At 70.9% G+C, this 57,671-nt stretch carries 50 protein-coding genes, 4 tRNA genes and 2 pseudogenes (1 of these 56 cut by a window edge); 36 read left to right on the top strand and 20 right to left on the bottom strand.

Annotation, left to right across the window (positions count from 1 at the left end; translation table 11 throughout):
- A protein-coding gene (dxs, locus tag ATM97_RS27880) for a 1-deoxy-D-xylulose-5-phosphate synthase (RefSeq protein WP_218721168.1) crosses the window boundary here: on the top strand, positions 1-1,301 show its 3' portion. Its footprint begins 598 nt before the window's first position; only the last 1,301 of its 1,899 coding nucleotides appear in the window; its start codon lies off the left edge, out of view; it ends in the stop codon at positions 1,299-1,301.
- A gap of 54 nt (positions 1,302-1,355) precedes the next feature.
- Here the strand turns inward: dxs and ATM97_RS27875 are convergent, their stop codons facing one another.
- The 4 genes from ATM97_RS27875 to ATM97_RS34625 form a co-directional block, all read right to left on the bottom strand.
- Entirely contained in the window at positions 1,356-2,195 is an 840-nt protein-coding gene (locus ATM97_RS27875; RefSeq protein WP_218721167.1) for a bifunctional 2-polyprenyl-6-hydroxyphenol methylase/3-demethylubiquinol 3-O-methyltransferase UbiG, read from the bottom strand.
- 74 nt (positions 2,196-2,269) lie between these two features.
- Complete coding sequence (locus ATM97_RS27870; RefSeq protein WP_218721166.1) at positions 2,270-2,788, bottom strand: hypothetical protein; 519 nt, start codon at positions 2,786-2,788, stop codon at positions 2,270-2,272.
- Between the two features lie 243 nt (positions 2,789-3,031).
- Positions 3,032-3,709 carry a response regulator gene (locus ATM97_RS27865; RefSeq protein ID WP_218721165.1) on the bottom strand — a complete coding sequence of 226 codons (678 nt, stop codon included), beginning with the start codon at positions 3,707-3,709 and terminating at the stop codon, positions 3,032-3,034.
- Entirely contained in the window at positions 3,706-5,796 is a 2,091-nt protein-coding gene (locus ATM97_RS34625; RefSeq protein ID WP_308248650.1) for an ATP-binding protein, read from the bottom strand. The genes ATM97_RS27865 and ATM97_RS34625 overlap by 4 nt, the downstream gene beginning before the upstream one ends.
- 166 nt (positions 5,797-5,962) lie before the next feature.
- Here ATM97_RS34625 and ATM97_RS27850 point away from each other — a divergent pair, with 166 nt between their 5' ends.
- Genes ATM97_RS27850 through ATM97_RS27840 form a run of 3 tightly spaced genes read left to right on the top strand, consistent with a single transcriptional unit; the run spans position 5,963 to position 8,696 of the window.
- Entirely contained in the window at positions 5,963-6,769 is an 807-nt protein-coding gene (locus ATM97_RS27850) for an ABC transporter ATP-binding protein (RefSeq protein ID WP_218721164.1), read from the top strand.
- The gene (locus ATM97_RS27845; protein ID WP_218721163.1) at positions 6,759-7,646 is read left to right on the top strand and encodes an ABC transporter permease; all 888 of its coding nucleotides are present in this window, start codon (positions 6,759-6,761) and stop codon (positions 7,644-7,646) included. Before ATM97_RS27850 ends, ATM97_RS27845 begins: the two co-directional genes overlap by 11 nt.
- Before the next feature lie 3 nt (positions 7,647-7,649).
- Positions 7,650-8,696, top strand: coding sequence for an ABC transporter substrate-binding protein (locus ATM97_RS27840; protein ID WP_218721162.1), 1,047 nt, complete (start codon positions 7,650-7,652; stop codon positions 8,694-8,696).
- Between the two features lie 54 nt (positions 8,697-8,750).
- Here ATM97_RS27840 and ATM97_RS27835 read toward each other — a convergent pair whose 3' ends face one another.
- Both ATM97_RS27835 and ATM97_RS27830 read right to left on the bottom strand, forming a co-directional pair.
- Positions 8,751-9,998, bottom strand: a complete 1,248-nt coding sequence (locus ATM97_RS27835; RefSeq protein WP_218721161.1) for an HRDC domain-containing protein — start codon at positions 9,996-9,998, stop codon at positions 8,751-8,753.
- A 22-nt stretch (positions 9,999-10,020) separates the two neighbouring features.
- The gene (locus ATM97_RS27830) at positions 10,021-10,572 is read right to left on the bottom strand and encodes a DUF3000 domain-containing protein (protein WP_374104913.1); all 552 of its coding nucleotides are present in this window, start codon (positions 10,570-10,572) and stop codon (positions 10,021-10,023) included.
- Between the two features lie 319 nt (positions 10,573-10,891).
- On the opposite strand from ATM97_RS27830, the gene hemE reads away from it, so the two are divergent.
- The 4 genes from hemE (at position 10,892) to hemQ (ending at position 14,677) form a co-directional block, all read left to right on the top strand.
- Positions 10,892-11,947 carry a uroporphyrinogen decarboxylase gene (hemE, locus tag ATM97_RS27825; protein WP_218721159.1) on the top strand — a complete coding sequence of 352 codons (1,056 nt, stop codon included), beginning with the start codon at positions 10,892-10,894 and terminating at the stop codon, positions 11,945-11,947.
- A 132-nt stretch (positions 11,948-12,079) separates the two neighbouring features.
- On the top strand, positions 12,080-13,438 hold the full coding sequence (locus ATM97_RS27820) for a protoporphyrinogen oxidase (protein ID WP_218721158.1): 1,359 nt from the start codon (positions 12,080-12,082) through the stop codon (positions 13,436-13,438).
- A 154-nt stretch (positions 13,439-13,592) separates the two neighbouring features.
- Positions 13,593-13,748 (top strand): hypothetical protein, encoded by a 156-nt coding sequence (locus ATM97_RS27815; protein ID WP_218721157.1) that lies wholly within the window; start codon positions 13,593-13,595, stop codon positions 13,746-13,748.
- Positions 13,749-13,981: 233 nt separating this feature from the next.
- A complete protein-coding gene (gene hemQ, locus ATM97_RS27810; protein WP_218721156.1) occupies positions 13,982-14,677 on the top strand; it encodes a hydrogen peroxide-dependent heme synthase in 696 nt (231 codons plus the stop codon).
- A gap of 174 nt (positions 14,678-14,851) precedes the next feature.
- Here the strand turns inward: hemQ and msrB are convergent, their stop codons facing one another.
- The 4 genes from msrB to ATM97_RS27790 all read right to left on the bottom strand — a co-directional run bounded on the left by msrB (position 14,852) and on the right by ATM97_RS27790 (position 19,130).
- Complete coding sequence (gene msrB, locus ATM97_RS27805) at positions 14,852-15,292, bottom strand: peptide-methionine (R)-S-oxide reductase MsrB (protein ID WP_218721155.1); 441 nt, start codon at positions 15,290-15,292, stop codon at positions 14,852-14,854.
- 65 nt (positions 15,293-15,357) lie between these two features.
- On the bottom strand, positions 15,358-16,698 hold the full coding sequence (locus ATM97_RS27800; RefSeq protein ID WP_218721154.1) for a glycosyltransferase family 87 protein: 1,341 nt from the start codon (positions 16,696-16,698) through the stop codon (positions 15,358-15,360).
- Positions 16,699-16,782: 84 nt separating this feature from the next.
- Positions 16,783-18,336, bottom strand: coding sequence for an alpha/beta hydrolase (locus ATM97_RS27795; protein ID WP_218721153.1), 1,554 nt, complete (start codon positions 18,334-18,336; stop codon positions 16,783-16,785).
- A 32-nt stretch (positions 18,337-18,368) separates the two neighbouring features.
- Positions 18,369-19,130, bottom strand: coding sequence for a pyrimidine reductase family protein (locus ATM97_RS27790; RefSeq protein WP_218721152.1), 762 nt, complete (start codon positions 19,128-19,130; stop codon positions 18,369-18,371).
- A gap of 35 nt (positions 19,131-19,165) precedes the next feature.
- Between ATM97_RS27790 and zapE the strand changes: the two genes are divergently transcribed.
- Together zapE and ATM97_RS27780 are read left to right on the top strand one after the other, a co-directional pair.
- On the top strand, positions 19,166-20,185 hold the full coding sequence (zapE, locus tag ATM97_RS27785; protein ID WP_218721151.1) for a cell division protein ZapE: 1,020 nt from the start codon (positions 19,166-19,168) through the stop codon (positions 20,183-20,185).
- 61 nt (positions 20,186-20,246) lie between these two features.
- Positions 20,247-21,047: a tyrosine-protein phosphatase gene (locus tag ATM97_RS27780; RefSeq protein WP_218721150.1), complete on the top strand. Its 801-nt coding sequence runs from the start codon at positions 20,247-20,249 to the stop codon at positions 21,045-21,047.
- A 3-nt stretch (positions 21,048-21,050) separates the two neighbouring features.
- Here the strand turns inward: ATM97_RS27780 and ATM97_RS27775 are convergent, their stop codons facing one another.
- A complete protein-coding gene (locus ATM97_RS27775; protein WP_218721149.1) occupies positions 21,051-21,590 on the bottom strand; it encodes a GNAT family N-acetyltransferase in 540 nt (179 codons plus the stop codon).
- 71 nt (positions 21,591-21,661) lie between these two features.
- On the opposite strand from ATM97_RS27775, the gene ATM97_RS27770 reads away from it, so the two are divergent.
- Positions 21,662-23,170: an NAD(P)/FAD-dependent oxidoreductase gene (locus tag ATM97_RS27770; protein ID WP_218721148.1), complete on the top strand. Its 1,509-nt coding sequence runs from the start codon at positions 21,662-21,664 to the stop codon at positions 23,168-23,170.
- Between the two features lie 67 nt (positions 23,171-23,237).
- On the top strand, positions 23,238-24,164 hold the full coding sequence (locus ATM97_RS27765) for a LysR family transcriptional regulator (protein WP_218721147.1): 927 nt from the start codon (positions 23,238-23,240) through the stop codon (positions 24,162-24,164).
- Between the two features lie 70 nt (positions 24,165-24,234).
- On the opposite strand, the gene ATM97_RS27760 is transcribed toward ATM97_RS27765, so the two are convergent.
- A complete protein-coding gene (locus ATM97_RS27760) occupies positions 24,235-27,330 on the bottom strand; it encodes a hypothetical protein (RefSeq protein ID WP_218721146.1) in 3,096 nt (1,031 codons plus the stop codon).
- A 383-nt stretch (positions 27,331-27,713) separates the two neighbouring features.
- On the opposite strand from ATM97_RS27760, the gene ATM97_RS27755 reads away from it, so the two are divergent.
- A complete protein-coding gene (locus ATM97_RS27755) occupies positions 27,714-28,667 on the top strand; it encodes a hypothetical protein (protein ID WP_308248648.1) in 954 nt (317 codons plus the stop codon).
- Here ATM97_RS27755 and ATM97_RS27750 read toward each other — a convergent pair.
- From ATM97_RS27750 to ATM97_RS27730, 5 genes are all read right to left on the bottom strand, one after another.
- Positions 28,633-29,823 carry a sigma factor-like helix-turn-helix DNA-binding protein gene (locus tag ATM97_RS27750; RefSeq protein ID WP_218721145.1) on the bottom strand — a complete coding sequence of 397 codons (1,191 nt, stop codon included), beginning with the start codon at positions 29,821-29,823 and terminating at the stop codon, positions 28,633-28,635. The genes ATM97_RS27755 and ATM97_RS27750 overlap by 35 nt on opposite strands.
- A 64-nt stretch (positions 29,824-29,887) precedes the next feature.
- Entirely contained in the window at positions 29,888-30,961 is a 1,074-nt protein-coding gene (gene mraY / locus ATM97_RS27745) for a phospho-N-acetylmuramoyl-pentapeptide-transferase (protein WP_218721144.1), read from the bottom strand.
- Positions 30,962-31,143: 182 nt separating this feature from the next.
- A tRNA-Val gene (locus ATM97_RS27740) sits at positions 31,144-31,218 on the bottom strand.
- Between the two features lies 1 nt (position 31,219).
- Positions 31,220-31,290: transfer RNA gene (locus ATM97_RS27735), tRNA-Cys, on the bottom strand.
- A 40-nt stretch (positions 31,291-31,330) separates the two neighbouring features.
- Positions 31,331-31,402 (bottom strand) — tRNA-Gly (locus ATM97_RS27730).
- 481 nt (positions 31,403-31,883) lie between these two features.
- On the opposite strand from ATM97_RS27730, the gene ATM97_RS27725 reads away from it, so the two are divergent.
- From ATM97_RS27725 to ATM97_RS27705, 5 genes are all read left to right on the top strand, one after another.
- Positions 31,884-31,955, top strand: a tRNA-Val gene (locus ATM97_RS27725).
- Between the two features lie 142 nt (positions 31,956-32,097).
- The gene (locus ATM97_RS27720) at positions 32,098-33,576 is read left to right on the top strand and encodes a glyceraldehyde-3-phosphate dehydrogenase (RefSeq protein ID WP_218721143.1); all 1,479 of its coding nucleotides are present in this window, start codon (positions 32,098-32,100) and stop codon (positions 33,574-33,576) included.
- A gap of 300 nt (positions 33,577-33,876) precedes the next feature.
- Positions 33,877-35,139: a hypothetical protein gene (locus tag ATM97_RS27715; protein WP_218721142.1), complete on the top strand. Its 1,263-nt coding sequence runs from the start codon at positions 33,877-33,879 to the stop codon at positions 35,137-35,139.
- Between the two features lie 39 nt (positions 35,140-35,178).
- Complete coding sequence (locus tag ATM97_RS27710; protein ID WP_218721141.1) at positions 35,179-36,423, top strand: MoxR family ATPase; 1,245 nt, start codon at positions 35,179-35,181, stop codon at positions 36,421-36,423.
- The gene (locus ATM97_RS27705; RefSeq protein ID WP_218721140.1) at positions 36,420-37,634 is read left to right on the top strand and encodes a VWA-like domain-containing protein; all 1,215 of its coding nucleotides are present in this window, start codon (positions 36,420-36,422) and stop codon (positions 37,632-37,634) included. Before ATM97_RS27710 ends, ATM97_RS27705 begins: the two co-directional genes overlap by 4 nt.
- A 3-nt stretch (positions 37,635-37,637) precedes the next feature.
- Here the strand turns inward: ATM97_RS27705 and ATM97_RS27700 are convergent, their stop codons facing one another.
- On the bottom strand, positions 37,638-38,066 hold the full coding sequence (locus ATM97_RS27700) for a hypothetical protein (RefSeq protein ID WP_218721139.1): 429 nt from the start codon (positions 38,064-38,066) through the stop codon (positions 37,638-37,640).
- Between the two features lie 346 nt (positions 38,067-38,412).
- Here ATM97_RS27700 and ATM97_RS27695 point away from each other — a divergent pair, with 346 nt between their 5' ends.
- From ATM97_RS27695 to pdxS, 12 genes are all read left to right on the top strand, one after another.
- Entirely contained in the window at positions 38,413-40,605 is a 2,193-nt protein-coding gene (locus ATM97_RS27695; protein ID WP_218721138.1) for a bifunctional SulP family inorganic anion transporter/carbonic anhydrase, read from the top strand.
- A 245-nt stretch (positions 40,606-40,850) separates the two neighbouring features.
- On the top strand, positions 40,851-43,082 hold the full coding sequence (locus ATM97_RS27690; RefSeq protein WP_218721137.1) for a bifunctional SulP family inorganic anion transporter/carbonic anhydrase: 2,232 nt from the start codon (positions 40,851-40,853) through the stop codon (positions 43,080-43,082).
- Between the two features lie 31 nt (positions 43,083-43,113).
- Positions 43,114-43,605: a TIGR02611 family protein gene (locus ATM97_RS27685; RefSeq protein ID WP_218721136.1), complete on the top strand. Its 492-nt coding sequence runs from the start codon at positions 43,114-43,116 to the stop codon at positions 43,603-43,605.
- Positions 43,602-44,237, top strand: coding sequence for a (2Fe-2S)-binding protein (locus ATM97_RS27680; protein ID WP_218721135.1), 636 nt, complete (start codon positions 43,602-43,604; stop codon positions 44,235-44,237). Before ATM97_RS27685 ends, ATM97_RS27680 begins: the two co-directional genes overlap by 4 nt.
- 142 nt (positions 44,238-44,379) lie before the next feature.
- Positions 44,380-46,446 (top strand): threonine--tRNA ligase, encoded by a 2,067-nt coding sequence (gene thrS, locus ATM97_RS27675; RefSeq protein WP_218721134.1) that lies wholly within the window; start codon positions 44,380-44,382, stop codon positions 46,444-46,446.
- Positions 46,443-46,997 carry an HIT domain-containing protein gene (locus tag ATM97_RS27670; protein WP_218721133.1) on the top strand — a complete coding sequence of 185 codons (555 nt, stop codon included), beginning with the start codon at positions 46,443-46,445 and terminating at the stop codon, positions 46,995-46,997. The genes thrS and ATM97_RS27670 overlap by 4 nt, the downstream gene beginning before the upstream one ends.
- Before the next feature lie 5 nt (positions 46,998-47,002).
- Complete coding sequence (gene pgsA / locus ATM97_RS27665) at positions 47,003-47,680, top strand: phosphatidylinositol phosphate synthase (protein ID WP_218721175.1); 678 nt, start codon at positions 47,003-47,005, stop codon at positions 47,678-47,680.
- Complete coding sequence (locus tag ATM97_RS27660) at positions 47,677-48,600, top strand: phosphatidylinositol mannoside acyltransferase (protein WP_218721132.1); 924 nt, start codon at positions 47,677-47,679, stop codon at positions 48,598-48,600. Before pgsA ends, ATM97_RS27660 begins: the two co-directional genes overlap by 4 nt.
- The gene (locus ATM97_RS27655; RefSeq protein WP_218721131.1) at positions 48,597-49,721 is read left to right on the top strand and encodes a glycosyltransferase family 4 protein; all 1,125 of its coding nucleotides are present in this window, start codon (positions 48,597-48,599) and stop codon (positions 49,719-49,721) included. The genes ATM97_RS27660 and ATM97_RS27655 overlap by 4 nt, the downstream gene beginning before the upstream one ends.
- Entirely contained in the window at positions 49,721-50,767 is a 1,047-nt protein-coding gene (locus tag ATM97_RS27650; RefSeq protein ID WP_218721174.1) for an NUDIX domain-containing protein, read from the top strand. Before ATM97_RS27655 ends, ATM97_RS27650 begins: the two co-directional genes overlap by 1 nt.
- A 46-nt stretch (positions 50,768-50,813) precedes the next feature.
- Positions 50,814-52,019, top strand: a complete 1,206-nt coding sequence (locus tag ATM97_RS27645) for a winged helix DNA-binding domain-containing protein (RefSeq protein ID WP_218721130.1) — start codon at positions 50,814-50,816, stop codon at positions 52,017-52,019.
- A gap of 227 nt (positions 52,020-52,246) precedes the next feature.
- The gene (gene pdxS / locus ATM97_RS27640) at positions 52,247-53,167 is read left to right on the top strand and encodes a pyridoxal 5'-phosphate synthase lyase subunit PdxS (protein ID WP_218721129.1); all 921 of its coding nucleotides are present in this window, start codon (positions 52,247-52,249) and stop codon (positions 53,165-53,167) included.
- 70 nt (positions 53,168-53,237) lie between these two features.
- Here pdxS and ATM97_RS27635 read toward each other — a convergent pair whose 3' ends face one another.
- Both ATM97_RS27635 and ATM97_RS27630 read right to left on the bottom strand, forming a co-directional pair.
- Positions 53,238-53,468: a hypothetical protein gene (locus tag ATM97_RS27635; RefSeq protein ID WP_218721128.1), complete on the bottom strand. Its 231-nt coding sequence runs from the start codon at positions 53,466-53,468 to the stop codon at positions 53,238-53,240.
- Positions 53,432-53,632 (bottom strand): hypothetical protein, encoded by a 201-nt coding sequence (locus tag ATM97_RS27630; protein WP_218721127.1) that lies wholly within the window; start codon positions 53,630-53,632, stop codon positions 53,432-53,434. Before ATM97_RS27630 ends, ATM97_RS27635 begins: the two co-directional genes overlap by 37 nt.
- Positions 53,633-53,685: 53 nt before the next feature.
- On the opposite strand from ATM97_RS27630, the pseudogene ATM97_RS27625 reads away from it, so the two are divergent.
- The 6 genes and pseudogenes from ATM97_RS27625 to ATM97_RS34620 all read left to right on the top strand — a co-directional run.
- A pseudogene (locus ATM97_RS27625) lies at positions 53,686-53,913 on the top strand (hypothetical protein); the annotation flags it as partial.
- A gap of 42 nt (positions 53,914-53,955) precedes the next feature.
- On the top strand, positions 53,956-54,690 hold the full coding sequence (locus ATM97_RS27620; RefSeq protein WP_218721125.1) for a sulfite exporter TauE/SafE family protein: 735 nt from the start codon (positions 53,956-53,958) through the stop codon (positions 54,688-54,690).
- A gap of 19 nt (positions 54,691-54,709) precedes the next feature.
- Positions 54,710-55,594, top strand: coding sequence for a LysR family transcriptional regulator (locus ATM97_RS27615; RefSeq protein WP_218721124.1), 885 nt, complete (start codon positions 54,710-54,712; stop codon positions 55,592-55,594).
- 24 nt (positions 55,595-55,618) lie between these two features.
- Complete coding sequence (locus ATM97_RS27610) at positions 55,619-56,431, top strand: inositol monophosphatase family protein (RefSeq protein ID WP_308248647.1); 813 nt, start codon at positions 55,619-55,621, stop codon at positions 56,429-56,431.
- Between the two features lie 151 nt (positions 56,432-56,582).
- A complete protein-coding gene (locus ATM97_RS27605) occupies positions 56,583-57,302 on the top strand; it encodes an SDR family oxidoreductase (RefSeq protein WP_218721123.1) in 720 nt (239 codons plus the stop codon).
- Positions 57,303-57,459: 157 nt separating this feature from the next.
- Positions 57,460-57,671, top strand: a pseudogene (locus tag ATM97_RS34620) (hypothetical protein); the annotation flags it as partial.

Here is a 57,671-nt window from a genome sequence, read left to right as displayed (position 1 = left end):
AGCACGCCCTCGACGCCGGGAAGCGCCTTCTCAAAAGCATTCCGGCCGTGGGGGATTCGGCGTATTCGATGGTTCACGCGCTCAAGGCGGGGATCAAGGACGCGGTCAGCCCGCAGGAACTGTTCGCCGATCTGGGCATGAAGTACGTCGGCCCGGTCGACGGCCACGATCTGGTGGCGCTTGAGGCGGCCATGCGCCGCGCCAAGGACTTCGGCGGACCGGTGGTCGTGCACGTGGTCACCCGCAAGGGCAACGGCTACGAGCACGCCGAGAACCACGTCGCCGACCAGATGCACGCCTGCGACCCGATCGACCCGCTCACCGGCCGCCCGCTCGCGGGCAAGAAGGCCAAGGGCTGGACGGCGGTGTTCTCCGAGGAACTCATCGAGCACGCCTCGCGGCGCGAGGACATCGTCGCCATCACCGCGGCCATGCCCGGCCCGACCGGCCTGGCGCCCTTCGGCGAGCGCTTCCCGGACCGCATGTTCGACGTGGGCATCGCCGAACAGCACGCGATGGCCTCGGCCGCCGGTCTGGCGCTGGGCGGCATGCACCCCGTCGTCGCGATCTACTCCACCTTCCTCAACCGCGCGTTCGACCAGCTGCTCATGGATGTCGCGCTGCTGAAGCAGCCGGTCACGGTGGTGCTGGACCGCGCGGGCATCACCGGCCCCGACGGCGCCAGCCACAACGGCATGTGGGACTTCTCGCTGCTCGGCATCATTCCCGGCATCCGGGTCGCCGCTCCGCGCGACGGCGCCACCCTGCGCGAGGAACTCGCCGAGGCGCTGGCGATCTCCGACGGTCCGACGGTGCTGCGGTTCCCGAAGGGCAGTGTCGCCGAGGACATCACGGCGGTGGAACGACTCGACGGTCTCGACGTGCTGCGCCTGGCGGTCCCCGGTGCCGGCTCGGCGCAGGCCCAGCACGGCGACGTCCTGATCGTCGCGGTCGGCCCGTTCGCCGAGACGGCCATGCGGGTCGCCGAACTCTTGGAGCCCCAGGGCATCTCGGTCACCGTGGTCGACCCGCGCTGGGTCATCCCGGTGTCGGACACGCTGGTCAAGCTGGCCGAGAACTACCGGCTCGTCGTCACCGTCGAGGACGGCGGCCTGCACGGCGGTATCGGTTCGACGGTCTCGGCCCGCCTGCGCGACGCCGGTCTCGATGTGCCGACCCGCGATCTCGGTGTGCCCCAGCAGTTCCTGGATCACGCCTCGCGCGCAGAGATCCTCGAGGAGCTGGGCCTGACCCCCGACGCGATCGCCCAGCGCATCGGCGGCTGGCTGCGGGCGCGCTGATCGGCGACCACGAGATCCTGCGCGCTCGGTGACGACACCGAGCGCGCAGTGCGTTCACCGCCCGGGACGCCGGGCGACGACGGCGAAGTTCAGCGGGATCCGTGGTGCCCCCGGCGGCAGCGCCCAGCCTTCCGGGCAGGCGACGAGGTCGCCGAACGGCCGCCAATCCAGGTAGGGCAGTTCGTGCAGCGCCTCGATCCGCAGGCCCGCCGCGAGCAGCGCGCCGACAACCTCGCCCAGGTCGTGGCGCCATTCGTGATTGGTCGTGTGCGCGATCGAGCCCGCCGAATCCTCGGTGTAGGTGCCCGCGTCCGAATAGGTGCGGGCGCCGCCCCCGGCGAGGTAGTCGTCGGTGATCCGCCAGGGCTCGAAGTCCATGGCGCCCAGGATCGGGTGGTCGTCGCGGAGCACGAACACTCCGCCGGGGGCGAGCAGATCGTGGATCGAGCGGGCCCACGCGGTCAGTTCGGGCAGCCAGACGATCGTGCCCGTGCTCGTCACGATGGTGTCGAACGACCGGTCGATCACCGACGAGGCGAACCGGGCATCTCCCTCGACCCAGGTGATGTCGCGTCCGTCGGCCGCGGCGATGCGCGCCGCGTGCCGCAGCGAGTTCGGGGACAGATCGAGCCCGTGCACGTCGATCGCGCCCAGCCGGGCCCATGACACGGTGTCGGTGCCGATATGGCACTGCAGGTGCAGCAGCGAGCGCCCGGCGATTCCGGTGTCGGGCAGGTGCGGCGCCAGCACCGCCAGATCGTTGCGCACCACCGAGGAAATCGCGGCCGGGTCGGCGAGAAAGGCGTCGACGTCGTACATCCGCGAGCGCGCGTGGACGTCGGCCCGGTCGTCCCAGTTGGCGCGGTTGGCGGCGATCGCCTCGGCTTCGGACACGGCGGTTCCTCTCGACGGGGACGGGCAGGAGGCCACGCTAGCGTCGAGAGATCGCCGGGTCGAGGGAATTTCGGTCAGTATCCGGGTCGGCGGTGGGCCAGCCAGCGCCCCGTGCTCGGCAGGAAGGTCAGCACCAGCAGCGCGATGTTGAACAGGAACCCGATCGCGTTGAACACACTCAGATCGGAATCGAACGACACGGTGAGCGACGTGGAATCATCGGTCTGCGCGTCCAGATGGTTGTACAGCGCGATCGTGGTGATGATCGACAGCGCCAGAGTGCCGGTCCCGCCGACCCCGATCAGCACCCGCGACACCTTCTTGCGCGCCAGCATCAGGATGCCGCCGATGAGCAGGATCAGCGAGCACAGTGCCGAAATGCCCAGCAGCACTTGGATCTTGCTCCAGAACCCGGTCGGGTCGAAGTCGGGGTCGGTGGTCAGGAACGGGATGGCGACGGCGCCGAACACGCCACGCAGTCCGCCGAGAACGGCGAGAATGCCGGCGAAGATCGCGGTGACGGCATTCGGCTCGGGTGGACCCGGCGGAAAACGGGGCGGCTGGTAGGGCTGCGGAAAGCGGGGGTCGGTCAAGGCCGTACTCCAAACCGTCTGGGGCGTAACCCCGTTCAGTACCCCGCCGTGGCCGTTCCTACACCTCGCGGTCAGTACGTCGGCGCGTCGTCGTCGCCGTGCCGAGGACAGACAACGGTGCGGTGGCACCGCAGCGGCGAGCGGTCCGTGGTGCGGTAGCGCCGCGGCGGACGTGGACCGTGGTGGCGCGGTGTGGCGGGTGCGGGCCATGGTGCGGTTGCTCGGTATCGTGCCCTGCGGCGATCAGGGGGTGCGGCGGGTGGGGGAGTACTCCTGTTCGGGGCGTCCGGTCGCGCCGTAGCGCAGCTGCATGCGTAGGTCACCGGTGGTGACGAGGGCGGCGAGGTAGCGCTGGGCGGTGGCGCGTGAGATGCCGATGGCGGTCGCTATCTCGCCCGCCGACATCGGCGCGTCCGCGCTCTGCGCCGCCCGCAATACCAACTCCCGGGTGGGAGAGGTCGCGGCGGCGGCACGGTCGGGGGCGGGCGGGGCCGGGCGCAGGGCGTCCCAGGCCGCGTCGACGTCGCGGGCGGTGACATCCGGCGCCGCCAGGATCCGCCGGTAGCGCCCGTATCCGGCCAGTCGTGCGGCGAGCACGGTGTGATCGAACGGCTTCACCAGGTAGGCGAGAGCGCCCGCCGTCGCCGCCGCCCGCACCGTGGCGGATTCGGTGGCGGCGGTGAGCATCATGGCATCGCAGCGCAGCTCCCGGACCAGGTCGATCCCGGATCCGTCCGGCAGGTACACGTCCACCAGGGCCAGGTCGAAGCTGGCCTCGGCCAGCGCCTGCCGCGCCGCGGCCACCGTATTCACGACCGCGCCCACGGTGAATCCCGGGAGCGCCCCGACGATTCCGGCGTGCATGTTCGCCACCCGGAAGTCGTCGTCCACGACGAGCACGCTGAACTCGGTCCGGCTCACGGCGGGTCTCCTTCGGTCAGCACGCCCGGCAGACGCGCGATGAACTCCGCCCCGCTCAGTTCCCCCGCCGGTGTCCCCGCCGACGCCAGCCACACGTCCCCGCCGAGCGCCCTGGCCACCTGCCTGGACAACGCGAGCCCGACCCCGCGTCCGCCCGGCACCCCCGCCCCTTCTTTGGTCGAGACCCCGTCCGCGAACACCGCGTCCACCAGCTCCGGCGCCACCCCGCCGCCACTGTCGGCCACCGTGATGTGCAGGGTCGAACCCTCTTGCACCAGTTCGACTTCCACCACCGCCGAAACGGCGAAACGCGGACCGGACTCGGCGCGCCGACCGCCCGGTTCGGCCCCGGACCCGTCCGCGACCTCCCCGCCTCGATCACCGACGCCGCTCGGTTCCCCGCCGGCTTGTGCTGCGGGTTGCGTGCCGGTGTCGACTGCGGCCGAGCCGGATTGCGCGGTGGATTCCGCGTCGGCGTGTATCGCTGCCGGATCGGTCGGTGCCGCGCAGGGCTGTGACGCGGATTTCGTGCCGGTTCGGGCGGCCGCCGGATCGGTGGATTCCCCGCCGAACGGTGCTGCCGAGCCCATTCCGCTCTCGGCCGATCGGCGGACCGGGTGGATCGAGGGCCGCGGGGTCACCGTGCGGGCGGGTGCTGTCGATTCGGGATCGACACCGGCGCCATGCGGCGAGGTCCGGGCGTCGTCCTCGGCGGCCACCGGCGTGCCGCTCGGGCGGACCGCGTCGATCGCGTTGTCCAGCAGATTGCCCAGCACCGTCGTGACATCCACGGGCGCAGTCAGATTCGCGTCGACCCAGGTGCTCGGCCCCAACCGGAGCTCGACATTGTTCTCCCTGGCGTGCGCGGCCTTGGCGGCGAGGAACGCTTGCAGGTACGGGTCACGCACCGTGTCGATGCCCGGCATGGCGGCGCCGAGAGGACCGGCGCCGAGCAGCTCGTCGATGTAGCGTGCGGCCTCGCCGGGCCGGTCGCCGTGCAGCAGACCGCTGAGCAGGTGTAACCGGTTGGCGAATTCGTGCCGCTGGGCGCGCAGGACGGTGCTCATCGATCGCACCGCGTCCAGCTGCCGGGTCAGCGACTCGACGTCGGTGCGGTCGCGCACATCCAGCACCGCGCCCAGCGACCGCCCGTCGCGGGTGACCGTGCGCGCGGTGACCACCACGATCCGGTCGCCGACCGCCGCCTGGACCGGGCGCCCGTCGGCGGCCCGGAACGCCGCGAGTACGCGCGGGGTCAGCCCGATCGTCTCCACCGGACGACCACTGTCGCCCTCGATGCCGAGCAGGGCGCGCGCCTCGTCGTTGATCACCGTGGTGCGCCCCCGGTCGTCGACCGCGACCACACCCACCCCGATACCGTGCAGCACCACATCCTGTTCGCGCACCAGCTCGGCCAGTTCCGCGGGTTGCAGGCCCAGGGTCAGCCCGTGCCAGCGCCGTGCCAGCAGCACCGATCCGGCGATCCCGGCGAACAACGCGCCGAGCACCAGCAGACCGGCCTTGCTCAGGTCGCGCGTCAGCTGCTCGCCCACCGCCTCGGTGGAGATGCCGACGCTCACCTCACCCACCACCCGCTCCGAATCCGGCGCGCGCACCGGCACTTTCGCGCGCACCGAGTCGCCGAGTGTGCCGTGCTCGCTGATCACCACCTCGGCCCCGCCCAGCGCCTGCGACGGATCGGTGCTCACCTTCTCGCCGAGCCGGGCCGGATCGGGATGGGCCAGCCGCAGTCCGGCATCGTCGGTGATCACCACGAACAGCGCGTCGGTGCGCTGCCGGGCCGCCTCGGCGGTCCGCTCGAGCTGCCCGCCGGCGAGCTCGGTGCGCAGCGCGGGCCCCGGCGTGAGCGGCAGCGCCGCATAGCGGGCGACCTCCGCGCGCACCACCGGATCACTGGCGACGGTCCGCGCGATCGCCAGCGCCCGCTGCCCGTACTCGGCGGTGAGCCGCTGATCGCTGAGGTAGGCGAACACCCCGAACGCGAGCCCCAGGGTCAGCGCGACCAGCGCGACCTGCAGCAACACGATCTGCGTCCGCAGCCGGACGCCCCGGGGGAACAGCCTCACCGGCTCAGTGTAGGCACGCCCCGACCGCGTGAGCACAATGCGCACAACCTGTCGAATCGCTGGTTGCGCTGGTTGTGCGCACAAGCGCGCGCACTGTGACCCAGCCCACTTATCTTTCGATAGCGGCCGCACATCACACCCAGCGGCGCCGGACACAGGAGCAGCAATGAGCAATCCACTCATCGAACTCCGGGGCGCGACGAAGCGCTTCCCCGGAACCGGCGGTGGCATCCACACCGCGGTGCGCAACATCGACTTCACCGTCGCCGCAGGCGAATTCGTCGCCGTGGTCGGCCCGACCGGCTGCGGTAAGTCCACCACCCTCTCGCTGGTGTCCGGCCTCGAGCCGACCTCGGCGGGCCGGACGCTGGTGCGCGGCAAGGATGTCGACGGCATCCCCGACGGCATCGGCTACATGTTCCAGCAGGATGCCGTGCTGCCCTGGCGCAGCGTCCTCGACAACGTCGCGCTCGGCCCGCGGTTCCGGGGCGTGCCGAAGGCCCAGGCCAAGGCCGAGGCCGCCGAGTGGGTGCGCATCGTCGGTCTGGCCGGGTTCGAGGACTACTACCCGCATCAGCTCTCCGGCGGCATGCGCAAGCGCGTCGCGCTGGCGCAGACACTGGTCAACGAGCCCGAGATCATCCTCATGGACGAGCCGTTCAGCGCGCTCGACGTGCAGACCCGCCAGCTCATGCAGGACGAACTGCTGCGCGTGTGGGCGGGCACCGACGCCGCGGTGATCTTCGTGACCCACGACCTGGAGGAGGCCATCGCCCTGGCCGATCGCGTCGTGGTGATGACCGCGAGCCCGGCGACGGTGTGCGGTGACTTCCGCGTCACGCTCGAACGGCCGCGCAATGTCGAGGAGGTACGCCTGACCGAGGAGTTCCGCGACCTCTACAAGGAAATCTGGGAAACGCTGCGCGATCAGGTCGAGGCGGCTCGCATGAAGGGAGCGACCCGTGTCGCTTGAGACGATGGACAAGATCGCGGTCACCGTACCGGAGGTCGAGGCGGAGACCGAGGATCAGATCTTGGCTCGGGTCAAGGCCGAGCACCGCAAGTCCAAGCTGCGGGTGTGGGGTCTGCGGGCCGCGCTCATCGCGGTGTGGCTGTGCTCGTGGGAACTGGTCGCCAGCGTGTGGATCGACCCGTTCTTCTACTCCAAGCCCTCGCTCATCTGGGACCGGCTCGTCGAATGGTTCACCGAGGGAACGCAGTTCGGCTCGATCTGGTTGCAGATCTTCACCACGGTGCAGGAGGCCGTGCTCGGTTTCGTGATCGGCACCGTCGCCGGTGTCGTCCTGGGCACCCTGCTCGGCCGCAGTCGCTACTGGGCCGACGTGCTCGCCCCGTTCATCAAGGCGCTCAACGCTGTTCCGCGCATCGTGCTGGCCTCGCTGTTCATCATCTGGTTCGGTCTCGGCCTGGAGTCCAAAGTGGCGACCGTGGTCGTGCTGGTGTTCTTCGCGGTGTTCTTCAACGCGTTCACCGGTGCCAGGGAGGTCGACGGCAACGTCATCGACAACGCCCGCATCCTCGGCGCGAGCAAGCGGCAGATCCTCGGTTCGATCGTCTTGCCCAGCGCCACCACCTGGATCCTGTCCAGCCTGCACACCGCCTTCGGCTTCGCGCTGATCGGCGCGGTCGTCGGTGAATACGCCGGTGCCAGTAAGGGTTTGGGTCTGCTGATCTCCAACGCGCAGGGCACCTTCGACGCGGCGGGCATCTACGCGGGCATGATCATCATCACGGTGGTCGCGCTGATAGCCGAATGGCTGATCGGGGTCGCGGAGAACCGGTTGCTGAAATGGCGTCCCTCGCAGGCCCAGTCGGGACACGGGGTGTAGACGATGAGATACCGCAAGCCGCTCGCCGTCGCCCTGCTCGCGATCAGTTCGCTGCTGCTGGCCACCGGGTGCCGGGACTCGCGCACCATCCCGATGGCCGACGGCAGGCCCCAGATCACCATCATGGTCGGCGGTTTGGAGAAGGTGATCTACCTGCCCGCCATGCTGGCCCAGCAGCTCGGCGCCTTCGACGCCAACGACCTCGACGTGAAGTTGCTCGGCGAACAGTCCGGCGCCAGTGCCGAGACCGCGCTGCTGACCGGTGACGTGCAGGCCGTGGTCGGCTTCTACGACCACACCATCGACCTGCAGGCCAAGGATCAGTGCCTGCAGACCGTGGTCCAGTTCGCCGACGTGCCGGGGGAGGTGGAGTTGGTCTCCACCGCCGACGCCGACGCCATCCGCAGTCCGGCCGACTTCCGCGGCCGCGCACTCGGCGTCACCTCGCTGGGCTCGTCGACCGACTTCCTCACCCAGGCGCTCGCGGGCCAGGCCGGCCTGAGCACCTCCGACTACACCCGGGTGAAAGTCGGTGCGGGTCAGACCTTCATCGCCGGCATGAACCACGACGGCATCGACGCGGGCATGACCACCGACCCGACCGTCGCCAAGATGGTGCAGTCCGGCGACGCGAAGATCCTGACCGACATGCGCAACGAGGAAGGCACCCGCGCGGCCCTCGGCGGTCTGTACCCGGCCTCCTCGCTGTACATGAAGTGCGACACCGTGTCCGCGCACCCGGAGATCGTGCAGAAGCTGGCGAACGCGTTCGTCCAGACCCTGCGCTGGATCGACACCCACACGCCCGAGGAGATCGCCGCGACGATGCCCTCGCAGTACGCGGGCAGCGATCCGGCCCTCTACGTGCAGTCCCTGCGCGACTCGATCGGCATGTTCAACGGCGACGGACTCATGAAAACCGAAGGCGCTCAGAACGTGCTGCGCATTCTCGGCCAGTATTCGCGCAATGTGGCTCCGGTCCGTGACCGCATCGACCTCGCGGCCACCTACACCAACCGGTTCGTCGAACAGGCGCAACCCGCCCCCTGACCAGTTCTCGGCACCCCTCGGCCCCTGTCGCGTGACGCGGCGGGGGCCGGTGGTCTATTCGGCGGGGGTCAGCGCCTTGGCCAGCGCGGGCACGGCCAGCGCGCGCTGCCACGGCCGGGCGCCGCCCGCCCGGAGGAAGTCCTCGATCGTGGACGACAGCTCGTCGGGTTCGCCGACGTTCTTGTAGTCGGGCAGCCCGTCCCAGCACAACCGGCGGACCAGGTCGGGGGAGAGCAGGTTCTCGACCGGGATGGCGTACTCGGTGGAGAGTTCGCCCATCGCGCTGCGCGCGGTGGCCAGGCGTGCCGCGGCGGCGGGGTCACGGCGTTCCCAGCGGTTGACCGGGGGCGGACCGTCGAAGGGCAGCGTCAGCGGCGGCAGTTCCTTGTCCGGCAGGGTGCGGCCGCGCTCGACGGCGGCCAGCCAGTCCCGGGAGTAGCGTCGCTGGCGCGGCCCGCCGAAGACCGGCAGCGTGCGCAGCTGGGCGATGCTGCGCGGCTCCCCGGTGGCCGCGGCCACGATGGCCGAATCGGGCAGAATGCGGGCGGGCGCGACATCACGAGCGCGGGCCAGCTCGTCGCGGGTGGTCCACAGTTCGCGCACGATCGCCAGCTGGCGGGCGCGGCGCAGCGTGTGGATGCCGGAGGTGCGCCGCCAGCGGTCGGCCTTCGGCGCGGGCGGGTCCATGGTGCGGACGTGCTCGAATTCCTCGGCGGCCCACTCGATCTTGCCCTGCTCGGTGAGATCGGCGGCGACGGTGTCGCGCAGCTCCAGCAGCAGTTCCACATCCAGGGCGGCGTAGTTGAGCCATTCGTCGGGCAGCGGCCGGGTCGACCAGTCGGCGGCGCCGTGACCCTTGCGCAGCGACCGGCCCAGCAGGTTCTCCACCATCGCGGCCAGGCCGACACGCTCGTAACCGGCGATCCGGCCGCCGAGCTCGGTGTCGAAGAGCCGGGCCGGCCGCAGCCCGAGTTCGGCCAGGCCGGGCAGATCCTGGTCGGCCGAGTGCAGCACCCATTCGAGGGGGTTGATCGCCGCGGCCAACGGGATCAGCGCGTCGGTCAGCGGGATCGGGTCGATCAGGAAGGAGCCGGCGCCCGCCCGGCGCAGCTGGATCAGATAGGCCCGCGCGGAGTAGCGGAACCCGGACGCGCGCTCGGCGTCGACCGCCAGCGGGCCGGTGCCCGCGGCGAGCTTCGCGGCGGCCGCGGCGACCTCGTCGGCGGTCGCCAGCACGGGTGGAACCCCCTCGGCGGGGGCGAGCAGGGGCTCTGCTGCGGTTGGTTCCTCGGCGACCGGCATAAACGTGAACTCTACGTGGCGTTCAAGGGCGATCGGTGCGGGTATACGACTCCGGTCGCAAATGGGTGATCCCGGCGGGTGGCAGCCCGGCGGCGAAGGCCAGTACCTCGCAGAATGCCTCCACGTGCCGGCGCATCTCGGTGTTCATCGCCGTCCAGGAGGCGCGCAGCTCCAGCTGGTGAGCCCGGGGCGGGCCCGCGATGTCGCCGTAGCGGACCGAACTGGTGGCCGTGACCGTGCCACCGAGCGCGGTGAACGGCTCGCCGCGCGACTCCAGGGAGTCGACCAGCCAGCTCCACGCCACCTCGGGCAGCAGCGGGTCGGCGGCGAGCGCGGCGTCGATGTCGGCCTGGATGTAGGCGACCAGCCGGAACACGCCGTGCCAGGCCTCGTCGCCCTCGGGGTCGTGCAGCAGGATCAGCCTGCCGAACGCGTCCCCCTCGGAATCGATCGGCACGATGGCGCTGTCGGGGTGGGTGACCTCCGCTCCGAGCGCATAGGAGAACGGCGCCAACCGTTGCGGGGGACGGATAGGCGCCAGCTCGATTCGGGGGTGCACGGTTGCGGTGCCCATCGCATCGACCGCCGCCCGGAAAGAAGCAGGCTCGCGGGGCGTTCCCCCGGTCGGTGCGGCGCCGTCGCGGATGTCGAGCGGTGTCACGAGGAGAAACGGTAGACCGTGCGTGCTCGGCGTCGTCGGAGGCGCGCCGCCACACGTCGCCGGGTCCGGGCTGCGTTGCGCAGCGCGCATTCTCGGGCTCGGTGTGATGCGCGATGTGCGATGAGGCGGGCCGGGGGGTCGTTCGTCCGATGTCCGCGTGTGTACCCGTCGGGTGCGCCGCGGGGGCGACAGTTGACGGCACGCCGCGCCCCGCCGCTTAGGATGAACACCGATGAGCACTTACACCCGCCGCCGGTTGACCGATGCCCCCTTCCTGGCCGCCGCCACCGGCGCGACGCCCAGCAGGCGCCCCGTGTGGTTCATGCGCCAGGCGGGCCGCTCGCTGCCCGAGTACCGGGAACTGCGCAAGGGCATCGGCATGCTCGAGTCCTGCTTCGACCCGGAGCTGGTGTGCGAGATCACCATGCAGCCGATCCGCCGCCACGGCGTCGACGCGGCAATCCTGTTCTCCGATATCGTCGTTCCGCTCAAGGCCGCGGGCATCGACCTCGACATCGTGCCGGGCGTCGGCCCCGTCGTCGCCGCGCCGGTGCGGACCGAGGCCGACGTGCGGGCTCTGCCGCGGCTGCGGCCCGAAGAGGTCGGCGCGGTGGCCGAGGGCGTGCGCCTGCTCACCGACGCGCTCGGCGACACCCCGCTCATCGGCTTCGCCGGCGCGCCCTTCACCCTGGCCTCCTACCTGGTCGAGGGCGGACCGAGCAAGCATCACGAGCGCACCAAGGCGATGATGCACGCCGATCCGCAGACCTGGCACGCCCTGCTCGGCGCGCTCACCGACATCACCATCGCGTTCCTGCAGGCCCAGCTGGCCGCCGGTGTCGACGCGGTGCAGCTGTTCGACTCCTGGGCGGGCGCGCTGTCGCTGGCCGACTACCGCGAGTACGTGCTGCCGCACTCGGAGCGGGTGTTCGCCGAGGTCGCCGCGGCGGGTGTGCCGCGCATCCATTTCGGTGTCGGGACCGGCGAGCTGCTCGGCGCGATGGGCGAGGCGGGCGCGGACGTGGTCGGCGTCGACTGGCGGGTGCCGCTCACCGAGGCCGTGCGCCGCGTCGGCGCCGGAAAAGGCCTGCAGGGCAACCTGGATCCGGCGATCCTGTTCGCCGGGTTCGACGCGGTCGAGGCCGAGACCCGCCGCATCCTGCGCGAGGCCGACGACGCCATCACCCTCGGCGCGACCGGGCACATCTTCAACCTGGGCCACGGTGTGCAGCCCGATACCGATCCGGGTGTGCTGACCGCACTGGTGGAGCTGGTGCACTCGCTGTAGATCCCCGTCGTGTCGGCACCTCGGCCCGGTGGTTGCCGCGCGGGGTCGGGTGGTGTGGGCGGTTCGTGATCCCGGTGACAGCGCCGAGGGTGTGGGTTCCGGCGCGCGTGCCGGCGCGACTACGGTCGAGGCATGCGGATCGCGATCATCGGTGGCGGCATCAGTGGGCTCGTCGCGGCGTATCGACTGCGGCAGCGGCTGGGCGCCGAGGCCGACCTCGTGGTGCTCGAGCAGAGCGCGCGTGTCGGCGGAGTGCTGCACACCGGTGAATTGGCCGGGGAGCCAGTGGATCTCGGCGCCGAGGCCTTCGTCGGGCGCAGGCCCGAGGTGCTCGAGCTGATGACCGAGCTCGGCATCGACGACCAGCTCGTCCGCCCGGCGGGCAAGCGGCCGCTGGTGTGGGCACAGGGGACGGCGCATCCGCTGCCCGGGCGCACCCTGATGGGTATTCCGTCCGATGCCGAATCCCTGCGCGGGCTCGTCGACGACGCCACGCTGGCACAGGTCGCGGCCGAGCCGCAGCGCGCGCTCGACTGGACGCCCGGCGCCGATATCGACGTGCACAGTCTCGTCGCCGATCGCTTCGGACGGCAGGTGGTCGAGCGCAGTGTCGACCCGCTGCTGGGCGGCGTCTACGCGGGCACCAGCGCCTCGATCGGCGTCCGCGCCGCGCTGCCCACCCTCGCCGCCGCGCTGGACCGCGGCGCCCGCAGCCTCACCGAGGCCGTTCGCGAGGCCCTGCCGCCGCCGAGCACCGCGCCGGTCTTCGGCGGTCTGCGCGACGGTTACGGCGCCCTGCTCGCCGCCCTGACCGCCGCGTCGGACGCGCGGCTGGTCACCACCCTGGCGGCGACCCGGGTGGCCGCCGCGCCCCGGGGCTGGGTGGTCGATCCGATCGGCCTGGTCGACGCCGTCGTCCTGGCCACGCCGGCCCCCGTCACCGCCCGTCTGCTGCACTACGCGTCACCGGTCGCGGCCGCGGCCGCCGCGGGCATCGAGCTGTCCTCCTCGGCGCTGGTCGCCATGGCGCTGCCGCTCACCACCGACCTGCCGGACAATTCGGGCATCCTGGTCGCCACCGGAGAACCCTTGCGCGCCAAGGCCTTCACCCTGTCCAGTCGCAAGTGGCCGCACCTGGGCGCCCGCGACGTCGCCCTGGTCCGCGCCTCCTTCGGCCGCTTCGGCGACGAAGCCCCGCTGTCCTGGTCCGACGAGGACCTCGTCACCGCCGCCGTCGCCGACCTGACCACGGTCACCGGCACCGAGATCGCCCCGATTCACGCCATCGTCCAGCGCTGGCCCGGCGGCCTGCCCCAGTACGCCCCCGGCCACACCGAACGCATCGCCACCCTGGAATCCGCCGTCGCCGACCTCGACGGCCTGGCCGTAGCGGGCGCCTACCTCCACGGCGTCGGCGTCCCCGCCTGCGTCGCCGCCGGCACGGCCGCGGCCGAACGCATCGCCCGCGCCGTCACCTCCCGCGTCGAGTAGCGCCGGCGCCGACAGCGGGTCACCGTATCGGCGGCGGGAGATTCGGGCAGCCGACGGGTCGGCAGAGCGAATCCATGGGGCTGGACACGTCCTGGCCCATCGCCCCGGCGTGTCCCCGACCGGGTGCGATAGCGATGTTGCATGATCGCCCGCTGTGACCACCACCGGCGAGCAGCCCCTCCGCACCCTGATCCTCGACCCCGACCTCGGCCCGGTCGAACTCCATGAGGGCGCGGCGACCACCGTGACCTCCGTCTTCGGCAGCGAGGAGACCGCGCCCTGGCTCCCGGCCAGGCCGGCGACCGACTGACGGGCGCGTTCACCACGAGATCGCGGCGGCCGGTGTCACGCCGCAGCGTTGCCTGTGCATCGCTGATCGGCTCGATGACGTGCCGGCCGCGCGGGCGCTCGGGATGACCGGCATCCACTACCGCGACATCGACGATCCGGCGGCGCTGCGGACCGACACCTGGGCGACGACCGGCCGATCTCGAATCCCCGCCCACCCGGCGGGCGAAATCGTCGCAGTGGCACGATGGATCCATGGCGCGACTCGACTATCAGGCCCTCAACTCCACTATTCGCTACCTGATGTTCTCGGTGTTCCAGGTGCAGCCGGGTGTGCTCGGCGAGGACCGGGCCGCGGCGATCAAGGAGGCGCAGGCGTTCTTCGACGGCCTGGCCGACAAGGGCGTCGTGCTGCGTGGCATCTACGACGTGGCCGGCCTGCGCGCCGACGCCGACTTCATGCTGTGGACCCACGCCGAGCGCGTCGAGGACCTGCAGGCCGCCTACGCCGACTTCCGCCGCACCACCGAACTGGGCCGGGCCAGCGCCCCGGTGTGGAGCAACGTGGCGGTGCACCGCCCGGCCGAGTTCAACAAGAGTCATATCCCGGCGTTCCTGGCGGGGGAGGACCCGGGCAACTACATCTGCGTGTACCCGTTCGTGCGGTCCTACGAGTGGTACCTGCTGCCCGACGAGGAGCGGCGCAAGATGCTCGCCGACCACGGCAAGGCCGCCCGCGGCTACCCGGACGTGCGGGCCAACACCGTCAGCTCGATGGCGCTGGGCGACTACGAATGGATCCTCGCCTTCGAGGCCCCCGAACTGCACCGCATCGTCGACCTCATGCGCGACCTGCGCGCCACCGAGGCCCGCCTGCACGTGCGCGAGGAGATCCCGTTCTTCACCGGCCCGCGCGTCGAGGTCGAGCAGCTGGTCACCGCACTGCCGTAATTCTGGAGCGCTGGCGCGCTCGAGTTCGCGCCCCGGCGGTCCCGCCGATCAGGCACCGTTGCTTGCTCCTTCGTCGCGTACGCAACGGCACCTGATCCACGGGACGGTCGCGAACCGCCGACTTCGTCGGCGGGACCCTCCTCGAGGTCGGGTCGTGCGGGGCACCCAGCGCGCTCAGGCAGTTCCTTCCGGTTGGGCCGGTGTCAGGCGCAGCGCGATCGAGTTGATGCAGTAACGCTGGTCGGTGGGCGTCGGGTAGCCCTCGCCCTCGAAGACATGGCCGAGGTGGCTGTGGCAGTTCGCGCACAGCACCTCCACCCGGCGCATGCCGAGCGAATCGTCGGCGCGCAGGATCACCGCGTCGGAATCGGCCGGGTCGAAGAACGACGGCCAGCCGCAGTGCGAGTCGAATTTCTCGGTGCTGCGGAACAATTCGGCGTCGCAGGCGCGGCAGGTGTAGACGCCCTCGGTCTTGGTATCGGTGTACTCGCCGACGAACGGGCGCTCGGTGGCGGCCTCACGGAGCACGGCGTACTCCTGCGGATCCAGTTTCGCCCGCCACTGCTGCGGCGTCAGCTGGATGCGCGGCGTGGGCAACGAAGTATCGGAACTCATCACTCCACGCTAATGGTTTCGGCCGGTGCGCGCCGCGATCGTCGCATCACAGCACCGGCCGAGCCCTATTTCAGCGCGGGTTCGCGGTCGTCGATCGGCTCTTCCGGAGCGACCGGATCGTCGCGATCGGTGGTGGCGGAGACCGCCGCGGGCGCGGGCCGCTCGTCCTCGGTGCCGTCGCGCGAATCCGGCGCGTTCGCCATCCAGGCGGGGTCGATGCCGAACCGCAGTCTGCCCTCGCGGCGCGCGGCCAGGTAGCGGTCGCCGAGCACACAGAACACGACGACCAGCAGCAAGCCCCAGCCGAAGGTCACGCGCAGGTACTCGAGCGTGCGCCCGGTGCTCTGCCAGCGGTCCGAGAGCCACTTGTCGTAGGTCATGAACCCGAAGATCGCCAGCCACGCCGGCCAGTTGCGCAGCACGGAATTGCGCAGCACGACCGACATCAGGAACGGGAACAGCATCATCGAGTAGTACATCTGGCCCAGCGAGAGCAGCAGGAACGACGCGGTGAGCAGCACCCCGGAGAACGTGGTGACGAAGAACAGGTCGTCGTGGCGGTAGTAACGCCACAGCAGCCACAGCGTCACCGCGACCACACCGGCCATCACGGCCTGGACCAGCAGGATCAGCCAGTGCGGCAGCCCGTAGTAGAGCCCGTTGCCGCCGATCGAACTGTTGAAGTAGTCGCGCGTCTGCGCCAGGTACGGCACGACCCGGGTGAAGAACTTCTCGGGGTCGGCCGACAGCGGCCAGGCGATCGCGGTGAGCGTCAGCGGCACACCGAGCGCGGTGATGAAGACCTTCCACTGGCCGCGCACGGCCGCGACGAGCAGCAGCGGCGCCAGCGTCGGCTTCACCGAGATGCTCAACCCGAGTGCGACACCGGCCCACAGATCCCGCCGTGCCAGCAACAGGTGCAGGAACACCAGCTCGGCCAGCAGCAGGCAGCCGTTGACGTTGGTGAAGACCAACGTGTTGGTCACCGTCTCGGAGGCGAACATCGCCAGCAGCAGCGCCGGCGCGGCGATCGAGCCCAGACCGAACTTGAACAGCCGCAGCAGCAGGTACCAGGCGATCAGGATCGCGACAGCGTTGAGACCGATGAACAGCCACCGGGACAGCTCGTATTCGATGATCGCCACCGGGGCGATCAGCAGGGTTCCGCTCGGATAGTAGAGATAGTGCGGGTCGACCGAGGAGAAGTCGGCGGTGTACAGCGGCCTGCCGTTCAGGAACTCGAACGAGGCGTTGTACACAGGCCGGTAGTCGTCGGTGACGAATCCGTTGACCGCCTTGATGAAGACACGGTTCAGCACGGTCATGACCGCGAACGGCCAGAGTGCGAACTTGATCACCTCGGCGGAGGTGCGAGCGGTGCGGGGCTCGAGCTGTCGGAACAACACTGGGGCACGGTACACCGGATCGGGTAGCGATGGTGTCGCCGGACCCGTCCGACGCGCCGGAATCACATGGTCGTACGACCTGGATCAGGCCGGGCAGGCACCGCCGTCGGCGGGCAATTTCGCCTCGGCGAGATAGTCGGCGACCGCCTTCTGCGCGCAGCCGGAGTGAGCGATCACCGGGTGTCCCCAGCCCTGCCAGGTCATCGTGGCGTGCCGTGCGCCCGCCGCCCCGAGGGCACCGGTGACCGAGGCCGCGGCCCCGCCGACGACCGGGTCGGCGGCACCGGCGAACACCAGCACCGGCAGATCGAGCTTCGTCGGCAGCGGCGGCGCGGTCGAGACCGGCCAGGCCGAGCAGACCATCATCCCGATCGCGGCGGTGCGACCGAAAACCGGATATTTGCCGGCCCAGGTTCCGGCGAGCTCGCGCGCCTTGTCCGGGGTCGGCGGCTGCTGGCTGTCGGTGCACCGGTTGACGAACTCGCCGTCGGAATTGATCGCCGCGGATTCGCGGGCCACCAGCGCCGCCAGCGGGGCACGGTCGCCACGGTCGGCGGCGGCGAGGACGTCGGCCAGCGCGGTGACCCGGCTCGCCTGGTCGCCGCGCGGGCTCGACAGGAACCCGGTGAGCGCGGTCGAGAGGTCGGCGGCCGAGATGTCGCCCAGGCCGCCGGTGTTCGCCTTGGCCACCAACCCGACGATGGTGGCCCGCGGGTCGGCGCCCAGCGCGCAGTTGGCGGCCTTGCAGCGCTGCGCGAACGCGGTCACCGCGGCTTCGGCGCCGGTCACGGCGGCTTCGGTCTTCGTCGTCACGTCGGCGCCGACCGGTTCGGGGGCGTCGAGGACCAACCGGGCCAGGTGGTCGCCGTAGCGGCGGGCGTAGCTGAGCGCGACCTTGCCGCCGTTGCCCGTGCCGAGCAGGTTGATCTTGTCGACCTGCCACTGCTTGCGCAGCTGTTCGATGTCGTCGGCCGCGTGCGGCGCGTCGAAGGTGCCCTCGTAGGGCTGCAGGAAGTCGCGGCAGGCTATGGTCGCGTCCTGGCTGTAGCCGGCGACGGCGCCGACCTGGTCGTCGCTGCCGACCCCGAACTGGCCGAGGTCGGTCATCACCGCGCGCAGTTGCGCCGGGATGCAGTCGATGGGTTGCGAGGCGCCGATACCGCGCCGGTCCACGGCGACGATCGGCTGTGCGGCCAGCAGCGCGCTGTTCGGCCCGACAGCCAGCCCGGCCAGCGTCGAGGCCGAGGAACGGTCGGCGCCGGAGGTGAGCACCAGCGGCGCGGCGTCGACGGGGGTCTGCGGCAGCCGGGCCCGCAGCGCGCCCGCCCGGAACGTGCCGAGCACGGTGCCCGCGGTGTCGATCGGGGTGGAGAAGTCGGCGCATTCGAGCACCAGCCCGGCCGGGGCCGGACCGAAGTCGAGCGAGCTCAGTGTCGCGGCGGTGCAGTCCTTCCAGGCCAGGTCGGTCTTGGGCGTGTCCGCCTTGGCCGGTTCGTGCACCGGGGGCGCCTCGGTCTGCGCGCCGCCGACCCCCGGCCGCTCCACGGCGACAACGGGCCGATCCGACGGTCCGGCCCCACAGCCCGCGAGCATGATCGACAGTGTCGCGGCCGTCGCCGCGGCCCGAGTCCAGCGCATGGGCTACACACTGCCAGGTTCGGCGCCAGGTTTCATCGACGGGCCCAGCGGGCCAGGACGGTGCCGTCCTCGGCGAGCACGAGCTGCCTGCGGTGCATCGGGATGTCGAAACCGCTCGCCGACAGCGAGATTCGCCCGCCCGCCCCGCCGACCAGCAGCGGCGCGGTGCTCAGGCACAGTTCGTCGACCAGATCCGCCTCGGCGAGCTGCCCGAACAGATGCGGCCCGCCCTCGCACAGCACTCGTTGCAGCCCGCGCTCGGCGAGCACCCGCAGCAGCGCGGCGGGCATGATCGCGGCCTCCCCGGCGACGATCACCTCCGCACCCGCCCGCTCGAGGGCGTCGACCTGGTCCTTGGCGGCGTGCGCGGTGGTGATGATCAGCGGCGGGGTCGCGGCGTCGGTGAAGAACTTCGCGGCCGGATCGAGCCGCGCGCTCGCGGTGACCACCGCGATCGGCGGCGGCGTACCGTCGGCCGACCCGCCGATCCCGTGCCGGAAATGCGCTCGGCGGCGGTCCGGATCGGGGTGCGCGCCGCCGTAGTTCTCCGCGCGCACGGTGCCCGCGCCGACGACGATCACCTCCGCCAGCTCGCGCAGCAGGCCGAACACCCGATGGTCGGCGTCGGTGCCCAGCCCGGCCGAGACACCGTCGACGGTGAACGCCCCGTCGATACTGTTGACGAAGTTCGCGCGCACCCAGGGCCGTTCCAGGTGGCGGGGGTAGGCATAGCACCTGGCCAGTGCGTCGTCGTCGAGGTCTGCGAGCTGGGTCACATTGTGGATACGCTGCATAGGAACCGATGCAACCACGTCCGTACGATTCGTTCATGCAAGAACGCCTCGTCGATCGCCATCCGGAGGTCCCGGCCGACCAGCTCGTCGCGCAGATGGTGCCCCCGCCCATGTTCGACGAGGTCAGCTTCGCCTCCTACATTCCCGACCCCAAGGAACCCAGCCAGGCGGCCGCGGTCCGCAAGGCCGAGGAATTCGCCGGTCAGATCGCCAAGATCCACAAGGCCGCGTCCAAGAAGAGCCTGTTCGGCAAGAAGAAGGCTGTCTCCGGCGCCGGCCTGTACCTCGACGGTGGGTTCGGCGTCGGCAAGACCCACCTGCTCGCCTCGATCTTCCACAGCGCGCCCGCGCCCAAGTCGTTCGGCACCTTCGGCGAGCTGACCAACCTGGTCGGCGCGCTGGGCTTCGTCAACGCCGTCGAGCGCCTCTCCGGCAACAGCCTGCTGTGCATCGACGAGTTCGAGCTCGACGATCCCGGCGACACCACCATGGTCTCGCGCCTGCTCACCGAGCTCTCCGCCGCGGGTGTGTCCATCGCGGCCACCTCGAACACGCTGCCCAGCCAGCTCGGTGAGGGCCGTTTCGCCGCCCAGGACTTCCTGCGCGAGATCAAGAAGCTCGGCTCCATCTTCGAGCCGGTGCGCGTCGACGGCCCCGACTACCGCCACCGCGACCTGCCGCCGGCGCCCGAGCCGACCTCCCCAGACATCCTGGCCGAACGGGCCGCCACCACACCGGGATCCACCCTCGACGACTACGACGCGCTGCTGAAGCACCTGAGCACGCTGCATCCGTCGAAGTACGGCGCCCTGATCAACGGGGTGTCCTCGGTGTTCATCTCCGGCGTGCACCCGGTCACCGACCAGGCCGTCGCCCTGCGCATCGTCGTGCTGGCCGACCGTCTCTACGACGCCAGCATCCCGGTGACGGTCTCCGGCGCGAAGCTCGACGAGATCTTCTCCCAGGAGATGCTCGACGGCGGCTACCGCAAGAAGTACCTGCGCGCGATCTCGCGCCTGCTGGCGCTGTCACGCTTCGAGGCCGCCGCCGCGTGATCGACCGGCGCCGGGTACGTTCGTCCCGACCGTGACCCCGGCGTCGTCGAAGGAGCCTGTCGTGACCCGTAGCCGTGCTGTCCGCGCGAGTCTGGCCGCCGCGACCGGAGTAGCGGTGCTGCTCGGTCCGGCACTCGGCCAGGCTGTCGCCGCGCCCGCGCCCACCAGCGAGATCGGGAGCGCCGATCGGCTGCTCGGCCTCACCGGCGTCCAGAACGCCAGGGACGCGGGCGGTTACCGCACCACCGACGGGCACCGGGTGCGCACCGGGCTGGTGTTCCGCACCGGCGCGCTGGACAAGGCGACCCCCGAGGACCTGGCCCGGCTCAGCGCCCTCGATGTGCGCGTCGTCGACGATCTGCGCACCGGCTACGAGCGGGGCCTGGGCGCGGACCGGCTGCCCGTCGGCGCGGTCGGCAACTCCTACGACGTGATCGGCCAGGCGCCGCCGCTGATCCTGGCGGGCGCGCTGTTCGGCGGCGAGGGCATGTACCGCGCGTTCATCACCGCTCCCGGTGCCAACGAGGCGTTCGCCGCCGTGCTGCGCGACATCATCGCCGCCGACGGCACCGGGGTGCTGTTCCACTGCAGCGCGGGCAAGGACCGCACCGGCTGGACCTCGGCGGTGCTGCTGACGCTGCTCGGCGTCGACCGGGCCACCGTCACCGCCGACTACCTGGCCTCCAACACCTACCGCAACGCCGCGCCCACCGACCCGCTCAACGGCGTGCAGCAGAGCTGGCTCGACGCCGCCTTCGATCAGGCGAACCAGAGCTACGGCAGCTTCGACAGCTACATCCGCGCCGGTCTCGGCCTGTCCGAGTCCGAGATCACCGCGCTGCGGGCGGCGCTGCTCGTCTGAGCCTCACAGCGCCCGTTCGTACACGAAGTCGGAGTGCACCTGGGTGCCGACCGTGAAGGTCTTGGTGCCCACCTGCGTGAAACCGTGCTTGGCGTAGAACTTCTGGGCGCGCTCGTTGGCCTGGTTCACCCCCAGCCACAGCACCGTCGCGCCCGACTCGCGGGCGGTCGCCACCGCGGCGGTCATCAGCGCGGCGGCGACGCCGCTGCCGTGGTGTCCCGGCAGCACGTACATCTTGCTCAGCTCGACCACCGCACCCGGGCTGACCTGGGCATCCACCTCTGGATCGATCGGCCTGCCCGCGACGAGCATGGCGTAGCCGACGATCTCGTCGCCCTCGACGGCCTTGAGGACCGTGCGCTCCGGATCGGACAGGTACTCGCCGAACCGTTCGCCCGAGAGCATCTGCTCGAGGAAGATCTCGATGTCGCCCTGGGTGGCTTCCGGCGGGCACGCCAGCGGGAAGGTCGCCGCGGCGACATCACTGAGCTCCTCGGCATCCCAGAGCCCGGCCCGATCGACGACGACGGAACTGTTGGTCATAGTTCCAGTACAGCACGGGTCGGCCCGGCGGCGGTGGCACCCTGGCATCGGTGCCGAGTACTCTCCTCGCCATGACGAGCGGTAGCCGCATCGGGATCGTCGGTGCGGGAGTTGCGGGTTTGGCCTGCGCGAAAGTGTTGAGTCGGGCGGGTTTCCCGGTCGAGGTGTTCGACCGGGCCCCTGATGTCGGAGGTGTGTGGAGCGCCACCCGACGCTATCCGGGGCTGCGCGCGCAGAACAGCAAGTTCCGGTACCACTTCAGCGATTACCCGATGCCCGAGGACTTCCCGCGCTGGCCCGACGGCCAGCAGGTCCAGGCTTACCTGGCCGGGTACGTCCACGAGTTCGGCCTGGCCGAGCACCTGCGCCTGGGCACCGAGGTCGTCGCCGCCGACCCGGTCGACAGCGGCTGGCTGCTCGAGGTCCGCGATCGCGACGGCGTGCACCGCACGACCTGCGATCACCTGATCGTCGCCAACGGCGTGTTCAGCGAACCGGTCATGCCCGCGCTGCCCGGCGCGGCGGCGTTCGCGGCCGCGGGCGGCCGGCTCGTCCACGTGTCGGACTTCCACGACGTCGAGCAGGCCCGGGATCGCTCGGTGGTCGTGATCGGCTACGGCAAGTCGGCCTGTGATGTCGCCGAGGCCGTCAGCCATCTGGCCGACGAGACCAGCGTCGTCGCGCGCAGGCTCACCTGGAAGATGCCGCGCAAGGTCGACTTCGGCCTCGACTACGAGCGGCTGTTGCTGACCCGCCTGGGCGAGGCGCACTTCCGGTCGCGGGAGCCGCACCGTGTCGAGCGCTGGCTCGACGGGCTCAGCCTGCGCCAGGCGAACCTGGATCTGCTGCAGGAGCGGGTGACGCGCAAGCTGCGGCTGCGCGAGCTCGATCTGCTCCCGACCGGCGGCATCGAGGAGATGGCCGACAGCAGCGCGAGCCTGGCGACCGAGGGCTTCGCCGAGCAGGTCGAGGCGGGCCGGATCAGCGTTCACCGCGAGACCGAGGTCACCGAGCTGATCGGCGGGCAGCACGGGCCCGCGGTGCGCCTGTCCGACGGCACCCTGAAGCTGGCCGAGATCGTCGTCTGCGCCACCGGATATCAGCAGGAGGTGCCGTTTCTGACCCCGTTCGTGCGGCGCAGCCTGACCGACGAGGTCGGCGATTTCCGGCTCTTCCGCAACATCCTGCCGGTCGAGGTGCCCAACCTGACCTTCGCCGGCTACAACAACTCCAATGTGAGCGCGCTGAGCGCGGAGGTCGGCGCGCATTGGATCGCCGGGCTGCTCACCGGCAAGTTCGTGCCGCCGATGCCCGAGCAGATGAACTCCGAGATCGACGAGCGGCTGCGGTGGTCGCGGGAACGCACCGAGGGCCATCACGCCCAGGGCGCGTCGGTGGTTCCGTTCTCCCTGGCCAACATCGACGAGATGCTCGACGACCTGCGTACCCCGCTGCCGCTGACCAGCCGGCTGGCCCAGTGGGTGCGCCCGGTGCGGCCCGCCACCTACCGGCGGGTGCTGCGTGACCATCCGGCCACCGTCCCCGCGCCGCCCGCGCCCGCACCGGTTGCCGAGCGGTAGCCCGACACGCTGGATCGCCGCCGCCGCAACACTTGGCGGTGATCATTGCGTTGGTGATAATCCTCGCGTGGACGCGCTGGATCTGAACCTGTTGCTCGCCCTCGACGCGCTGCTCGAGACCAATAGCGTGACCGAGGCGGCCCGGCGTCTGCACACTTCGACCTCGGCGATGAGCCGCACGCTGACCCGGTTGCGTACCGTGCTGGGGGACCCGCTGCTGGTGCGCTCCGGCCGACAACTCGTGCCCACCCCGCGGGCACTCGAGTTGCGCCACGACGTCGCGGGCCTGGTCGATCAGGCGCGGTTGCTGCTCACCGCCCGCGACGGCACCGGCGCGGGACGCCACCGCGATTTCGTTGTCCGGGTGGCCGATTCGGTGGCCCCGCGCCTGACCGGTCCGCTCCTGGCCGCGGTCCGCACCGAGCTGCCCGGCGTCACGGTACGGGTGCTGGCCGCCGACGCCGCGGACGGTGCGGTCGCCCTGCGCGACGGCCGGGTCGACGTGGAGGTCGGCATGATCGGCCAGACCGATCCGGAGACGGTGGTGACCCGCCTGTTCGCCGACCGCTGGGTCGGCCTGGCCGCCGCGACGCACCCCTTCGGCGCCGACCGCCCGACCGTCGCCGCCTACGCCTCCGCCCAGCACCTCGAGGTCTCGGCCACCGGCCGCACCCACAGCCCCATCGACGACCGCCTGGCCCTGCACGGCCGCACCCGGCGCGTGGTCGCCACCGTGCCCGACCTGTCCACGGCCCTGTTCACCGTCGCCACCACCGAACTGGTCTGTCCCGCCCCGGAACTGCTGTCGCGCCCCGCCGCCGTTGCCCTCGGCCTGACGATGTTCGAGATCCCCCTGCCCCTGCCCGCTCCCGTCGTCGCGATGGCCTGGCATCCCCGCAACACCGCCGACGGAGGCCACCGAGCACTGCGCGACCTCATCGGCGTCATCCTGCGCGACGCCCCGCACCCCGACCTGGTCGCAGCACCCGTCTGACCGGCCCCCGACGCCGGTCTCCCCGAACGGCTTCCGGCACCGGCGGCCTGGGCCTGCTCCTGCGCTGGTGCTAGCCGGGCTCTGTGGTCGGCGGCCCGAAGACATCGCTCCGCCCCGGCGGCAGCCCCGACGATCGCTTCAATTCGTCCAGCATCGCCTGCAGTTTGTCGACGTGCGCGCGCTCGATGTCGAACGCCCGGAACGTCCCCGTCACGGTGATCCCCGCCGCGTCGGTCGCGGTCGGCGGCGCCGGATCGGACGCCACACGATCGAGCGGGCTGGTCGCCGGCGCCTCCGGTCCCCGCGCATTCGCCGCGGCGAACCCACCGGCCCGCGCCGATTCGCTCCCAGAGCCCCCCGCGGGCTCGAGGCCCTCGGTTCCTCGGTCGCTGGTCGAGCCGCCGAACCGCGTCGCGGGCTCCAGACCTGCGTTGTCGTAGTCGCTGGTGGAGCTGCTGAATCGGGTGGTGGGTTCCAGGCCCGCGTTGTCGTGGTCGCTGGTCGAGGCACCGAATCTTGTTGAGGGTTCGAGGCTCGCGCTTGCGCGGTCGGCCGCGGAGGCAGCGTGCCCCGCGTTGCCGGTGGACTGTCCGGCAGCGCCGGGGTCCTTCGGCACGGACAGGCGGGCGGGTGGCGGCGGTGGCGTGTCACCCGAGGAAGTGAGGCGCTCTCGCGGGACCTCGTCGAACATCGACCCGGGGCGCTGCGAGTCGCCGCCGGTGAAGCCGTTGCGGGCGTAGCCGTTCGGGCTCGGGGCCGACGGCGTGGTCAGGTCCTCGTCGGTGAAGGTCCAGTGGATTCCGCTGGTGGTGGTGCCGGAGGCCGCGGGCTCCGGTGACGTGGCGGAGCGCGGATCGAACCCGTCCACCGGGGAGGCACCGGCCGTCTCGCCCCGGTCACCCGCGGTGAGACCGGCAGACCGGGGATCACTCACGACTCGCTCGAGGTCGTCGGCCGTCGCATCGATCCGATTGCCGGACAACGCCTCCGACGATCCCGCTGCCGGTCCGGCGCCCACTCCCGGCGCGGTCGTCGCCCCGGTGGGCTTGCCGACCGGCCTGGCCCGCTCCACACCGGTCTCGGCGGGCGGGCGCACCCCGGTCTCCGTCGGCGGATCCGACACCATGTCGACGGCAGCGGCATTCGCCTGCGACGCGTGGGCACCGTCGATCACCCGGTCACCGCCACGGGCGGCCTCACCCAGCGCGGTTCGACCCGGCACGGTGAGCTCGTCGGCAGCCCCTGCGACAGACTCTCCCCGGCGCGCCGCGACCTCGGCCGACAGTGCACTTGTCCCGGTAGCGTTCCCCCCTGGCAGATCTGCCTCCGGCGACGCTCCCTCGCGTCCGAGCGCCGACATCGACACCGTCCGCCCACCGACCTCGGCGTCACGACCCGAACCACCGGCCTCGCCACCCCGGCTCGCACCGTTGTGCGGCAACCGCTGCGTGCCTGGCCGTTCCACGGCCTCGATCACGGTGTCGTCCGACAACTCCACCGCCCGGCCGTTCACCGACCCCAACCGCGCGGCGACACCGGTCCGCTCCGCCGTCGCGGCCGCGTCACTTCGTCCGGCAGCCGCGGCGAGGGCATCCAACTCGGCTGCCGCGGCTAGGCGGTCGGCCCATTCGCGGGCGGTCGCCGTGGGCACGACATCGTCGGTCTGCTGCTGCGCGGCGGCGGCCAGGCGATCGGCCCACGCCCGCGCGGCGGCGGTGGGGACGACATCGCCGCCCTGCTGGTCGGCGGCGGCCGCGGCGAGGCGGTCGGCCCACCGGCGCGCGGACTCGCTCGGGACGACATCGTCGGCGGGCGGTCGCGCGGTCCCGGCATCGTCGGGCCGCGGTGCAGCGGTGCTCGCCGAGGTGAACCGATCGACCTGTCGATCCGGACCGACGACACCGCCGCCTCCGTCGTTCGGCTGGTCGGAAGTAGTCGAACGGACCGGTAGTTGTCCGCCGGGAGGAGAGTCGGCGTGCCTCCGGGCGGTCGCCGAGGTGGGCTCGCCGGCCTGCGACGCGCTGGGCGCGATGATCTGCTGTCCCGCCTGCGCCTCGGTCTGCCAGTCGGGAGCGGACGCCCCGGCAACGCCGGTGCTGTACTCGGGCCCTCCGCCCGCCTGCCCGGTTCCTCGCACCGACTTCTCTGCCGTGGCACCGTGGGCCGCTACGGTCGGTTCGACGCCGCCCCGCACGCCCTCGGCCCCTGCCTGGGGTGCATCGGCCAGGGGAGCCCCTGCCTGGGGCGCATCGACCTGGCGAGCACCGGCCTGGGGCGCACCGACCAGGGGAGCGGCACCTTCGGCAGCGAGTCGGCGAGCTCCCCGGCCCCGCTCGTCGGCGGCCGTTTCCCCGCGCGCCGGAAGGTCGCGTCGCGACTCCGAGTCATCGACCACCCGTACCCCGTTGAGCGGCTTCGTGCTGATGGCGCGGGACGTCCCGTTCACCGATGCCCGGCCGTTCACCGGTGGCACGCGATCCCGACCGTTCACCGGCAGCGCACGATCCGTGCCGTTGACCGGCGGCGTCGGACCGCCGGACTCGGCCGTACCGTCGGCCAGCGTGCCCACGGCCGATCCGCCCGCCGACGCGGAACCGCCCGCCGCATGACCTTCGGCGCGACCCGAACGCGCCGACCGCGCCGTATCGGCGAACTGCGCGGCCTCGCCGGTCGGCTCGCTCCCCGGTTCGACGGTCGTCGAGGGACGGGGGATCGGGGCGACGGTGAGTGGCCAGGTCGGGTCGCCCAGGTGGTCGGTGCGGGAATGTCGGCGCTCCAGCGGGGGCCGGTCACCCGCCGGGTTCGGGGACGAGAGCTCTTCTCCCGCGCCGGAATCGGCGGCCGCGCGCGCGGCGGCTTCGGCGGCCTCCCGCACTTCGCGGCGGCTGCGGGTGCCGCGAGCGCGCGGTGCCGGCTCGGGATCGCCGCCGTCGAGGGCGTCGAGCCGGGCACTGAGCCGGGAAATGTCCTGTGACGCATGGAAAGCCCAGGTCTCGAGCCTGCGGATCCTGGTCTGGTCGGGCAGATCGTCATCGGCGGGAAAACTGGGGACTTCCTGCTGGACCCGGGCGGCGACGACATCGAGCTTGTCACTGACCTCACGCAGCGCCGCGGCGATACTCGCCAGCATCGACCCGATGGACTCGTCGTGCTCAGCGTGGTTCATGCACACCCTACTTCCCGTGCTCGGCGAGCGTGCCCGCCCCGGCCGCAGCGATCATATCCACCGGGCGCTGCGCCCGCGTCGTCGCGATGTCCCGGTGACCGGATCCGCGACGCGCCGAAGCGTTTCGTAATCCGGACGAAATGGACGGGCAACAGGCCCGGTCTGTGTATCGAAATGATCAAGATCTCGGCGACGTTCCGCGACGTCGGCACAATGAAATAGCTTGATATTCAAGTGGAATCGCGTTTGTGATCTCGCTCACCGGGCGGTGACGCACCCGAGCGCGGGTCAAGGGGGCTGGCGGCCCGTCGGTGGCTGCGGGAACCTGGAGAACAGGGCGTGGGCGCGGGCACACGTCAGGGTCCCCGGTGAGGGAGTGTGGTGTGAGGACGAAGCGGCGAAGCGACACCCAGGTGGTGTGCGGACGGCGGGCGCTGCTCGACGAACTCGGCATCTCCGAGGGCACCAGGCGGGCGGCACCGGAACGGACCGGATACGGCTGTGGGTGCCCCGAATGTGTGGCGACCCAATGGAATACCCAGCGGCTCGAGCACTGGATCTGCGGCAGACTGACGGCGGCGGGCGCCGACGAGGCCGAGGTCGACGCGCGGGTCGACGACATCCCCGTCGACATCTTCTGGCGTCGTGGCGATCGGCGTTGTGTGGTCGAGGTGCGCAGCGGCCCCCTCGACATCACCGCGGCCCGCGCGCATCGCCGACGCCTGCAGGCGGCCGGCATCGACGACGTGCTGTGGGTCTGCCCGCAGGGGTACTGGGTGCCGCTGGTCCCCGCGGTCGGCATCGCCGATTTCGCGCCCGCGGCGGCCGACTACCGCATCGATCAGGGCATGCTCGCCGCGGGCGAGACGGGTTTCGCCGGTCCGGTGCGGCCGGGCTGGGAACTGCGTGACTTCCTCGAGGGCTGGGTGACCGGCGAGATCCACTGGGGTCACGCGGATTCGACGACAGGAGGGTGGGCCGAGGTGGGCACCTGGGAGCGGCATACCGCGGCGCAGGCCGCCATGATCGAGCATCAGCGCAGGGAGCTGCGCGATCAGCGGGTCGAGCTGGCGGTGTCGCGACAGACCGTGCGCGACAAGCAGAAGCTGGTCAACCGGCTGCACCATCGGATCGACCGCGCGGGCGTGAACGCCGACGCCGAGGCGATCACCCTGGCCGGGGTGCGCAGCGAACTGGTCGCCCAGCAGCGGATCGCGGCGGGCCTGCGGGCGACGATCGGCCGAATGGACCGCACGATCAATCAGTGGCAGTGGCTCACCTGCTGCGCGATGCTGCTGGTGATCACCGTGATGGCAGGCGCGCTGGTGACGCGCTGAGCCGCATCGGCGTTCGGTCCCACCGCCAGTCGTTGCGCAGCACGAGCCCGGCCAGATCGAGCAGATCGAGGCCGGTCTCGGCGCGCACGCTCGCCAGCGCGCGGCGATCGTAGGGACCTTTGTCGAGATCGTCGGCGAGGCGTTGCTCGATCGCCGGGTCGGTGACGCGGGCCCGCAGCCGGGCCGGGTCCAGCGCGCTGCCGGTCCAGGTCAGCCAGCCCCAGCCCTGGTCGTGGGCATAGGCGCGGGCGAGCTCGCTCTGGATCCTGGTGTGATGGAAGGCGATCCGGCCCAGCGGAACGACGTCGACCAGCACCGTCCTGCCGTCGGTGAGCCGCGCGGCGACGGTCGGGTAGTGCACGTGGTCCTCGCCGCCGAAGGCGTAGATGAGCGCGGTCGGCTCCTCCTGGAACGCTGTCACGGCCGGGCTGGCGTCGAGGGTGCGCAGCAGCCGGGCCGCCAGCGCGGAATCGTAGGCGACATCGCGGCCGACGGTGGCGAGGTAGAAGCGGCCGCGGCCGTCGTCGTCGCCGTCGGCGACGCGGGCCGAGGCGGTCGGCAGGGGAGCGGGGGTCCCGTCGGCCCATTCGACGTCGTCGAGCAGCGGACCCAGGTCGTCGGTCTCGTCGAGGGGATGCAGTTTGGCCAGGATGCTGGCGGTCTTCTTCTGCCAGCCCAGGATTCGCTGCATCACGTATCCGGCGACGCGCTTGGCGTCGGTCTGGTCGTGCCCGGCCAGGCGCAGTTTCAGATACGACCATTCCATCGCCACCAGATCGGTGTCGGTGGCGTAGGTCTCGGTGAGCAGCTCCCGCACCAGCCGCAGATCGCCCGCGTCGCGCGGGTAACGGTGCGCGAACACCTCGGCGCAGCGGTGCCCGGAGCGGGCGGCCTCGCGCACCAGCTGCCCGATCGCCTTGGCGTAGAGCTGACGGACCCGGTCGCGCGCCAGGTCGTAGCGGGCGCCGATGCGGGTCAGGGTTTCCGGGCGCTGCCCGCCGATGCCGAGGCGCAGGGCGACGATCCGCGCGTCCCTGGGGGCGCGTTCGGCGTGCTCGGTGAGCAGTTCGGCGACCAGCTCGTCGAGTTCCTCGAGTTCGAAGGAGACATCGGCGGCGATGTCGTGGTCGAGTTCCCGCCCGCTGCCGGCACTCACTGGGCCACCTCCCGCTCGCTCACTGTGTCGGGTCAGCGTAGCGGGGCGGTCCGACAGTTCCCGGCTACAGCGCGGTGATGTACTCGCCGTAGAACAGGCACAGCCCGATCGCCGACGCGATGCCGGCCAGCACCCAGAACCGGATGATCACCGCGGTCTCGGGCCAATTGTTCAATTCGAAGTGGTGATGGAACGGTGCCATCCGGAACAGCCGCGTGTGCGTGGTGCGGAAGACGACGATCTGTAGCAGCACCGACAGGATCTCCGCGACGAACAGCGCGCCGAGCACCACCGCGAGCAGTTCGGTGCGGCTGGTGATCGACAGTCCGGCCACCAGGCCGCCGAGGCCCAGAGACCCGGTGTCGCCCATGAAGATCTTGGCAGGCGCGGCGTTCCACCACAGGAACCCGATGCACGCGCCCGCGGCGGCGGCGCTGACCACCGCGAGATCGAGCGGATCACGCACGTTGTAGCAGCCCCGGCCCGGGCTGAGCTCGCACGAGTTCTCGAACTGCCACAGCGTGATCACCACGTAGGCGCCCAGTGTCAGGCTCATCGAGCCGGCCGCGAGACCGTCCAGACCGTCGGTGATGTTGACGGCGTTCGACCAGGCCACCACCAGCAGGCAGATGAACGCGACGAAGATCAGCGACTCGAAGGCGATGGTGTTGATGTCGCGGACGTAGGAGAGATTGTTGCCCGCGGGAGTGAGCCCCGTCGCGCCGGGAAAACGCAGCGCCAGCACTGCGAACACGACCGCGGCACCGATCTGCCCGAGATACTTGCCCGCCGCGGTCAGGCCGAGATTGCGGTGTTTGCGCAGCTTGATCGAGTCGTCGAGGAAACCGACCATACCGAGCGCCGAGGCCAGCAGCAGCACGAGAACACCGGAGGCGCTGGGCCCTGGGGCGTCCCACAGGAGGCCGATCAGGTGTGATCCGAGGAATCCGGCCCACACGCCGGCGCCGATCGCCAGCCCGCCCATGGTCGGGGTGCCGCGTTTGGTCTGGTGGCTGGCGGGTCCGTCGATCCGGATCTCCTGGCCGAAGCCACGGCGCGCGAAGACCCGGATCAGCACCGGGGTGAGGGTGATGGTGACGAACAGGGCGATCCCCGCCGACAACAGGATCTGCCTCAACTGCTCGCCCCTCCATGCCGCTGGTCCGCGTCGCCGACACCGGCCCGGCGACGCCGAGTGCCGATCCTAGGGGAGCGCCGACGGTATCCGGGTCGGGAGTGACCTGGGTTACATGCCGCGGTCCGGCGGTCGGCCTGGCCTAGAAACGCAAGAAGGCCCCGGTCGAAACCGGGGCCTTCTTGTGGTGCGCGATACTGGGATTGAACCAGTGACCTCTTCCGTGTCAGGGAAGCGCTCTCCCGCTGAGCTAATCGCGCGAGGTGGAGACGGGAATCGAACCCGTGTGCACGGCTTTGCAGGCCGTTGCCTCACCACTCGGCCACTCCACCGCGCAAAGGAGGATGGCATGAATGCCTAACCTACCTCTCGAGCGGATGACGGGATTTGAACCCGCGACCCTCACCTTGGCAAGGTGATGCGCTACCACTGCGCTACATCCGCATTCGCACTTCCGGAGGCTGTCGGCCTTGCGGCTTGGCTGCTCTCCGTGGTGCGAGGAAAACATTAGCCGACGGTCGGCGCAGACTACAAATCGGCTGGTAGATGGGCCTAAATGTGAATTACACGCATGTTGTTCGGGTGGTCGCCGGGCGTGTGGGGGCGGTGGATGGCGGCGAATCGTCCGTGACGGTCGCGGTGGGTGTGTCATCGGTTCAGTCGTCCATGTCGGCACGGCGACATCTCTGTCTCGCGGCTCCTCGACTCTCCGCAGAGCGCAGTCATGAGAACACGTAGATATGCGTATGAAGGCATGTAGTAGTGCGATAATCCGTTCAGGGGAAGGTGTGACTACGGCGGTCTGCAAAAGCGGCCGGGGAGCCCGAAGCCCCCGTTCACGAGGCGATTTGGTGTCACCCGGGTGCGCCGTGCTAATGTTCCATCTCGTTCGAGAGGCCCTACCGAGCCCCTCGGCACAGTGTTCGGTCCCATAGCTCAGCGGGAGAGCGTCCGCCTCACACGCGGAAGGTCGCTGGTTCGAAACCAGCTGGGACCACAGCAATGACCAGGACCGTCGTCCTGGTCATTTTTCGTTGGTGGAGTGGCGGAAACCTCACTGGTGGGGAGCCGGTCTCGGTGAAAACTCCGCGCTCCTTAGCATCGGTAGAGACTACTTACCGAGAACCTGAGGACGTGTGGTGACCACCGAACAACTTGACCGCTGGAACGCTCAGGAAGCCGCCGCCGAGGCGATGATCCCGATCATCGGCACGCTGTACCGGGGCAAGGGCGTGACGATCCTGCTGCACAGCCGGTCGCTGGTGAACAAATCGGTGATCAGCATCCTGCGGACGCACCGGTTCGCGCGGCAGATCGCCGGCGAGGAACTGTCCGTCGACGAGACCCTGCCCTTCCTGCAGGTGCTCAGCGAACTGGACCTGGGGCCGTGCAAGATCGACCTCGGACAGCTGGTCATGGCCTATCGCGCCGATGACCGCGGGCTGTCGATCCCGGAGTTCACCGCGGCGGTGCTGACCGAGGTGCTCGACGGCAACAAGGCCGAGCCGCAGGGCCCGCGCGATGTCGTGCTCTACGGCTTCGGCCGGATCGGGCGACTGGTGACCCGGCTGCTCATCGAGAAGGCAGGCTCCGGCAACGGGCTGACCCTGCGCGCCGTCGTGGTCCGCAAGGGTGGTGACGACGATCTGGCCAAGCGCGCGTCGCTGCTGCGCCGCGACTCGGTGCACGGCCACTTCAACGGCACCATCAAGGTCGACGCCGAGAACGACACGATCACCGCCAACGGCAACGTCATCAGGTTCATCTACAGCGATGACCCGACCACGATCGACTACACCGCCTACGGCATCGACAACGCCATCCTGATCGACAACACCGGCCGGTGGCGTGATCGCGACGGTCTGTCCCAGCACCTGCGCCCTGGTATCGCGAAGGTCGTGCTGACCGCGCCGGGCAAGGGCGATGTCCCCAACATCGTGCACGGCGTGAACCACCGCAGCCTGGACCTGTCCCAGCAGATCTTCTCCTGCGCCTCGTGCACGACCAACGCGATCGTGCCGCCGCTCAAGGCCATGGACGACGAGTTCGGCATTCTGCGCGGACACGTCGAGACGGTGCACTCGTTCACCAACGACCAGAACCTGCTCGACAACTACCACAAGGCCGACCGTCGCGGCCGGTCCGCGCCGTTCAACCTGGTGCTCACCGAGACCGGCGCCGCCTCCGCCGTCGCGAAGGCGATGCCGGACTTCAAGGCCAAGATCACCGGCAACTCGATCCGGGTACCCACGCCGGACGTCTCGGTCGCGATCCTGAACCTGCAGCTCGCGCAGGAGACGACCAAGGAGGACGTGCTCGCGTACCTGCGTCAGGTCTCGCTCGCGGGCCCGTTGAGCCGCAACCTCGACTACACCGCCGCCAACGACGTGGTCTCCAGCGACTTCATCGGCTCGCGCGCGGCGTCGATCATCGACGCCAACGCCACGATCGTCGAGGGCGACACCGCGATCCTCTACGTCTGGTACGACAACGAATTCGGCTACTCGTGCCAGGTCGTACGCACCGTGCAGTACATCTCGGGCATCGAATATCCGACCTACCCGCAGCTCGGCGTGCCGTCGGCCGAGCCCGCGCTGGCCGCCGCCGACGCGGGGTAATCGCCTTCCGCGACCTGCGGATCAGGCGGGCGCGCGACCTCGTGTCGGCGTCCGCCTGCCCGGCGTCGGCGTTGTCGGGCCGGGCGGCGTTGTGCATACTGGGCACATGACGACTAGTCGAAAGGGCGTACGGCGCCCGGGCCGTTGAGCCCCCTGCCGGTCATCGCACCGGCTTCCTCCCCGCTCGATCGAGCGGAATTCCCGCAGTATCCGCAGCATCTTCGCGCGGCCGGACCACCCGGCGACGATGCCCGCCTGGCCTTGTGGCGGCGGGTTCGCGCATTCGCGGTGCCACCCGCCATGATCGATCTCGCCACCGCGCGCCGCGGTCTCGGCGACTGGGCCGGGGCCTGCGCCGCGGCGCATGTCGACGTCGATCTCGATCTGCGCGTGCTGGCCCGGACCCACGGCCGGGATCTGGCCGCGCGGGTGCGGGCCGACCTGCGGTATCTGGCCCCGGACCTGCTGCGCTGGCACCTGCCCAGGGTCGCGCCCGACGGACTGCTCCGGCCGGGGCTGACGATCACCTTGGCGCGCTACGCGACCGCCGGAACCCGTGGTGGCGGTGAAGGATTCGTGCACCTGGTGGTGCGGACCGCGCCGGCCTGGGCCGATGCCGGTCAGCGCGTCGCGCTCGGGCTCTGGGAGGGCGCCGCGGCGAGCCCGCACCCCCATGCCCGGCCGAACCGGCGCTTCCGGCTCGATCTGCACCGGCACCTGTGGGACGCGCGCAGGGCCGACGAGCTGCCGCTGCGGTGCGGGGCGCCGCCGGGTGAGAACGCATCCGCACAGCTGCCGCCCGGATGCGCGGTCGATCGCTGGGCCGAGGAGGCCGCGCTCCTGCTGCGGGCCGAGAAGTCCACGGCCGGAATGGTTCTGGTGCGCTGCGGCGCCCGGCGCCGGGTGGTCCTCGAGGTCGGCGCGCAGGTGCGCATCACCGAGGAATATCGGCGCGGCGCGGTGTCCGCCTTGCCGGTGCTGCCCGACGCGGCGACCTGGGCGCTGCCCGATCTGGTCCTGCTGCGGGCCGGCGCGATCTCGGTCGATCAGCTGCATCCGCTGGTCGCCGCGGCACTAGACCCGACCTGGTCACCACGGGCTGCCTCGCGGAAGTCCGGGGGACCGGAGCGGCCTCGGCTCGTGTGGTGCCGGGGGCAGTGGCACCGGATCGGGTTCGTCGACGGGCGCCTGGCCGCGCTCGATCACGACCCGGCCGAGATCCGGCGCGAGGAACTGCTGGTCGCGCTGACCGGCACTGCGCTGCCCTGCCTACAGGTCATCGACCGGGCGCACCGTCGTCCGGAGGCGCTGACGGGCATTCGCGAACGGCTCGACCACGGTGACAGTGCCGGTGCGCTGGCCGAGGTCGAACGGCTGCTCGGTCCCGCGGCGCTGCTGCGCGACGGTCCCCTCCGCGACGAACTCGAGTCCGCCGCGCGACGGCGGATCACCTATGGCCTGTTCCGGGCCGGGCTGTCCGCGCCCGGTCGCGGTGTCCCCGCGCCCGCCGGCCGCCCCCGCCGTGAAGACGGCGTTCGTCCGCGCCACGCGGTCAAGCGCTGATCTTTCCCCACTTCCTCCGCACATCGAGGTGATACACCCATGTCTGTACGCATTCCCGTCGTCCCGCGTCCGGTCCGAACCATCGGCTCCCAACTCGACATCGCGGGCGAACTGCTCGCTCTGCTCGGCGAAACGACCACCGAACCCCGTCCCGACACCCGGCTCGAGGCACTGACGCTGGCGGTCGCCGCCGACCTCCCGGTCCTGCTGTGGGGTGAGCCGGGCATCGGCAAGACCGCCGCGCTGACCCAGCTCGCCGAGTCCCTCGACCTGCCGCTGACCACGGTGATCGCGAGTGTGCACGAACCGTCCGACTTCTCGGGCCTGCCCATCCTCGGTGACGACCCCGCGACCGACGGGGTGCCGATGGCCCCGCCGGACTGGGCCGTGAAGCTGGTCGAGGCCGGACGGGGACTGCTGTTCCTCGACGAACTCTCGACCGCGCCGCCCGCCGTGCAAGCGGCCCTGCTGCGCCTGGTCCTGGAACGGCGGATCGGCACGCTGCGGTTGCCGCCAGGGGTCCGCATCGTCGCCGCGGCCAACCCGCGTTCCTCGGCCGCCGACGGCTGGGAACTGAGCCCGCCGCTGGCGAATCGGTTCGTGCACCTGCAATGGACCCATGACCACGAGGTCGTCGTGCGCGGCCTCGGCGGCACCTGGCCGCGGGCGACGCTGCCCCGCCTCGCGCCCGAAAAGCTCTCGGAGGCGGTGGCGTTCGCCCGGCGCGCGGTGTGCGAGCTGCTCGCGGGCCGCCCGAAGCTGGTGCATCAGCTGCCCACCACCGAAACCCGGCGCGGCGGTGCCTGGCCGTCGCCGCGCAGCTGGGAGATGGTGGTCCGGCTGATCGCGTTCGCCACGGCGGCGGGCGCCGCGCGCGATGTGCTGTCGATGCTGGTGCGCGGGACCGTCGGTGACGGTCCCGGTTTCGAGCTGCTGACCAGCATCGATCGGATGGATCTGCCCGATCCCGAAGTGCTGCTGGCCGATCCGGCGGTCGCCGCGCTGCCCGACCGGGGCGATCTGCGCCAGGCCGTGCTCGACGCGGTGGTGGCGGCGGTGCGCCGACGACCCGAGAAGGCGCGCTGGGACGCGGCGTGGGCCCTGCTGGCCGGGGCCGTGGCGACCGGGGCGCCGGATCTGGTGGTGGTCCCCGCGACCACGCTGGCCACCCTGCGCCGGGACGACTGGGAGATCCCGGCGTCGATCGAACATCTCGCCGCCACGGTCTCGGTGTCCCGGCAGGCCGAGCAGGCCACGGCCCGCGTCGCCGAGGCCCGTCGATGACGGGCCACCTGGATCACGAGAAGCTGTATGCCGCAAGGCTGTCCGCGGTGTCGGCCCGGCCCTATCTCGCCACGGCGCTGTACGCGCTGCACATCGTCGAGTCGCGGCAGGTGCCGACGATGGGGGTGGACAAGCACTGGCGCTGCTACGTCTCACCCGCGTTCGTGGCCTGCACGTCCGTGGAAGAACTCGCCTCGATCCTGGTGCACGAGGTGTCGCACCTGCTGCGCGAGCATCACGCGCGCAGCGATCGATACGCCCGCGCGCACGATCTGACCGGCCCGGCGGAGCGGCTGCGGATGAACATCGCCGCCGACGCCGAGATCAACGACGACGCGTTCGGCGACGGGCTCGTCCAGCCCACGGGGGCGGTCCTGCCCGCCGACCTCGGGCTGTCCCCAGGCGAACTCATGGAGGACTACCTCGGGCAGTTCCGGCTGGGCAGGCTGACCGAGGGCATGGCCTGGCTCGATTGCGGTAGCGGCGCCGACGGACTGGAGCGGGCCTGGGAACTCGGGCCCGACGGCGCGGACGGCCTCAGCGAGCAGGAGCGCGACGCGGTGCGGTTCCGGGTGGCCCAGGGCATCGTCGGCCGACCGGGCGACGCGCCCCAGGGGTGGCGACGATGGGCCGAGGAGGCGCTGCATCCGTCGCAGCCGTGGCGGGATCTGCTGGGCGCCGCCCTGCGCTCGGCGGCCTCGGCCCCCGGGGTCGGCGCCGACTACACCTACGGCAGGCCGGCGCGGCGCTCGGCGGCGCTGCCCGGGGTGGTGCTGCCGAGCCTGCGTCGGATGCCCCCTCGGGTCGCGGTCGTCATCGATACGTCGGGGTCGGTCAGTGACGTCGAATTGGGCAGCGCGCTGCTGGAAGTCGCCGCCATCACCCGCGCGGTCGGCGGTCGTCGGGACCTGGTCACCGTGCTGTCGTGCGACGCCGCGGTCTGGATCGCCGATCCGCTGTGCCGGGCCGAGGGGATGACCTTGATGGGCGGTGGCGGCACCGATCTGCGGACCGGTTTCACCGCGGCCCTGCGCACCCGCCCGGACGTGGTCGTGGCGCTGACCGACGGGCAGACGCCCTGGCCCGACACCCGGCCACCGTGCCGGACGGTGGTCGGGGTGTTCCGCCGGGCGGGGTCGTGGAGCGAGGCCGATCCGGACTACGTGCCGGACCGCCCGCCCGCCTGGGCGCGGGTGGTGGAGATCGGGTGAGGCCTACGCGGTGGCGGCCCGGCGCCGCGCCGAAAGACGCTGCGTCACCAACATGGACAGCCCGGAGAACAGCAGCACGGCGAGGGGGATCAGCGGTAGGTAGGACACCCAGACGATCGGCTCCGGCAGGGACAGGGCGATCACGGTGGCGACGACGGTGACGACGAACACCACCGCGGCCCAGCGGTGTAGCCCGCGGGTTCGCGCGCGCGTGCCGGTCGCCCCGGTCCGGCGAGCCGCGCCCGACCTCCCGGTGTAGTACCGGACGAACAGGACGCTGCCGGAGAGGAAGAGCCCGGCGAGGGGGAACAGCGGGAGATAGGACACCCAGACCGGTCCGCTCAGCGCCAGCGCGATCACCGTGAGGATCACGATCGCGGTGAAGGCCACGGCGAGCCACCGGTGGGATCGGCGCACCCAGGTGCTGGTCATCGGGAACCCTTTCGTTGTGGTGGTCTGCGGAAACGATGTTTCCACCGACCCGGGCGCCGCGCTTCTCGATTCCTGATCGTTGCGGCCGGTCGACGGATCGGCCGCACCCCGCGGGCCCGACGTATTGCGTGTGGTGCACGTCACAGTTGAGTCGCGATTCGTCCCATTCGCCTCGAGGACTTTCCAAACGCTTGGGTAATTCTTTACTATTGGCCCGACCCTGTGTCTCGGGTCGAGAATCTCTTCGAGCAGTGCCGTTCCGCCGCCGTTCGCTCGCAGCTCAGCATCAATTGCCAGTGCATGTTCGACCGATGAACCGGGCGCCGATCCGCCCCGGCGAAGGAGAATGATGACCGACAATGATCCGGGCCATTCGCTGAAATCTGTTCTTCGGCAAGACCTTCCGGCGTCCATCGTGGTGTTCCTCGTCGCCTTGCCGCTGTCGTTGGGTGTGGCGCTCGCCTCCGGCGCGCCCGTCGTCGCCGGACTCATCGCCGCCGCGGTCGGCGGCGTGGTCGCCGGCCTGCTCGGCGGCTCGTCGATCCAGGTGAGCGGGCCGACCGCCAGTCTCGCCGTCGTCGTCGCGGGTGCGGTCCAGCAATTCGGCTGGGCCGCCATGTGTTTCATCACCGTCGGGGCGGGTCTGCTGCAGATCCTGTTCGGGCTCAGCCGCATCGCGCGCGCCGCGCTGGGCATCGCCCCGGTCGTGGTGCACGCCATGCTCGCCGGAATCGGCGTGATCATCGCGCTACAGCAGGTGCACGTGCTGCTCGGCGGCACCACGGTCAGCTCGCCGTGGGCGAGCATCGTCGCGCTGCCGAATCAGGTGATGTCGGTGCACAAGGGCGACCTGTTCGTCGGGCTGCTCGTGATCGCCATCCTGATCGGGTGGCAATACCTGCCGCGCCGCGTCCGGGTGGTGCCCGGCCCGCTGGTCGCGGTGGTGGTGGCGACGGTGATCTCGCTGGTGCTGCCGCTGACGGTGGACCGGGTGCGCCTGGACGGCTCGCTGATCGACGGCATCGGGTTGCCCGCGCTGCCGCACGGTGGCTGGGTGCCGATCGCGCTGACCATGCTCACCGTCGCGCTCATCGCCAGCGTGGAAACGCTGCTCTCGGCGGTCGCCGTCGACAAGATGCGGCCCGGTCAGCGCACCGACTTCGATCGTGAACTCCTGGGGCAGGGCGCCGCCAACATGGCCTCCGGGACGCTGGGCGGCCTGCCGATCGCGGCCGTCATCGTCCGCAGCATCACCAACGCCAACGCCGGAGCCCGCAGCCGGGCCGCCACCGTGCTGCACGGTTGCTGGATACTGGTATTCGCGATCGCGCTGGTCGGATTGGTCCGGCAGATCCCGACCGCCGCGCTGGCCGGACTGCTGGTGCTGATCGGGGTGCAGCTGGTGAAACTGGCGCACATCAAACGCGCCCGCCGCACCGGCGACATCTACGTCTACCTCGTCACCGTCGTGGCGGTCGTCTCGCTGAACCTGTTGCAGGGCATGGTGATCGGCCTGATCGCCTCGTTCGCGCTGCTGCTGTGGCGGGTCGTGAAGTTCACCATCGCCGCGGCGCCGCGCCCCGACGGGACCTGGCTGGTGCGCATCGACGGGCCCTGCACCTTCCTGGCCGTGCCCCGGCTCACCAGCGAACTGGCGAAAGTGCCCGCCGGCGTGGACGTCACGGTGGAGCTCAGTGTCGACTTCCTCGATCATGCCGCGTGCGAACTGCTCTCCGAGTGGGCCGATGCCCGCGAATCGGGCGGTGGCACGGTCGATTTCGTCGAACTCGGCACCGCGCGGATGGCGCGCGCGCACGACGGTCCGCCCGAATACGGCCACGCCCGCAAGGCGGTCGACGAGGCGATCCGGCCGTGGCGCCGCAGCGGCGGTGTCGACCCGATCGCGGCGGGTATCGCGGCCTATCACCGCGGCCACGCGCACCTCATGCGCCCGCACCTGGCCGGCCTGCGGCACCGGCCCGACGCCGACACCTTCTTCCTCACCTGCGCCGATGCCCGCATCGTGCCCAACGTCATCACCAACAGCGGTCCCGGTGACCTGTTCACCGTGCGCAACGTGGGCAATCTCGTGCCGGTCGGCGGCAGCGACGTCTCGGTGGAGGCGGCACTGATCTACGCGCTCGACAAGCTCGACGTGCGCGCGGTCGTGGTGTGCGGGCACAGCGGATGCGGGGCCATGGAGGCGCTGTACGGACAGGTCCAGGCCGGTCCCGGCCTCGACGACTGGCTCGCGCACGCCGCGCCGACTCTGGCGGAATTCCGCGCGGGTCACCCGGTCGCCGAGGCGGCCCGGCGGGCGGGCTTCGGTCCGGTCGATCAGCTCGGGATGGTGAACGTCGCCCGGCAGGTCCAGACGCTGATGGACTACCCGGCGGTGCGCGGCGGGATCGAGGAGCGCGGGGTGGTGGTGTCGGGGCTGTTCTTCGATCTGGCGACCGCGCGGGTCATCGAGGTGACCACCGACGGGATCGCCGAGTTCGACGACAGTCATCGCCGGGTCGCGGCCGAACCGGTATGAGCGCCGGGCCTGGTGTGGGCCACACCACAGCGGTCCTGCGGTTATGGCGACACCCACTCTTCGTGCGGCACACTGGTTTTGCCAAGTCTTTACCAATACGGTGGTTGGCACCCCGCCCCGGTTCGCCGACGCACCGGGGCGTTCGACGCTTCATCGCTGGAAGCTGTCTCGCGGTCACCCGACCGTCCACGACACGTAGATCGTCCATCGACCACGGCCGCGCGCCGCGTCGCCGAAGGAGAACCATGTCTGTCGCGAACGACCTAGCTCCACCCGCCGCACCGGCGTCCTCGCCGAAACCCCCGCCGCCGTCCTGGCGGCAGTCCCTGCTCCGCCACGACCTGTCCGCCTCGATCGTGGTGTTCCTCGTCGCCCTGCCGTTGTCGTTGGGCATCGCCGTCGCCTCCGGCGCCCCGGTCGCCGCCGGTCTGGTCGCCGCGGTGATCGGCGGCATCGTCGTCGGTGCGCTCGGCGGCTCGGTGCTGCAGGTCAGTGGCCCCGCCGCGGGCCTGACCGTCGTCGTCGCCGAATCCATCGCCCAGTTCGGCTGGCGTACCACCTGTTTCATCGTCGTCGCCGCCGGCCTGTTACAGATCCTGTTCGGGCTCAGCCGCATCGCGCGTGCCGCGCTCGCCGTCGCCCCCGTGGTGGTGCACGCGATGCTCGCCGGCATCGGCATCACCATCGCGTTGCAGCAGGTCCACGTGCTGCTCGGGGGGTCATCGCACAGCACCGCCTGGCGCAATCTGATCGAGCTGCCGGGTCAGCTGTTGTCGCTGCACGGCGGTGACGCGTTCGTCGGCGCCGTCGTCATCGTGGTGATGCTGGGCTGGAAGTACGTGCCGTCGAGGCTGCGCCCGGTGCCCGGTCCGCTGGTCGCGGTCGTCGCAGGCACCCTGCTCTCGCTCGTGCTGCCCACCGAGGTGGAACGGATCGTGTTGAGCGGCTCGCTCTTCGACGCGCTGCAACTGCCCGAACTGCCGTCGGGGAACTGGTCGGCGGTCGCCATGATGGTGCTCACCATCGCGCTCATCGCCAGCGTCGAGAGCCTGCTCTCCGCCGTGGCGGTGGACAAGATGCACACCGGTCCGCGTACCGATTTCGATCGTGAGCTGATCGGTCAGGGTTCGGCGAACGTGCTGTCCGGACTGGTCGGCGGCCTGCCGGTGACCGGCGTGATCGTGCGCAGCGCCACCAATGTGCAGGCGGGTGCGCGCAGCCGGGCCTCGGCGATCATGCACGGCTGCTGGATCCTGCTGTTCTCCGTGGCGCTGGTCGGTCTGGTCGAGCAGATCCCGAAGGCCGCGCTGGCGGGGCTGCTGATCGTGATCGGCATCCAGCTGGTGAAGCTGGCCCACATCCGGCTGGCCCGCCGTACCGGCGACCTGCTGGTGTATCTGGTCACCGTGCTCGGCGTGGTGTTCCTGAACCTGCTCGAGGGCGTGATCATCGGTCTCGCACTGGCTTTCGGGCTGCTGCTGTGGCGCGTGGTGCGCGTGCAGGTCGCCGCGATGCCGCTGCCCGGCGGTGAGCGCTGGCTGGTCCGCATCGACGGGTCGTGCACCTTCCTGGCCCTGCCCAAGCTCTCGGCCGAGCTCGCCAAGGTGCCCGCGGGCGCCGAGGTCACGGTGGAGATGACGGTCGACTTCCTCGACCACGCCGCCTTCGAGGCCATCGAGAGCTGGCAGCATCAGCAGGAAAGCGGCGGTGGCCGCGTCGATTTCGTGGAGATCGGCAGCGCCAGGATGGCCGACACGGTGGGCTCCCCGCCCGCCCGTGGCTTCGGCCGCGCGACCTGGGACGAGCTGCTCGGCCCGTGGCGGCACCAGAAGTCCGGCAGCGACGCGCTGACCGCCGGAGTCTCGGCGTTCCATCGCAGCCACGCCCACGTCGTGCGCCCGCACCTGGACGAGCTGCGGGACCGGCAGGACCCCGATTCCTTCTTCCTCACCTGCTCGGACTCGCGGATCGTGCCCAATGTGATCACCTCGAGTGGCCCCGGCGACCTGTTCACCGTCCGCAATGTCGGCAATCTGGTGCCGACCAGCGGCGACGACTCGGTCGAGGCGGCGCTGGTGTTCGCGCTCGAGGAACTCGCGGTGCGCTCGGTCGTGGTCTGCGGGCACTCCGCCTGCGGCGCCATGAAGGCGGTCTACCGGGGCGCCGAGTCCGACGGCGGGCTGAGCTCGTGGCTGCGGCACGCCGAGGCGAGCCTGGACCGGTTTCGGGCCGACCACCCGGTCGCGGTCGCGGCCAGGGCCGCGGGCTTCGACGAGGTCGACCAGCTCGGCATGGTCAACGTCGCCGTGCAGGTCGAGACGCTGCACCGGCATCCGGCGGTGCGCCGGGCGGTCGCCGAGCGCGGGCTGGCGGTGTCGGGACTGTTTTTCGACATCGCGGGCGCGCGGGTGATCGAGGTCACCGCCGAGGGTATGCGCACCATCGACGATCGAGACGGTGCGCCGACTACGGCGTGATCGCGGGCCCGGCGGCTCGTAGGCTGGAACGATGACGAGCAAGCCGACCGCCGACACCACCGACGCCCCGGCGGATTCCGCCGCCGGGGCGTCGGCGGCCGAGCCGGTCCTCGAGCGGCCGGACTTCAAGCAGCGCTGGCGCGCCTTCCGGGCGAGCATCGAGCACCGCCCTACCCTGAATCTCGGCTACCGCATCGCCGTCGGCGTGGTCGGTGGGCTGGTGCTGCTGATCGGGATCGTCACGATCCCGTACCCGGGACCCGGCTGGGCGCTGGTGTTCGCGGGCTTCGGCATCCTGGCCACCGAGTTCGTCTGGGCCCACCACACCCTGACCTGGGTGCGGGGCAAATACCGGATCGTCATGGGTTGGTACACCTCACGCGGGTGGACGATCAGGATCCTCGGCGCGGTGGCCACCTTCGCCCTCGTCGTCGCGACGCTGTGGCTGCTCGGCACATTTTCGATGGTCGCAGGGTGGATCGGAGTCGATTGGCCATGGTTGCGCAGTCCCCTGATGTCGTGAGCACCGTTCCCGGACGCCTGCTCACCGATCCCGCGTGGGTCGCGGCCCGGGTCGGCGAGATGAGCCGCGCCTGGGGCACCGAGACGCCGCGCGTCGGCGGCACGCTGTGGTGGTGCATGGTCGCCTCCGCGCTCGTCGACCAGATCACCGCCGCCTACGCCGCGGGCGTCGCGGCCCCGATCGCGGCGCTCGACGAACTCGACTGCGAGATCCGGCCCGACGGGGGCGTCGAGCACGTGCGCTTCCGTTCGACAGTCGCGCTCGCCTCGGCCGCCGACCGCGCGGCCGCCGCCGAGGCGGTCGGCACCGCCCTGCGCGACACCCTGACCGCGGTCATCGCGCAGGTCGCCGCCGTGTCCGGCGCCGGAGTCCCCGCACTGTGGGCCGTGGTCACCGACGCGATCGGCAACCGCGCGCTGGACGCGGGCGCACCGGCGGCCGCGACCCGGCTGGCCGGCGAGGTGGGCTCGCGCCTGCTCGCCCCTCGTTTCGTCACCGTCGGCGAGCGCACCTTCGTCAAACGCCTGTCCTGCTGTCTCGTCTACGAGGTACCGGGGTGCCAGATGTGCACCAGTTGCCCGAAACGCCCGGCCGCCGAACGCGCGGCCCTGCTGGCCGAGGCCGCGGGGTAGTCGCACGGAGCGAACAACACGCGGTCACAGGTCCATCGACACGCGCTGTCGGCGGCCCCGATAGCATGGTCGCGTTCGCAGGTATTCAGCCTGCGCCGCGCGGGACATCCCCGCCGGACGTGACGTCAAGGAGAGCATCCCCGTGACCACCTCTGCACCGATCAGCCCTGTCGCCCTCGTCCGGGTGCCGGCCGGGACTACCGCGGGCGCGGCGGTGCGTGAGGCGGGCTTGCCCACCAAGGGACCGAACACGATCGTGGTGGTCCGCGACACCGAGGGCGCGCTCAAGGATCTGTCCTGGATCCCGGACGAAGACGTCGAGGTCGAGGCCGTCGCCGCCGACACCGAGGACGGCCGCAGCGTGATCCGGCACTCGGCCGCGCACGTGCTGGCCCAGGCGGTGCAGCAGGAGTTCCCCGACGCCAAGCTGGGCATCGGCCCGCCGATCAAGGACGGCTTCTACTACGACTTCCGGGTCGACCGGCCCTTCACCCCCGAGGATCTGGCCAAGCTGGAATCGCGGATGAAGAAGATCATCAAAGGCGCGCAGCGCTTTTCGCGTCGCGTGGTCGAGATCGACGAGGCGCGGGAAGAACTGGCGAAGGAGCCGTTCAAGCTCGAACTGATCAGCGACAAGTCCGGTATCGATGATCCGGAGATCATGGAGGTCGGCGGCAACGAGCTGACCATCTACGACAACCTGGACCCGCGCACCGGCGAGAAGCTCTGGGGCGACCTGTGCCGCGGCCCGCACATCCCCACCACCAAGTTCATCCCCGCCTTCAAGCTGACCCGCAGCTCGGCCGCCTACTGGCGCGGTGACCAGGACCGCGAGGACCTGCAGCGCATCTACGGCACCGCCTGGGAATCGACCGAGGCGATGGACGAGTACCTGCACCTGCTGGCCGAGGCCGAGCGCCGCGACCACCGCAAGCTGGGCCTCGAGCTGGACCTGTTCAGCTTCCCCGACGAGCTCGGCTCCGGCCTGCCGGTGTTCCACCCCAAGGGCGGCATCATCCGCAAGGAGATGGAGGAGTACTCGCGCCAGCGCCACATCGACGCCGGCTACGAGTTCGTCAACACCCCGCACATCACCAAGGGGCATCTGTTCGAGGTCTCCGGTCACCTCGACTGGTACCGCGACGGCATGTTCCCGGCCATGCACCTCGACGCCGAACTCAACGAGGACGGCACCGTGCGCAAGCCCGGCCAGGACTACTACGTCAAGCCGATGAACTGCCCGATGCACAACCTGATCTTCCGCGCGCGGGGCCGCTCCTACCGTGAACTGCCGCTGCGGCTGTTCGAGTTCGGTTCGGTGTACCGCTACGAGAAGTCCGGTGTGGTCCACGGCCTGACCCGGGTGCGTGGCATGACCCAGGACGACGCGCACATCTACTGCACCAAGGAGCAGATGCACGCGGAGCTGACCACCACGCTGCAGTTCGTGCTCTCGCTGCTGCGCGACTACGGCCTCGACGACTTCTACCTCGAGCTGTCCACCAAGGACCCGAAGAAGTTCGTCGGCTCCGACGAACTGTGGGAGGAAGCCACCGAGACCCTGCGCAAGGTGGCCACCGACTCCGGCCTGGACCTGGTGCCCGACCCGGGCGGCGCCGCGTTCTACGGCCCGAAGATCTCCGTGCAGGCCAAGGACGCGCTGGGCCGCACCTGGCAGATGTCGACCATCCAGCTCGACTTCAACCTGCCCGAGCGGTTCAACCTGGAATACACCTCCTCCGATGGCACCAAGCAGCGTCCGGTGATGATCCACCGCGCCCTGTTCGGCTCGATCGAGCGGTTCTTCGGTGTGCTCACCGAGCACTACGCCGGTGCGTTCCCGGCCTGGCTCGCGCCGGTGCAGGTCGTCGGTATCCCGGTCGCGGAGAACTTCGCCCCGCACCTGGACGCGGTGATCGAGCGGCTGCAGGACGCGGGCGTGCGCGCCCAGGTCGACCGCAGCGACGACCGGATGCAGAAGAAGATCTTCAACCAGACCGCGCAGAAGGTGCCGTTCATGCTGCTGGCCGGCGCGCGCGACGTGGAGGCGGGCGCGGTGAGCTTCCGCTTCCGCGACGGCACCCAGGTCAACGGCGTGCCGGTCGACGACGCGGTGGCCACCATTCTGAGCTGGATCGCCAACCGGGCGAACGTCTCGCCCACCGCGGACGGGTTCGAGGTCGTCGGCGCGGCGAAGGCGTCCTCATGAGTGAGAGCATCGCCTCGGAGGCCGGGTCGATCATCGACGCGGGCGCCGGTCAGCCGGACCGGCTGCAGCGGCTGTGGACGCCGTACCGGATGTCCTACATCACCGGTGAGGTCAAGCCCAAGGACGCCACCGGTCACCCGTTCACCGACATCCCGAAGATGTCCGACGAGGACGGCTTGATCATCGCCCGCGGCGAGCAGGTCTACGCGGTGCTCAACTTGTACCCGTACAACCCAGGGCACATGATGGTGGTGCCGTACCGCCGGGTCGCCGACCTGGAGGATCTGACGCCCGCCGAGAGCGCGGAGCTGATGGCCTTCACGCAGCGGGCCATCCGGGTGATGAAGCGGGTCTCGCGACCCGCCGGATTCAACGTCGGGCTCAACCTCGGCGGTGTGGCCGGTGGTTCGCTGGCCGACCACCTGCACCAGCACATCGTGCCGCGCTGGGGTGGGGATGCGAACTTCATCACCGTGGTCGGTGGGGTGAAGGTGATGCCTCAGCTGTTGCGCGAGACGCGGCAGCTGCTGGCGGAGGCGTGGGAGGAATAACAACCGTGCTCAGCTTCTTCGGCCGCCAGACGTTTGCGAAAGCGACTGCGCCGCTGGGCAAAGCGCTCGTCGGTACCGGGCTCACCCCGGACGCGATGACACTGATCGGTACCACCGCGACGATCGCCGCCGCGGTCACGCTGTTCCCCACCGGGCACCTGTTCTGGGGAACCATGGTCATCTGGCTGTTCGTCATGTTCGACATGCTGGACGGGGCGATGGCGCGGGCCCGCGGGGGCGGCACGAAGTACGGCGCCGTCCTCGACGCCACCTGCGACCGGGTCGCCGACGGCGCGATCTTCGGCGGCCTGGCGTGGTGGGCGGTCTACCACGAGCAGAGCAAGGAGCTGTTCGCGGCGACGCTGGTCGTGCTGGTCACCTCGCAGGTGATCTCGTACGCGAAGGCGCGCGCCGAGGCGAGCGGCCTGTCCGCCGACGGCGGGTTGATCGAGCGGCCCGATCGACTGGTCATCGTGCTGGTCGGCGCCGGGCTCACCGGCATCGGCGGGCACTGGGGCATCGAGTGGCTCACCTGGGCCGTCTACGTCGCCATGTGGATCCTGGTCGTGGCCAGCGTCGTCACCGTCTTCCAGCGGGTGCTCGCGGTGCGCAACTCGCCGGGCGCGCGGACCGTCATCCCGCCGACGCCGCAGCCCGACGCGGCCGGAGGTGCGGCGTCGTGAGCCTCACCGAGCGGATGAGCGATCTGGGTTACGCCGCGGGCTGGCGGTTGGTGCGGTCGGCACCGGAACCGCTGGTGCGCAAGGTGTTCGATCTCGGCGCCGACCGGGCGGTCAAGGGCGGGGGACCGGAGCAGTTGCGCCGCAACCTCGCCCGGGTGCTCGGGGTGGGACCCGAGGCGGTCCCGGCCGAGCTGATGCGCGCGAGTATGCGCTCCTACGCCCGGTACTGGCGCGAGGCGTTCCGCCTGCCCAGCATGGACCACAGCACCATCGACTACTACGTCGACGGCCTGGAACACCTCGACGCGGCCCTGGAACGGGGCCGCGGCGTCATCTTCGTGCTGCCGCACTCGGGCAACTGGGATATGGCCGGGGTGTGGCTGGTGCAGCACTACGACACCTTCACCACGGTGGCCGAACGGCTGAAGCCGGAATCGCTGTTCGAGCGGTTCGTCGCCTACCGGGAGAGCCTGGGCTTCGAGGTGTTCCCGCTGACCGGTGGCGAGCAGCCGCCGTTCGGGCAGCTCGCGCACCGGTTGCGGCAGAACCGGATCGTGTGCCTGATGGGCGAGCGTGACCTGACCGGCAAGGGGGTGCCGGTCGACTTCTTCGGCGAGCGCACCTGGATGCCCGCCGGCGCGGCCAAGCTGGCCATCGAGACCGGCGCCGCGCTGATGCCGGTGCACGGCTGGTTCACCGTCGAAGCCGACGGCACCGAGGGCTGGGGGCTGAAAACCGAAGCGCCGCTGGATGTCTCCGGTGGGGTCGCGGCCGCCACCCAGGCGCTGGCCGACCGGTTCGCCGCCAATATCGCCGAGCATCCGGCCGACTGGCACATGCTGCAACCGCTGTGGGAGGCCGATCTGTCGCCCGAGCGGCGGGCGCGGATCTCCGCCGCGCAGACAGGGGGCCCGCGGTGAAGATCGGCATGGTCTGCCCGTACTCGTTCGACGTTCCCGGCGGTGTGCAGGCCCATGTGGTCGAGCTGGCCCGGGTCTTCCTCGAACGCGGACACAAGGTGAGCGTGCTCGCGCCGGCCTCCGACGACACGCCGCTGCCCGACTTCGTGGTGTCGGCGGGCCGCGCGGTGGCGATTCCGTACAACGGGTCGGTGGCGCGGCTGTCGTTCGGCCCGATGGCCTACACCCGCATCCGGCGCTGGATCGACAGCAACGATTTCGACGTGCTGCACATCCACGAGCCCAACGCCCCGAGCCTGTCGATGCTCGCGCTCAAGATCGCCGAGGGCCCGATCGTCGCGACCTTCCACACCTCGACCACGAAATCGTTGGTGCTGAGCACTTTTCAGGGGGTGCTGCGGCCGTACCACGAGAAGATCAACGGCCGCATCGCCGTCTCGGAGCTGGCCCGTCGCTGGCAGGTGGAAGCACTCGGCTCGGACGCGGTGGAGATCCCCAACGGGGTCGACGTCTCGGCGTTCGCCCGGGGTCCGCTGCTCGACGGCTATCCGCGCGCGGGCAGGACGGTGCTGTTCCTCGGTCGCTTCGACGAGCCGCGCAAGGGCATGGACGTGCTGCTCGGCGCGCTGCCCACCCTCATCGACCGGCACCCCGACGTGCAGATCCTCATCGTCGGGCGCGGTGACGAAGACCGGCTGCGCCGCGAGGCGGGCCCGCATGCGGAGCATCTGCGCTTCCTCGGGCAGGTCTCCGACGCGGAGAAGGCCGCCGCGATGCGCAGTGCCGATGTCTACGTCGCGCCGAATCTGGGCGGCGAGAGTTTCGGCATCATCCTGATCGAGGCGATGGCCGCGGGCACCCCGGTGGTGGCCAGCGAGCTCGACGCGTTCCGCCGGGTGCTGCGCGACGGAACCGCGGGCCTGCTCACCCCCGTCGGCGATTCCGCCGCCCTGGCCACCGCGATCGACACCGTCCTCACCGACGACGAGACCAGGCAGCGGCTGGTGCGCACCGCGACCCAGGTGGTCGCCGCCTACGACTGGCCCGTGGTGGCCGAGCAGATCCTGCGGGTCTACGAGACCGTCACCGTCGGCGATCTCCGGGTGCGGGCCGCCGGATGATCACCTTTTCCGCGACCTCGGTCCTCGTTCTCGGGCTGATCGCCCTGCTCGTCCTCGCGCTCGGTGTCTGGGCGTATTCCACGGCCAACCGGCTCGACCGGCTGCACGTGCGCTCGGATCAATCCTGGCAGGCGCTCGACGCGGCGCTGGCCCGGCGCGCGGTGGTGGCGCGGGCGGTGGCCATGGCCATGGCCGGGCCGGTGAGCACCGACTCGCGCCGCGGCGAACGGGCCGCCCAGCTCGCCGCCCTGGCCGATCGCGCCGAGCGGGCCGATCGCGGTGACCGGGAGACCGTCGAGAACCAGCTCTCCGCCGCGCTGAGCCTGGTCGACATCGACCAGCTGCGTCCCCAGCTGGTCGCCGAACTCGCCGACGCCGAGGCCAGGGTGCTGATCGCGCGACGCTTCCACAACGACGCCGTCCGCGACACCCTCGCGCTGCGCACCCGTCGTCCGGTGCGGGTACTGCATTTGGGCGGTACCGCGCCGCTGCCGCACTACTTCGAGATCACCGAGCGGGCCACGCCCGCCGCGGCGACCGGCCTCGAGGTGAACACCACCCGCACCTCCGCCCGCGTGGTGCTGCTCGACGAGCAGGACCGGGTGCTGTTGCTGCGCGGCCACGATCCGATGCTGCCCGAGGTGGCGTTCTGGTTCACCGTCGGCGGCGGCGTCGAGCCGGGGGAGAGCCTGCGCGATGCCGCGGTGCGTGAGTTGTACGAGGAAACCGGTCAGCGGGTCGATCCGGCGGCGCTGCGTGGCCCGCTGTGGCGCCGAGTGGCGGTGTTCCCGTTCAACGGCGAGCTCATCCGGTCCGAGGAACTGTTCTTCACCCTGCGCGCCCCGAGCTTCGAATGGCGCCCGGCGGCCCTGAACGCGCTCGAGCGCCGCACCATCACCGACCATCGCTGGTGCACCCCGGCCGACATCCGTGCCCTCGACGATCAGGGCGAGGCGGTCTATCCGTATCACCTCGACGAACTGCTGGCCGAGGCCGCCGCGGCTGCCGCGGACGACACCGAGCACGTCGTACGCTCGATCCGCTGACACGATCGGGCGGCCGGTCGTCCTGGAACGCGGCGGGAGGCGATCGGTGGCGACTGGTCGGGGTTCGGTCGGTGTCGCGCTCGGCGATGTGGTCGGTTTCCGGCTCCGCGCCCATCACCTGCTGACCCGGAGCCGGGATCTGCTCGCGGTGGCCGGCGCGTGCGCCGTGCAGAACAGTCCGCCGGGATCGGCGCTGCTCGCCCTGCACGCCCGCGCCGAGGACGTCACCGTCGCACGGTTCGAGCACCTGGTCGGCACGGAGAAGTCGCTGGTGCAGACGTGGTGTATGCGCGGTGCGCCGTATTTCTTCCCGACCGCCGACCTGCCCGTCTTCACCACCGGTGTCCTGCCGACCACGGAGGCGGCGCGACTGCGGCTGATCGGTGGTGTCGAACCGGCCCTGCGCACCCTGGATCTCGGCCTGGACGACATCGTCGAGCGCGTCGCCGACCAACTCGTGCCGGTGCTCGCCCACCGTGCGCTGCCGATCGACGATCTCGGCCGCGACATCGCCGGGCGCCTCGCGCGCACGCTGTCGCCCGCCCGGCGCGCGGATTGGCGGGCGCCGGGCCCGTACGGCGCGAACCAGCCGCTGGGGGAGGCCGTCGTGCACTTCTGCGTCCGGATTCTGACGCTGCGTGGTCTCGTGTGCCTGGCACCGCGTAGCGACAACACCGCGCCGTTCGTCCTGCTCGGCGAATGGCTGGGAGCGTCGCCGCCACGGACCGAACCCGACGCGGCGCGGTCCGCGCTCCTGCGCCGCTACCTGCGGTGTTACGGGCCGTCCACGCGCAAGGACTTCGCCACCTGGCTGGGGATCGACGCCGGTCAGGTGGACCCGTGGTGGGCCGCGGCGCGGGACGAACTCACGCCGGTCGAGGTCGAGGGGCGGCGTGCGTGGATCCACACCGACGACCTGGACGATCTGCGATCCCCGGTCACCGCGCACGGAGTGCGCCTGCTCCCGCCGAGCGACCCCTACCTCCAGCTGCGTGATCGGGCGACCATCGTCGACCCGGCACACCACCGCGCGGTATGGAAGACGGCCGGGGCGCCCGGCGTGGTGCTGGCCGAGGGGGACGTCGCCGGCATCTGGCGGCCCCGCAAGAAGGGGCGCACGCTGACGCTGACCGTCACCGCGTTCCGGTCGATGAGCACCCGGTTGCGCGCGCAGGTGCGCGCGGAAGCGGCCGCCGTGGCGACCTTGCGCGGTGCCTCGGACGTCCACGTCGAGTTCGGCGCCGCACCCTGATCCGACCCACCACGCCGGGCGTCGAGGTCATGACGTTCGTCACCGGCACCGACCGTGGTAGGGACGACGCGTGCTGTCCGGCGGGCCACCGGAGCAGGCCAGCGGCAGGTGGTGGCGGCATCGTCGCTGGTCGTGGCAAGGCCAGTGGACCTCAACTGGCTATGAAGACCGATTTCGGACGGTTCTAGAATCGACGGTGTCCATAACGAGCGACCTGATTGGCGCACATGACACAGGAGACAGCCGTGACTACGCCTGAGACCACCAACACCGTCGGCACCGCCCGCGTGAAGCGCGGCATGGCCGAGATGCTCAAGGGCGGCGTGATCATGGACGTGGTCACCCCGGACCAGGCCAAGATCGCCGAGGACGCCGGCGCGGTGGCCGTCATGGCGCTCGAGCGGGTTCCGGCCGACATCCGCGCCCAGGGCGGCGTCTCCCGGATGAGCGACCCGGACATGATCGACGGCATCATCTCCGCCGTCTCCATCCCGGTGATGGCCAAGGCCCGCATCGGCCACTTCGTGGAGGCGCAGATCCTGCAGAGCCTCGGTGTCGACTACATCGACGAGTCCGAGGTGCTCACCCCCGCCGACTACGCCAACCACATCGACAAGTGGAACTTCACCGTCCCCTTCGTCTGTGGCGCCACCAACCTGGGTGAGGCCCTGCGCCGCATCACCGAGGGCGCGGCCATGATTCGCTCCAAGGGTGAGGCCGGCACCGGTGACGTGTCCAACGCGACCACCCACATGCGCACCATCCGCGCCGAGATCCGCCGCCTGACCTCGCTGTCGGAGGACGAGCTGTTCGTGGCCGCCAAGGAACTGCAGGCCCCGTACGAGCTGGTCCGCGAGGTCGCCCAGACCGGCAAGCTGCCGGTTGTCATGTTCACCGCCGGTGGCATCGCCACCCCCGCCGACGCCGCGATGATGATGCAGCTCGGCGCCGAGGGCGTGTTCGTCGGCTCCGGCATCTTCAAGTCGGGCAACCCCGAGCAGCGCGCCGCCGCCATCGTGAAGGCCACCACCTTCTACGACGACCCGGACGTGCTGGCCAAGGTCTCGCGCGGCCTGGGCGAGGCCATGGTCGGCATCAACGTCGAGGAGATCCCGCAGCCCCACCGTCTCGCCGAGCGCGGCTGGTGAGCTGAGGCCATCAGCGCCACAGGTATTTCGGCGGGCGTCGTGCGTGAGCACGGCGCCCGCCGTCGTCCGCTCAGTCCACGAGCGCCCGGGTGACGGCGTCGAGGCGATCGGCGTTCACCGGGTCGAAGTCCTTGCCTGTCAAGGGGAGCCGGGTCCGCCGCCGGAACGCGCTCACCGGCTCGGCGGGCGGTGCGTCGAGGAAGCGGGCCAGCGGTGGGACCGCGGTGCGCACCGAGTGCCCGAACACGGCAGCAGCGGCGTTGGTCAGCAGCCGCTGCGGGAGTGACAGCGGCCGCGCCATGGCGGTGCGCGCCAACAGCGGTTGTAGAGCGCATAGCGGGTGGGGTCGCGGCGCGGGAACGCCGCGCCGAGCAGATCGTTGCCGCGCGAGGCTTGCATGGCCGCGCGGGTGCCCGAATAGCGCTCGCGCAGGTGCGGGTCGTCCCAGTGGATTCGGCCCGGCATCCCACCGGGACCACAGACGCCGAGGATGACCGAGGCGGGCGCGCTCCACTGGCCACGACACGGTGCGCGATCAGGTGCGCGCCCAGCGCTGCGACGGCTGTCTCCCGGAGTTTGCCGACCGCCTCGACGGCCCCGATCCGGAGTTGCGGGCCGAACTGCTCGGGGCGCTGCTGGTGGGTCTGGGCGTCCTGCGGTCGGCGATCGGCACCCCGGGGCTGGCCGCCGCGCCCGCCGATCGCACCCGAGCGCTAGTGGCCCGGAGGGTGAGCGCGCTGGTCTGAGGCCCGAGTTACTGCCGTGTGGGCGTACCGTACAGTCGGTCCGTGACCGCGCTCGACTTCTTCTTGCTGGTCGTCGCGGGATTCTTCACCGGTCTGGTGGGGTTCGTCACCGGGATGGCCTCGATCGTTTCCTATCCGGCGCTGCTGGCGGCCGGGTTGCCGCCGGTGGCCGCCAATGTCACCAACACGGTCGCGATGGTGGCCGTCGGGGTGGGCGCGACGGCCAATTCGGGGCGCGAACTCGTCGGGCGGGGGCGGACGCTGGTGCGCTGGGCGGTGCTCTCGGCGATCGGCGGGCTACTGGGTGCGCTGGCGTTGCTGGTGGCCCCCGACGGCGCTTTCGAGGTGGTGGTGCCGTTCCTGGTCGCGATCGCCTCGATCGCCCTGCTGGTGCAGCCGTTGGTGCGCCGCCACGTCGGTGAGCTGAGCGCGCCGTGGATCGTGCCGCTGGGGATCCTGCTGATCTCCACCTACGGCGGCTACTTCGGGGCGGGCGCCGGTGTCATCTATCTGTCGATGATGCTGCTGTGTACCTCCGAATCGCTGTGGAGCGCTTCGGTGCTGAAGAGTTTCCTGCTCGGCATCGCCAATCTGGTCGCCGCCGTCGGCTTCGCGGCCTTCGGTCCGGTGCACTGGGGTGCGGCGCTGGCGCTGGCGCTGGGGGCGCTGGCCGGCGGCTGGTGCGGGCCGCCGGTGGTCAAGGTGATCCCGCCGACGCTGCTGCGGGTGACCGTTGGTGTGCTCGGTCTCGGTCTGGCCGTCTACCTGGCCCGCTGATGCCGGTAGGGTCGCACGCGTGGAGCTTCGGCAGTTGCGGTATTTCGTCGTGCTCGCCGAGGAACTGCACTTCCGGCGCGCGGCCGAGCGGCTGTTCATCACGACACCCACGCTGAGCCAGCAGATCCGGGTGCTCGAACGCGAACTCGGCGGTCCACTGCTGACGCGGGAACCGCGGGTGGAGCTCACCGCGGCGGGCCAGACTCTGCTGCGCACCGGCCGCGCCGTCCTGTCCGCCGCGGAGACGGCCGTGCGCGAGACCCGGCGCGCGAGCACCGACGGCGCTCAGGTGGCGCGCTTCGGGCTGCTCAACGGTGCGCCGCCGTGGCTGCCCGCGCGGTTCGACGCGCTCGCCCAGGCGATCGGCGCGCGCCTGGTCCTCACCGGCGGCACCACCGCCGACCAGTTGCGCATGCTCGCCGCCGACGAGGTGGACCTGGCGCTGGTGCGTGGGCCGATCGAGCTCGGCGAGCAGTACCTCGCCCGGCCGGTCGCCCGCGAGGGGCTCGGCATCGTGGTGTCCGCCCGGCATCCGCTCGCCCGGCCCAGCGAGATCACGCCCGAGCTGCTCGCGGATCAGGAGCTGGTGCTCTTCGCCCGCGACGCCGCCCCCGGTCTGCACCGCGCGCTGCTCGCCGAGCTGGCCGCGCGCGGCGCGCGAATCCGGCTCAGCGACCACGCGATGGGGCACGCCCAGCAGCTCGCGGTGCTCCCGCATCGCACCGACCTGATCGGCCTGAGCTCCGAGCGGGTCCGCGACCATCCCGGCCTCGCCTGGCGCCCGCTGCGGGACGGACCGATCACCGTCGACTACGTGGCGGTGTGGCGGGCAACGAGCAGCCATCCGATTCACGCCGCACTGGCCGACACGACCGCGACAGGCCCGTGGCGCGCACCGATGTGACCGCCGGTTCGCGTTCGCCCACAGGTGATCTCGCGGGTGCGTAGCCTGGAGACGGTGCACCACTCGGATGTTGAAATCGCAGTTCACGCAACACAAGTCGCTTCGGGAGTGATCCGGTCCGCGTTCCACGCGCCGCTCACCCGGTACGCCAAGGAGGGTGACGATTTCGCCACCCAGGCAGACCTCGCGGCCGAACAGGCCATTCTCGATGTTCTCGCGACCGCCTGTCCGGGTGATCGCTTTCTCGCCGAGGAATCCGGAGTCACCGGTGCGGCGCGCAGTGACCGCACCTGGCTGGTCGACCCCCTTTGTGGCACCAGGAATTTCGCGGTCGGCACGGAGTTCGTCGCGGTGAATGTCGCGCTGCGCACCGGCGCCGCCATCGGGGTCGCCGCCGTCGCCGATCCGTTCACCGACGAGGTGTTCTGGACGGCGGGACAGGGCGCCTATCTACGCAGCGACGGCGCGGATCAGCCGCTGCTACCCCGGGCCGACAGCCGGCTCGTCGATGTCGATCTGGATCACGAATTCCCCTGGTCGAGCCCCTCGCGCCTGTTCGACGCGCCCGGCTTCGCGGGGGAGTTCCACGCGCGGGTGCTGTCGACCTCGCTGGCGCTGGCCTGGGTGGCGGCGGGCCGCCGGGCCGCCTACGTCACCGGGGGAGACCTGCGCGACAGCGTGCACTTCGCCGCCGCCATCGCCGTGTGCGAGGCCGCGGGCTGCACGGTCACCAACCTGGCGGGCGGGCCGCTGCACACCGGCCCGCACGGGCTGATCGCCGCCGCCGACGCGCGGACAGGGGCCCAGCTCGTCGCCGCGGTCGCCGCACTGCGCTGATCGGTGCGCCCGGACACGAGCGGACCGTGGGGACCTCGGTGCGCTCGCGTCCGGGGCGAATCCTGGTGTGGCCAGGACTGTTAGAGATCGGCGAACACCGGTTAGGCCGTCGGACATGGAGTTTCCCCGGATCCGGTGCTGAGCTGGCCGTATGAGTGAGAACAGCACAGTGATCATCGGCGGCGGCTCGGGGATGGGTCTGGCCCTGGCGGCCCGATTGCTCGCCGACGGCGCCGAGGTGACCATCGCGGGCCGGTCGGCCGATCGACTCGCCGCGGCCGCGAAGGAACTCGGCCCACACCCCGGCACCCTGCGCACCGTCGTCGCCGACATCACCGTCGAAGCCGATCTCGCCCGGCTGTTCGCCGAGACCGGCACCGTCGACCACGTCGTCGTCACCGCCGCCGACATGACCGGCGCCTACCAGCCGATCACCGCCTTCGACACCGCGGTCGCGGCGAAGGTGGTGGCGGCCAAGATGATCGGACCCGCGCTCGTTGCCAAGCACGCCAGGGTCGCCGACCACGGCTCGATCACGGTGACCTCCGGCATCGCCGCCTATCGCCCCGCACCGGGCGGATCGCTGGTCGCCATGGTCAACGCCGCGCTGGCAGGCCTGGTCGCCGCGCTCGCCCTGGAACTCGCCCCGCTGCGTGTCAACGCGGTCTCGCCCGGCTGGGTGGACACCCCGATCTGGGATGCCTTCGCCCCCAGCGACAAAGGCGAGCGCCACCGCGCGATGGCGGCCCGGCTCCCCGCGGGCCGGTTGGGCACCCCCGACGACATCGCCGAAGCCTTCCTCGCGGTCCAGCGCAACCCCTTCATCACCGGCACCGTTCTACATATCGACGGCGGCCATCGCCTGGTGTGAGGACGCCTCTCACAGACCACCGTTGCCGGGTTCTCAGAGTTTCCTCACCATCGCTGGGTAGCGTCCCCGCCGTGGCATCGAGGCCTGCGTCGTGTGGCGCGGGTTCGTGCCGTCGCCCGCAGGGCGAAGATTCCTGACCCGACGTAAGGACGAGTGGATGAAGTTTGGCAAGACCGGACGTGTCGCTATCGCGGGCCTGGCCGTGGTCGCGGCCCTTGGCCTGAGCGCGTGCAGCGACGACAAGGGTGACAAGCCCGCCGCGAAGACCACCACCAGCGCCAAGGCCGCGGCCACGAACACCGCGAGCCTGCCGCCGGTGCCGTCTGTCGAGCAGCTCAACGAGCAGCTGACCACGGCGTTGGATCCGTC

It is taken from the genome of Nocardia sp. MH4, from assembly GCF_019266065.1.
Lineage (GTDB): Bacteria > Actinomycetota > Actinomycetes > Mycobacteriales > Mycobacteriaceae > Nocardia > Nocardia canadensis.
The sequence above is the reverse complement of the archived record's forward strand: the minus strand, read 5'-3'. Positions and strand labels throughout refer to the sequence as shown.

Coding starts and splice junctions, on each gene's coding strand:
- ATM97_RS27605 (WP_218721123.1), top strand. CDS start 56,583: ATGAGTGAGAACAGCACAGTGATCATCGGCGGCGGCTCGGGGATGGGT.
- ATM97_RS27775 (WP_218721149.1), bottom strand. CDS start 21,590: ATGACCAACAGTTCCGTCGTCGTCGATCGGGCCGGGCTCTGGGATGCC.
- msrB (WP_218721155.1), bottom strand. CDS start 15,292: ATGAGTTCCGATACTTCGTTGCCCACGCCGCGCATCCAGCTGACGCCG.
- ATM97_RS27830 (WP_374104913.1), bottom strand. CDS start 10,572: ATGGGCACCGCAACCGTGCACCCCCGAATCGAGCTGGCGCCTATCCGT.
- ATM97_RS27630 (WP_218721127.1), bottom strand. CDS start 53,632: ATGCCGGGCCGAATCCACTGGGACGACCCGCACCTGCGCGAGCGCTAT.
- ATM97_RS27770 (WP_218721148.1), top strand. CDS start 21,662: ATGACGAGCGGTAGCCGCATCGGGATCGTCGGTGCGGGAGTTGCGGGT.
- ATM97_RS27790 (WP_218721152.1), bottom strand. CDS start 19,130: ATGCAGCGTATCCACAATGTGACCCAGCTCGCAGACCTCGACGACGAC.
- ATM97_RS27635 (WP_218721128.1), bottom strand. CDS start 53,468: ATGGCGCGGCCGCTGTCACTCCCGCAGCGGCTGCTGACCAACGCCGCT.
- ATM97_RS27705 (WP_218721140.1), top strand. CDS start 36,420: ATGACGGGCCACCTGGATCACGAGAAGCTGTATGCCGCAAGGCTGTCC.
- pdxS (WP_218721129.1), top strand. CDS start 52,247: ATGACACAGGAGACAGCCGTGACTACGCCTGAGACCACCAACACCGTC.
- ATM97_RS27840 (WP_218721162.1), top strand. CDS start 7,650: ATGAGATACCGCAAGCCGCTCGCCGTCGCCCTGCTCGCGATCAGTTCG.
- hemQ (WP_218721156.1), top strand. CDS start 13,982: ATGGCGCGACTCGACTATCAGGCCCTCAACTCCACTATTCGCTACCTG.
- ATM97_RS27760 (WP_218721146.1), bottom strand. CDS start 27,330: ATGAACCACGCTGAGCACGACGAGTCCATCGGGTCGATGCTGGCGAGT.
- ATM97_RS27685 (WP_218721136.1), top strand. CDS start 43,114: ATGACGAGCAAGCCGACCGCCGACACCACCGACGCCCCGGCGGATTCC.
- ATM97_RS27835 (WP_218721161.1), bottom strand. CDS start 9,998: ATGCCGGTCGCCGAGGAACCAACCGCAGCAGAGCCCCTGCTCGCCCCC.
- ATM97_RS27670 (WP_218721133.1), top strand. CDS start 46,443: ATGAGTGAGAGCATCGCCTCGGAGGCCGGGTCGATCATCGACGCGGGC.
- ATM97_RS27690 (WP_218721137.1), top strand. CDS start 40,851: ATGTCTGTCGCGAACGACCTAGCTCCACCCGCCGCACCGGCGTCCTCG.
- zapE (WP_218721151.1), top strand. CDS start 19,166: ATGCAAGAACGCCTCGTCGATCGCCATCCGGAGGTCCCGGCCGACCAG.
- ATM97_RS27850 (WP_218721164.1), top strand. CDS start 5,963: ATGAGCAATCCACTCATCGAACTCCGGGGCGCGACGAAGCGCTTCCCC.
- hemE (WP_218721159.1), top strand. CDS start 10,892: ATGAGCACTTACACCCGCCGCCGGTTGACCGATGCCCCCTTCCTGGCC.
- ATM97_RS27795 (WP_218721153.1), bottom strand. CDS start 18,336: ATGCGCTGGACTCGGGCCGCGGCGACGGCCGCGACACTGTCGATCATG.
- ATM97_RS27715 (WP_218721142.1), top strand. CDS start 33,877: ATGATCGATCTCGCCACCGCGCGCCGCGGTCTCGGCGACTGGGCCGGG.
- ATM97_RS27710 (WP_218721141.1), top strand. CDS start 35,179: ATGTCTGTACGCATTCCCGTCGTCCCGCGTCCGGTCCGAACCATCGGC.
- ATM97_RS27820 (WP_218721158.1), top strand. CDS start 12,080: ATGCGGATCGCGATCATCGGTGGCGGCATCAGTGGGCTCGTCGCGGCG.
- ATM97_RS27700 (WP_218721139.1), bottom strand. CDS start 38,066: ATGACCAGCACCTGGGTGCGCCGATCCCACCGGTGGCTCGCCGTGGCC.
- ATM97_RS27695 (WP_218721138.1), top strand. CDS start 38,413: ATGATGACCGACAATGATCCGGGCCATTCGCTGAAATCTGTTCTTCGG.